The sequence below is a fragment of the Pseudomonas sp. D3 genome, from assembly GCF_029320995.1.
Lineage (GTDB): Bacteria > Pseudomonadota > Gammaproteobacteria > Pseudomonadales > Pseudomonadaceae > Aquipseudomonas > Aquipseudomonas paraveronii.
Genome location: NZ_CP119772.1, coordinates 4,242,789 through 4,297,277, shown reverse-complemented (window position 1 = coordinate 4,297,277; position 54,489 = coordinate 4,242,789). Strand labels below are relative to the sequence as shown.

Below are 54,489 nucleotides of genomic sequence, written 5' to 3'. Positions count from 1 at the left end.
TCCATTGGTAGTCGCGGTAGATGAACATGGTCACGAAGAACGCCCACAGCACCGCGATCGCGGCGGACTCGGTGGCGGTGAAGATGCCGGAGAGAATGCCGCCGAGGATGATCACCATGGCCATCAGGCCCCACAGCGCGTCGGCGCAGATTTTCAGCGCTTGCTTGAGCGGGATGACTTCGCCCTTGGGGTAGTCGCGCTTCTTCGCGAAGATCAGGCACAGCACCATCAGGCACGCGCTCATCAGCAGGCCCGGGACCACGCCGGCCATGAACAGCGAGGCGATCGACACCGTGCCGCCCGCCGCCAGGGAGTAGAGCACCGAGTTGTGGCTGGGCGGGGTCAACAGCGCCTGCACCGAACCGCTGATGGTCACCGCCGTGGCGAACTCGCGGGGGTAGCCACGGCGTTCCATTTCCGGGATCAGCACCGAACCGACCGAGGCGGTGTCGGCCACCGACGAGCCGGAGATCGCGCCAAAAAATGTCGAGGCCATGATGTTCACCAGCGACAAGCCGCCGCGCACAAAACCCACCAACACCCCGGCAAATGCCACCAGCCGCCGCGACATGCCGCCCTCGGCCATGATCGCGCCGGCCAGCACGAAGAACGGAATCGCCATCAGCGAAAACTTGTTCACCCCGCCGGCGATTTGAATCATCAGGGCCTGGTACGGAATGTCGATCCACCACGCGCCGATCAACGCCGACAGGCCCAGGGCATAGGCCACCGGCATGCCGATCAGGATCAAGGCGATAAAGCTGCCCAACAGAATCAATGCGTCCATATCAGGCAGCCCCTTCGCTTTCTTCAACCAGGTCGAAGCGCACAACCCGTCGGTTGCTCTGGTCACCGAGCAGGAGTTTTTCCACCACGAAGATCAGGGTCAGCAACCCGCCGATCGGGATCGGCATGTAGGTGATGCCCACGCGCAGGGTGGGGATGGCGCTCATGAACTGGTTCCAGGTGGACAGGCACAGCTTGCTGCCCCAAATGGTCATGAACAGGCAGATGGTGCCCATGAGCAATTGCGAGAGGATGCCGACGATCTGGCGTTGGCGCGCAGGCAGGCGGTCGGTGACCATCGCCACCGACATATGCGCCCCGGCGCGGTAGCTGGCGGCGGCGCCGATAAAGGTGAAGACCAGCATCAGCAGGATGGCGGTGGGTTCCGGCCAACTGGAGCCGGTGCCGAGGATGTAGCGGGCGAAGATGCCCCAGGGGATGATCAGCGCGACCCCAAGGACCGAGAGGCCGGCGACCCAGATGCAGGTCATGTAGATACGGTCGTTGATGCGCAGCAGTCGATTCTTCATGGCGTTCACCGTGACCGGGCGCGTCAATGCCGACCGCGCCGGGCCTTATGCGAGAGGCAGGGCAGGTTATTGAACGGCGTCGATGCGCGCGATGATGTCGGCGAAAGGCGCGCCGTACTTGGCGCGAACCGCTGCGGTGGCGTCGTAGAAGGGTTTTTTGTCGACTTGGATGAACTCCACGCCGGCCGCCTTGAGTTTTTCCTCGCTGCTGGCGGATTTTTTATCCCACAGCACGCGCTCATCGGCCTGGGCGGCCTTGGCGGCGTTTTTCACCATGACCTGTTGCGCAGGGGTGAGCTTGTTCCAGGTGATTTTCGACATCACGATCGGTTCGGGCAGGATCAGGTGCTCGGTGAGGGTGTAGTACTTGGCGTTTTGATAGTGGTTGTGTTCTAGCAGGGTCGGTGGGTTGTTTTCGGCGCCATCGATCACGCCTGTCTGCAAGGCACTGAAAATTTCGCCGGTGTCCATGGCGATACCGTTGGCGCCCATCGCATTAAATGCGTCGATGAACAGGGGATTACCTTGCACGCGAATTTTCATACCCTTGAGGTCTTCGATTTTGCGTACCGGCTTTTTGCTGTAGAGGTTGCGCGTGCCGCCGTCCATCCAGGCCAGGGCGACCAGGCCGAATTCGGAGTCGGTGATCTTGGCGAGGATTTCATCGCCGATCTCGCCGTCGATGACTTTGCGCATATGCGCCTGGTCGCGGAATACGAACGGCAGGTTGAACACGTTCACGTCCGGCACCACCGGGCCGACGATACCGAGGCTGACCCGGGTCATCTGGACCGCGCCGACCTGGGCCTGTTCGACGACTTCTTTTTCCGAACCCAGGACTCCGCCGGGGAAGTACTTGAAGGTCAGTTCGCCGTTGCTTGCTTGGGTGAGGGCCTTGCCCATGTTCTCTTCGGCCACGACGGTGGGGTAGCCGGCGGGGTGGACGTCGGCGAATTTGATTTCCAGCGCGTGGGCGGCGCTGCTGAGGGTGAAGACTGCGGCGGCGAGCAAGGTGCGTTTGAAGTCCATGGGCGGTCACTCCTGTCTTGTTATTGTTGTATTCAAGGCACAGCGATGCAGCTAGAGGGTGAAGTGCGGTTCGGGCAGTCCTTGGACGCCAGGGTCGAGGGCGAACACGCCGCCGGATAGCGACTGCTCACTCTGGTCGTCACGGATCGAGGTGACGAATAAAGTGTCCAGGCGACTGCCGCCGAAGGCGCACATGCTGGGTTTTTTCACCGGCACGCTCAGGGAGCGGTCCAGGCGGCCGTCGGGGGTGAAGCGGTGGATCAGGCCGGCGTCGTTGGCGCAGATCCAGTAGCAACCGTCGACATCCACGGCGGCGCCGTCAGGGCGGCCTGGGTGTTGCTGCATGTCGACAAACACGCGGCGGTTGCTCGGCGTACCGGTTTCGGTGTCGTAGTCGAAGGCCCAGATCTGTTGCACCAGCGGGTGCGAGTCCGAGACGTACAGCGTGCGGCCATCAGGGCTGAAGGCCAGGCCGTTGAGGGTGATAAAACCCTCTAACTGCGCATGGGGCGCGGCGCCCGAAGCGTAACGGTAGAGGATGCCTGCGGCGGCATTCGCGCCCATATCCATGACCATGCTGCCGGCCCAGAAACGGCCCTGGCGATCACAGCGCCCATCGTTCAGGCGCATGCCCGCGCGCGGGTGCGCGACCTCGGCCAGCGGCGTGGTGTCGAGGCTGCCGTCGTTGTGCGCGGTGAGTTGGAAAAAGCCGCTTTGCATCCCGGCGACCCAGTTGCCTGCACCGGTGCGAGCAATGCAGGCGAGCATCTGCGGGGCTTTCCACGCGTCGATATGACCGGTGGCGGCGCTCCAGCGTTGTAGCCCTCCGTTGGGAATGTCCACCCAGTACAGGGCGTTTTCTTCGGGCACCCACACCGGGCATTCGCCCACGGCATTGCGGGCGTCGACAATCAACTCAGCAGTCATGGCAACTCATTCCCTTGGGTGAGTGTTGCGTCAGTCACCGAACGGCCCAGCGGCGCAGAAAGCACCGCCCTGGTAGACCTTGGCCGGGTCATCGGCGGCGAGCGGCGGCTGGGCCTCGACCTGGGCGCGGAACCCTTCGGAGCTGTCTTTTGGGGTAAAGCCCAGGTGCGCGGCGTAGCGGTTGTCCCACCAGGTATCGAGGTTGGCCGACATGCCGTAGACCACGGTGTGGCCGACGTTCGGCGTGTACAGCGCGCGTTCGAGCAGTTGGGTCAGGTCGTCGAAGCTCAGCCAGGTGTGCATCATCCGACGGTTCTGCGGTTCGGCAAACGACGAGCCGATGCGGATGCTCACGGTCTCGATGCCGTAGCGGTCGAAGTAGAAACTGGCCATGTCTTCGCCGTAGGACTTGGACAGCCCGTAATAGCTGTCCGGGCGACGCGGCGAGTGGGCATCGAGTTGTTCGCCCTGTGGGTAGAAACCGATGACATGGTTGGAGCTGGCGAAGATCACGCGTTTGACGCCATGGCGGCGCGCGGCTTCGTAAATATGGAATATCCCGCAGATATTGGCACCGAGGACTTCTTCGAACGAGCGCTCTACCGAAACACCGCCGAAATGCAGGATGGCGTCGACGCCTTCGACCAAGTGGTGGACCGCTTGTTTGTCGGACAGGTCGCAGGGTTGCACTTCTTCATCGGCGCCGGCGGCGGCCATGTCGGCGATATCCGACAGGCGCAGCACCTGGGCATACGGTCGCAGGCGTTCGCGCAGGACTTTGCCGAGGCCGCCGGCGGCACCGGTGAGGAGGAGGCGGTTGAAGGGCGCTGGGGTCGTGGTGGTCATCTGGATTCCAGTTTTGTTGTAGGTTGTCGTATGACTATGCCGAAGTATTGTTAGAGAGTCCCCGCTTGTCAATGTGGGAGGGGGCTTGCTCCCGATGACGGTGTATCAGGCAATGTCTCTGTGACTGACCCACAGCCTTCGGGAGCAAGCCCCCTCCCGCAATGGATGTGCACGGGTTTTAGATCTTTAAAGCAACGAAATCGGATAGCTGACGAAGATCCGGTTCTCATCAAATTCGTTATTGCTAAAGTCCCGTCGCATGGTCGAGTTGCGCCAGCGCACGTTGAGGTTCTTCAGTACACCGCTTTGCACCGTGTAGGCCAGCTCCGATTCACGTCCCCATTCCTTGCCGTCGGTGATCGCGCCGGTGTGGACGTTACTGCCGCTGATGTAGCGGTTCATCAGGGTCAGCCCCGGAACGCCGAGCACCACGAAGTTGAAGTCATGGCGCAGTTGCCAGGATTTTTCCTTGGCGTTGTCGTAGCTGGCGTTGTAGCTGTCGTTGGCCAGGGTGCCGCCGCTGGTGCCGTTGACTCGCATCCATGCGCTGTCACCGCTGAGTTTTTGCAGGCCGACGTAGAAGGTGTTGCCGCCGTACTTGGCCGAGAGCAGGGCGAAGGCGGTTTTGTTGTCCAGGTCGCCGGCCAGGGCACTGCCGTCTTCCTTGCCGTTGAAGAAACCGAGGTTGGCGCCCAGGGTCCAGTCGCCCAGCGGCTGGCTGTGGGTCAGGTTGAGGTACTGCTGCTGGTAGATATCGCTCAGTTCGGCGTACCACAGGCCGACCTGGGTGCGCTTGTCGTTGAAGGTGTATTCGCCGCCGCCGAAGTTGAAGCGGTCTGAGGTGAAGGCGGCTTTGCCGTTCATGAACATGTCTTCCATGCTCGCGTCGTTGCGCGGGCTGTTACCGCGAAACTGGCCGCCGTAGAGGGTCAGGCCGGCGATTTCATTGGAGGTGACTTGGCCGCCCTGGAAGGTCTGCGGCAGGGAGCGGCCATCGTCGGAGCGCAGGATCGGCAGCACGGGCATCCATTCGCCGACTTTCAATTCGGTGTTCGACAGCTTGGTTTTCAGCGCCACGCCCAGGCGCCCGAAGTTATCGGCGGGGCGCCCGTCGTTGTGAACCGGCAGCAACTGGGTGCCGGCGGTACCTTTGCCGCCGTCGAGCTTTTGCGAATACAGGCCCAGCACGTCAATCCCGAACCCCACGGTGCCCCGGGTGTAGCCGGATTTGGCGTCAAGGATGAAACTCTGCGTCCACTCTTCGGCCTTGGCCTGGGGGTTGGACGGGTTGGTGAAATTGCGGTTGAAGTAGGCGTTGCGCAAATTGAGCGTGGCCTTGGCGTCGTCGACAAACCCTTCGGCCTGGGCGGTGAGAGGCAGGGTGAAAGCCAGGCTGCTGAGACCGATAAGGCCGAGACGCGAGGAGGAATTGCGGGCGAATTGACGCACAGTGACGCTCCATTTTGTTTGTTGTTTTTATTATTTGTCATACGTCGTCGTACAACATTGGGGCGATACTTGCGGGGTTTTTGTGGCTTGTCAATCAGAAGTTATACGATAACCAGGCTTGACTGATCAAAAGTGGCCGCAGTCCAGGGAGGGCGCTGGATCGTGCCGACGATGGATTCAGCCAGCCACGACCATCGGCGGCAGGGTGCCGAGGAGGGAGACGGCGGCTACCGCTGAAACACCTAGTAACCATTCAGCCATCACACTGGCCTTCAAGGTCTCCAGTCGCTGTTCGCAGCGATCGATACGCAAGCGGTTCAGCAGCGCCAGGGCCAACATGCCCAGCACCAGCATTGCCTTGATCAGCAGAATCAGGGCGAAACCGTTGAACAGCGGGGTGGGCCACAGTTGTCCGGTCAGTACGCGAACATTGATCAACCCGGTGACCAGCAAGCCGGCGACCAGGCCATAACCCACGCCGCTGAAGCGCCGCAAAATCGGCTCCAGCCCCTGGCGTTGCGGTTGGCGCAGGATCAACACCAGCAACAGCAAACCGCCAAGCCAGGCGCCCACGCACGCCAGGTGTACGACCTGGTTGAGGATCAGCAACTGCCCGCTGAGCCCGTTGAGCATGGCGCCGTGACCGACCGGTGCGAGGGTCGCCAGCAGCAGGCTGAGCAAGGGCAGGCGCAACGCCGGCCAGGGTTTGATCAAGGCGATCAGCAGCAACAGGTTGAGCAGCAGATGCCAGAGCCACACTTGGCCAAAAAAGGTTTTGCCCAGCACCAATTGCACCGTGGCCGGTTGCAGTGCGGCGTCCCAGCTGCCGGCCATGCTGGCGGTAATCAGCAGCAACCAGGCCACGCCGGAGCCGAGCCCCAGCCAGGCCAGGCCACGGCTGATACGCAGCAATTGCCGGTCCAGCGCCGGCTGCGGTTCATTGGCCATCAGCCAGGGCCTGAACACACAGGCCCCGAACATCAACAAGACGACGATGAAATGCAGGAAGCGGCACAGCACCAGCAGCGTCGCCATAGGTTATTGGCCGACCTTGAAGCTGTATTCACCGTTGCTCTTGTGGGTGTCGACCGAGACGGCGTTCCACACCACTTTGTAGGTGCCAGCCGCGAGTGGAGCGGCGGGCGTCACCACCAGGGTTTTCTTGTCGGCATCCGGGGTTGTCAGGCCCTTGATCGCGATTTCGGTGCCGTCCTTGCTCAGGGATACCTTGGAAAAAGTCGCCTCCACGCCTTCGCTGAAGCTCAGGCGCACCTCTTTCGGTGCGGTGACGCTGCTGTCTGCCGCAGGCGTCGCGCTCTTGAGGTGCGCATGGGCAAACGCGGCCGAGGCGCCCAGCAGGGAGGCCAGCAGGGCGACGGTGGTCAGGGTTTTCTTGATCAACATTAGGCAACACCAATCAATGGGTAGGGGCGCCAGTGTACGAAGTTTCGGCTCCGCCTGTCGCCCCGATCTAGAGCGGGTGGTAGTCTTTCCGTTATGTCTTTGTCAGGGAGCCCTTATGGGCAATCACAAGATCGGAATCCGTCGAGTCAACGTCGAAAAAATCCTGCTGGCCGCGGAGAAGATCTTCGCCGAGAAGGGGTATGGCAGCACCGCCATGGCCGATATTGCCGCAGAAGTGCAACTGCCGCGCTCCAACCTGCATTACTACTTCACCACCAAGAGCGAGCTGTACAGCGCGGTGCTGTTTGACCTGTTGGAAGTGTGGAAGCAGGACGCCTTGAGCTTCGAAACCTTCGATGACCCGCGGGTGGTGCTCAGCAGCTACATCCGCGCCAAGATGCAACGCTCACGCACGCGGCCGTATGGGTCGAAGGTCTGGGCCAACGAAATCATGCACGGCGCGCCGACGCTCGGTGAGGCGTTGGATGAAAGCCTGTACGACTGGGCCAAGATGAAGGAAGCGAAGATTCGCCAATGGGTGGAAGACAAACGCATCCTGCCGGTGGAGCCGGCGAGCCTGCTGTATATGATCTGGGCCTCGACCCAGCACTACGCCGACTTTGATCATCAGGTGAAGATTCTGAACGATCACCAGCCGTTGTCGGATATGCAGTTCGAGAGGGCGATTCAGACGGTGACCAGTGTGATTTTGCGCGGGATTGGGTTGGAGCCTTGAGGCTTGAGTTTTGTGGTGAGGTTGGGGGCCTCATCGGGGGCAAGCCCCCTCCCACATTGACTGCATTTTGTCTGAACGAATGCGGTCAACTGTTTGAGGCTTGAGTTTTGTGGTGAGGCTGGGGGCCTCATCGGGGGCACGCCCCCTCCCACATTGACTGCATTTTGTCTGAAGGAATGCGGTCAACTGTTTGAGGCTTGAGTTTTGTGGTGAGGCTGGGGGCCTCATCGGGGGCAAGCCCCCTCCCACATTGACTGCATTTTGTCTGAAGGAATGCGGTCAACTGTTTGAGGCTTTAGTTTTTTGGTGAGGTTGGGGGCCTCATCGGGGGCAAGCCCCCTCCCACAGTGGATCGCATTCTTTCAGACATAATGCGCTCAATGTGGGAGGGGGCTTGCCCCCGATAGCGGTCTACAGGACTACACCGCTTCCCGGTACGGATTACGCGGGTCCTGGGTCCAGTTCAAGAACGGCTTGCCGGTGTCCACCGTCACCATCTCGATGCAATCGGCCACCGGGCAGGTGATTTGGCACAGGTTGCAGCCCACGCACTCATCATCGATCACCTCGTACTTATGCGTGCCGTCCGCCTGTTTCAAGCTGGCGATGGCCTGGTGCGACGTATCCTCACAGGCAATATGGCAACGCCCGCAGCCGATGCAGGCGGCCTGATCGATCTTGGCGATCACCTGGTAGTTGATATCCAGGTACTTCCAGTCCGTGGTATTGCCCACTGCGCGCCCGGAGAAATCCTGCAGGCTGGTGTAACCCTGACTGTCCATCCAGCGCGACAGGCCGTCCTTCATTTCTTCGACGATGCGAAAGCCATGCAGCATCGCCGCCGTACACACCTGCACGGCGCCGCAGCCGAGGGCGACGAATTCCGCCGCATCGCGCCAGTTGCCGATGCCGCCGATCCCGCAGATCGGCAGGCCGTGGGTCTGCGGGTCGCGGGCGATTTCGGCGACCATGTTCAGTGCGATCGGCTTCACCGCTGAACCGCAGTAACCGCCGTGGGTGCTCTGGGTGCCGACCGTCGGCAGGGCGACCATGCGCTCCAGATCCACACGGGTGATGGAGTTGATGGTGTTGATCAGCGACACCGCATCCGCCCCACCGCGATACGCCGCACGCGCCGCCACGCGAATGTCGGTGATGTTCGGCGTGAGCTTGACGATCACCGGCAGCGAGCAGTACGTCTTGCACCAGCGCGTCACCTGTTCCACATACTCTGGCACCTGGCCCACCGCCGCGCCCATGCCGCGTTCCGGCATGCCATGGGGGCAGCCGAAGTTCAGCTCGATGCCGTCGCACCCGGTGGCTTCCACCAGGGGCAGGATGTTTTTCCAGGACTCTTCGACGCACGGCACCATCAGCGACACGATCAACGCGCGGTCCGGCCAGTCCTTTTTGACCTGGGTGATTTCGCGCAGGTTGATCTCCAGGGAGCGGTCGGTGATCAGTTCGATATTGTTGATGCCCAGCACTTCGCGGTTAGCGCCATAGTGCGCCGAGTAACGCGACGACACGTTGACCGCCGCCGGGTCTTCCCCGAGGGTTTTCCAGACCACGCCACCCCAGCCCGCTTCAAACGCGCGGACCACGTTGTAGGCCTTGTCGGTGGGCGGCGCGGAGGCCAGCCAGAACGGGTTGGGGGCTTTGATACCAGCGAAGACAATCGAGAGATCGGCCATTACGCAGCCTCCACGTTGAGCATGAGTTGGGCGTGCATGGCTTCTGCCGCCAGCTTGCCGTGTTGCACCGCCTGGACGGTGAGGTCCTGGCCGAGGCTGACGCAATCGCCGCCGGCATACACGCCGGGGATGCTGGTGCGCAGGTGCTCGTCGACGAAGATGCGCGCGCCGACCCGCTGCAGTTGCTGCGCCAGCGGGTCGTGCAGCGCGGCGTTGTCGAAGCCTTGGCCGATGGCCTTGAAGATCGCGTCGGCGGCCAGTTCGAAGGTCTCACCGGTGGACTGCAGGCGCCCGTTGTCCATGTGTGTGCGGGCGAAACGCATGCCGCGCACGTGGCCTTGCTCGTCCAGCAGCACTTCTGCGGGCTGGGCCCAGGTCAGCAGGCGTACCTGATTGGCCTTGGCGATGTCCTGCTCATGGCCCGTGGCGCCCATGTCTGCCAGGCCCCGGCGGTACACCAGGTTCACGTCGCGGGCGCCGAGGCGGGCCATTTGCACGGCCATGTCGATGGCGGTATTGCCGGCGCCGAGCACGATGCAGCGGTCGGCCAGCGGCAGTTGGCTCAGGTCGTCGGCCTGGCGCAGTTCGCGGATGTAATCGGTGGCGGCGAGCAGGCCGGGGGCGTCCTCATGGGGCAGGCCGAGTTGCTTGCTGGCGGCCAGGCCGAGGCCGAGGAATACCGCATCGAAGTGCTGGTGCAGTTCGCTCAAGGTCAGGTTGTCGCCCAGGCGCTGGCCGTGGCGGATTTCGATACCGCCGATCTGCAGGAGGAAATCCAGCTCCTGCTGTGCGAAATCATCTACCAGCTTGTACTTGGCGATCCCGTATTCATTCAGGCCACCGGCTTTTTCCCGGGCTTCGAAGATCACCACATCGTGGCCGTGCAAGGCGGCGCGATGGGCGCAGGCCAGGCCGGCCGGCCCGGCGCCTACCACCGCGATGCGCTTGCCGGTGGTGGCGGCGCGCTGGAACGGGTGTTCGCTGAAGTGCGCGTTGTCGATGGCGTAGCGTTGCAACAGGCCGATCAGCACCGGGGCGCATTCTTCGGCGTTGTTACGCACGCAGGCTTGCTGGCACAGGATCTCGGTGGGGCAGACCCGGGCGCAGCTGCCGCCGAGGATGTTGGCCGAGAGAATCTTCTGCGCGGCGCCTTGCACGTTATCGGTGTGGAGGTTGCGGATGAACGACGGGATGTCGATCTCGCTGGGGCACGCGTTCACGCACGGCGCGTCGTAGCAATACAGGCAGCGCGAGGCTTCCAATTGCGCCTGGCGGGCGTTGAGAGGCGGCGCCAGGTCGGTGAAATGGCTGGCGAGGGTGGCGCCGTCTTCATGGGGATGGGGGAGGTGGGTCAGGGTCTGGATCACGGTGTGGGCCTCACGGTTTTTTTGGATTGCCTCTGGCGGGCATTTTTGTTGCCTGGGCTGGCCTCATCGGGGGCAAGCCCCCTCCCACAGTGATCGCATTGTGTCTGAAAGCATGCGGTCAATTGTGGGAGGGGGCTTGCCCCCGATAGCGCTCTCAGCGGTTCACAGCAACCGGCTTGGAGCGCTCAGCCCGCTTGCTCAACTGCTCGAACACCGCCGGGTACGCCGGCCGTTCCACATACCGCCCGGCACCGCGTTCGGCGCGCAGGTCGCCATCGGCCCAGACCAGCTTGCCCTGGCTGATGGTATGGCTCGGCACGCCGCGCACGGTCTTGCCTTCGAAGATGTTGAAGTCGACGTTCTGGTGGTGGGTCTTGGCGGAAATCGTGCGCGTGCCCTCGGGGTCCCACAGCACCAGGTCGGCGTCGGCACCGACGCGGACCGCGCCTTTGCGTGGGTAGAGGTTGAAGATTTTCGCGGTGTTGGTGGAGGTCAGCGCGACGAATTGCTGCATCGACAGGCGCCCGGTGTTGACCCCTTCGTCCCACAACAACGCCATGCGGTCTTCGATACCGGCGGTGCCGTTGGGGATCTTGCTGAAGTCGTCACGGCCGGCGGCTTTTTGCTCAGCGCAGAAGCAGCAGTGGTCGGTGGCGGTGGTGTGCAGGTTGCCCGATTGCAGGCCGCGCCACAGCGCTTCCTGATGCCCGCGCGGGCGGAACGGCGGGCTCATCACGTAGCCGGCGGCGGTCTGCCAGTCGGGGTGACGGTAGACGCTGTCGTCCAGCAGCAGGTGGCCGGCGAGTACTTCGCCGTACACCGCCTGGCCTTTGCCGCGGGCGTAGGTGATTTCATCCAGCGCTTCCTGGGTGGACACATGCACCAGGTACAACGGCGTGCCGATGGTTTCGGCGATACGAATCGCGCGGCTCGCCGCTTCACCCTCGACCTGGGACGGACGCGACAGCGGGTGCGCTTCCGGCCCGGTGATGCCCTGGGCCATCAGCTTGCGTTGCAGGTGATACACCAGCTCGCCGTTTTCTGCGTGCACGGTGGGCACCGCGCCCAGCTCCAGGCAGCGCTCGAAGCTGGCCACCAAGGTATCGTCGGCCGCCATGATCGCGTTCTTGTAGGCCATGAAATGCTTGAAGCTGTTGATGCCGTGGTGGCTGACCAGCTCGGCCATCTCCTCGCGCACCTGCTCGCTCCACCAGGTGATCGCCACGTGAAAGCCATAGTCGGCCGCCGACTTTTCCGCCCAGCCGCGCCATTGGTGAAAGGCTTCGAGCAAGGATTGCTGCGGGTTGGGAATCACAAAGTCGATGATCGAGGTGGTGCCGCCCGCCAGACCCGCTGCTGTGCCGCTGAAAAAATCCTCACTGGCCACGGTGCCCATGAAGGGCAGTTGCATATGGGTGTGCGGGTCGATGCCGCCGGGCATCAAGTATTGGCCGCTGCCATCGAGGACTTCGGTGCCAGCGGGAATGTCCAGGTCCGTGCCAATCGCGCGAATTAGACCGTCTGCGCATAAAACATCGGCGCGGTAACTTTCATCGTGGGTAATGATGGTGGCGCCACGGATCAACAGCGACATGTCGAGTTCCTCACAAGGCTTGACCGGCTTGTGCCAGTTCTAAGTGTTGTAGTTCTTTCCAGCGCAGGTTTGTAAAACCTGTCATGGGTGACAGGAATAGAAACTAGCCGGTGTTTTTAGAATGAGCAAGAAGATTTTTCCTACGTCTATTTGTTTTTTAACTAGTTGAATTTAAACAATAAAAAATAAAAATCACCAAAATGTAGCGAGCGCTCACCATTTTGACGCACTTGACAGGTTTACAGTATGAGTAACATTTCTTATTGCAAATCAGGCGCTTGAGACTTGCCACTTGACGGCGGCGGCAAATAAAAATAATTGTGTTGCACCAGATTGAGTCCTGAATGTTCGGCCAACTTTCGCGTTATCCAGCCTGTGTCACGCGGCAAGTACCGCAGGATTAATCGGTGTTTGAAATAAAGCTGATAAACATCAGCGAGTTATATACGCGGTGCGGGGTCGGGTTGGGTTGTCGGCACGGTTATTGAGTGCAGTGGCGGCTGGCCGGACCCGTGATGTCATGTTGTTTACGAGGTACTCCGGCCACCTGCACCGACCTTGCAGGTGAGCAACAATAATTCGAAAAAAACCGTGGAGCGGCCATGCAACAGAACAGATCGCAAGTCATTGAACGCAACGGCCTGTACGAACTCGACGCCGGCCCCGACGTCCTCGACAGCCCTCGCTACAACCACGACATGGCACCGACCAAGGTGCATGAACGCACCTGGAACAAGTGGCACATCACCGCGCTGTGGGTCGGCATGTCGATCTGCGTGCCCACCTACACGTTGGGCGGGGTGCTCACCGCGTACTTTGGTTTGTCGGTGGGCGAGGCGCTGATGGCGATCCTCCTGGCCAATATCGTGGTGTTGATCCCGCTGACCCTCAACGCCTTCCCCGGCACCAAATACGGCATCCCGTTCCCGGTGTTGCTGCGTTCTTCATTCGGCATTCTCGGCTCCAACGTGCCGTGTCTGATCCGGGCGCTGGTGGCGTGTGGCTGGTTTGGTATCCAGACGATGTTCGGCGGGTTGGCGATTCACCTGTTTTTGGGCTCGATTTTCGAGGGTTGGAAGGCCTTGGGCGGCACCGGTGAAGTGATCGGCTTCATGATCTTCTGGACCCTGAACCTCTGGGTGGTGCTGCGGGGCGCCGAGTCGATCAAGCGCCTGGAAACCTTGTCGGCACCGCTGCTGGTGGCGGTGGGCATTGGCCTGCTGGTGTGGGCGATGCCGAACGTGTCCCTCAGCGAGTTGATGGCGATCCCGCCCAAACGCCCCGAAGGTGCGAGCCTGACCGGTTACTTCATGGCCGGCCTGACCGCGATGGTGGGCTTCTGGGCTACCTTGTCGCTGAACATTCCCGACTTCAGCCGCTACGCCAAGAGCCAGAAGGACCAGATCCTCGGGCAGATTTTCGGCCTGCCGTTGACCATGTTCCTGTTCGCCGCCCTCGGCGTGATCATGACTGCGGCGTCGGTGAAACTGGTGGGCGTCAGCGTGTCCGACCCGGTCACGCTGATCGGGCATATCCAAAGCCCGGTGTGGGTCGCCGTGGCCATGGCGTTGATCATCGTCGCCACCTTGTCGACCAATACTGCGGCGAACATCGTGTCGCCCACCAACGACTTCCAGAACATCGCGCCCAAGCTGATCAACCGCACCACGGCGGTGATTCTCACCGGGTTGGTGGGGTTGGTGTTGATGGGGCACGAGTTGCTGAAAAAACTCGGGCTGATCGTTTCCGACGTGAGCCTGGAAACCGTGTATTCCAACTGGTTGCTCGGCTATTCAAGCCTGCTGGGACCGATCGCCGGGATCATGGTGGTGGACTATTTCATCACGCGCAAACAGCAATTGGACCTGGCCGGTTTGTACCGTGACGACGTGTACCCGGCGTGGAACTGGAAAGGCTTTCTTGCGTTTGGCGTGCCGGTGGTGCTGACGCTGTTGTCGTTGGGCAGCGATGCGTTCAGCTGGTTCTACAGCTATGGCTGGTTTACCGGTTCGGCGTTGGGCGGCGTGTTGTATTACGGCCTGAATGCCGGGCGCGGGGTCAGCCCGGTCGCCGTTAAATCTTCGTTGTAAACCCGCTCAAGGTGGGAGCTGGCTCCCACCATTGACCGAGTCAATCCATAAGAAATGTAGCCTGAGGAGATCCCCATGAACGCTGCCCTGGACGTTCTGCAATCGACCCATCAGCACATCAACCGCGACCGTTTGTGGCAGTCGCTGATGGACCTGGCCAAACTCGGCGCCACCCCCAAGGGCGGCGTGTGCCGCCTGGCCCTCACCGACCTCGACCGCCAGGCCCGCGACCTGTTCGTGCAATGGTGCGAAGAGGCCGGGTGCAGCGTGACCGTCGACGGTATTGGCAACATCTTCGCCCGCCGGCCGGGGCGCAATCCCGACCTGCCACCGGTGATGACCGGCAGCCATATCGACACCCAGCCCACCGGTGGCAAGTTCGATGGGTGCTTCGGCGTGCTGGCCGGTGTGGAAGTGCTGCGCACCCTCAACGACCTCAAGCTGCAAACCGAGGCGCCGCTGGAAGTGGTGGTGTGGACCAACGAAGAGGGCTCGCGCTTCCCGCCGTGCATGATGGGCTCGGGGGTGTTTGCCGAGAAATTCAGCCTGGCCGATACCCTCGCCAAGGTCGATGCGGCTGGCGTCAGCGTAGGCGATGCGCTGAATGCGATTGGCTACGCGGGGACGCGGGGGGAGAGTGGGCATAAAGTCGGCGCTTACTTCGAAGCGCATATCGAGCAGGGGCCGATTCTGGAGGACCAGAAAAAAACCATCGGCGTGGTGCTCGGTGCCCTCGGGCAAAAGTGGTTCGACCTGACACTGCGCGGCGTGGAAGCCCACGCGGGGCCGACGCCGATGCACCTGCGCAAGGACGCCCTGGTCGGCGCGGCGGTGGTGGTCGCGGCGGTGAATGCGGCGGCGTTGGGGCATCAGCCGCATGCGTGTGGCACTGTCGGTTGCTTGCAGGCTTATCCGGGCTCACGCAATGTCATCCCGGGTGAAGTGCGCATGACCCTGGACTTCCGTCACCTGGAACCGGCGCGATTGGATTCGATGATTGCCCAGGTGCGCCAGGTGATCGACGAGACCTGCGCCAAGCATGGGTTGAGTTTTGAAATGGAACCCACCGCCGACTTCCCGCCGCTGTATTTCGACAAGGGCTGTGTGGACGCCGTGCGCGATGCCGCGAATGGGTTGGGGTTGTCGAACATGGACATCGTCAGCGGGGCAGGGCACGACGCGATTTTCGTCGCCGAACTCGGCCCGGCGGGGATGATCTTCGTGCCATGCGAAGGTGGCATCAGCCACAACGAAATCGAAAACGCCGCACCGGATGACCTGGCGGCGGGGTGTGCGGTGTTGTTGCGGGCGATGGTGGCCGCCTCGGCAGCCATCGCCAGCGGTAAGTTGGCTGCCTGAAATGCGAAAAAAACTGTGGGAGGGGGCTTGCTCCCGATGGCGGTGGGTCAGTTACAGATAAGCTGGCTGAACCACTGCTATCGGGGGCAAGCCCCCTCCCACATGGGTTTTGCGGTGTTCATACATTGTGTGTCTGGCGCAGGATCAGTGTGGGAGCAAGCCCCTCCCACAGTTGAACTGTGTCTATACCCAAATGGCATCCCACAACGGGTAGTCGCCAATCCGGCTAACCAATCCCGCTCGCAATGGATTGGCCACCACATACCGGGCCATTTTCACCAGGTCGTCTTCCTGGCGCAGCGCCCGGTCATGGAAACTTTCCTGCCAAAGCCGCCCCTTGCGTCCGCTTGCGCCATTAACGGTCCTGGTGCTTTTGGACTTCACCTGGCACATCAAGTCCGCCAGCGAGCCTTTTTTCAGTTCGAGCAGCCAATGGAAATGGTCCGGCATGATCACCCATGCCAGGGAGTTAGCCAGCCCTTGGTACTGAGCTAATCGAAACTGCCAGACCACCAAGCGACCGAGATGGAAATTCTTGAATATCGGGATGCGTTCGTGGGTGTTGGTGGTGATGAGGTAGATACGGTTCGGTTCGCTGAATCGACCGATGCGCAGGCGGTGTGAAGCGGGTAAGTCAGGCATTCCTTGGCCTCTTTCTGGGTGTGTTTTGAGAGGCTAGATAGAGGGGCTTGGGATTGATGGACATGCTTTTGGCAGGATGTGTCTGAAAGGGCGCAATCGGGAGCAAGCCCCCTCCCACATGGGTTCTGCGGTGTTCATACATGGTGTGTCTGGTGCAGGGTCAGTGTGGGGGTGGGCTTGAACCCTCCCACATGGGTTCTGCGGTGTTCATACATGGTGTGTCTGGTGCAGGGTCAGTGTGGGGGTGGGCTTGAACCCTCCCACATGGGTTCTGCGGTGTTCATACATGGTGTGTCTGGCGCAGGATCAGTGTGGGGGTGGGCTTGAACCCTCCCACATGGGTTCTGCGGTGTTCATACATGGTGTGTCTGGCGCAGGATCAGTGTGTGGGTGGGCTTGAACCCTCCCACATGGGTTCTGCGGTGTTCATACATGGTGTGTCTGGCGCAGGATCAGTGTGTGGGTGGGCTTGAACCCTCCCACATGGGTTCTGCGGTGTTCATACATGGTGTGTCTGGTGCAGGGTCAGTGTGGGGGTGGGCTTGAACCCTCCCACATGGGTTCTGCGGTGTTCATACATGGTGTGTCTGGCGCAGGATCAGTGTGTGGGTGGGCTTGAACCCTCCCACATGGGTTCTGCGGTGTTCATACATGGTGTGTCTGGTGCAGGGTCAGTGTGGGAGGGGGCTTGCTCCCGATGAGGCCGGAACTGACGCCACCGCTATTGCGGCCGAACCTGCGCGCCTTCCCGCATCCGGCAAATTCCCAGCGCCATACCGCGCTGCGGCCCATCGACATTCGAAGGCTAGATGTGCGGCGATGGAGTTGATCGATTCCAGATCCTGGGTGGCATTGACCAGCAGCGTTTCGGTGTCAAGGTCGGGCCGGAGGCCTGAATATGCGATGGATCAGTCGGTGATGTTTGGCTGATCTACCGCCATCACAGGCAAACCAGCCCCCACCTTCGAGCCGGTTTGCACAAACAAGTCTCAGGCGCCAGGTTGCCAGCCGCCGCCAAGCGCGGTGACCAGCCCTACACTCGCCTGCAACTGCCGCGTCTGCACCGTCTGCAAGGTCATTTGCGCCTGCAACGTCGCGGTCTGCGCGGTCACCACATCCAGATAACTCACCGCGCCGGCCTGGTAGCTGTTCATCGCCAACGCTTGCGTATGCAGCGCCGCATCCGCCGCCGCTTGTTCATCCTGCGCCTCCTGCTGCAAATCCCTTAACTGCGCCAGGTTGTCTTCCACCTCGCGCACGGCCTTCAATACCTGGCTGCGGTACTGCGCCGAGGCTTGTTCAAACTCGGCTTTGGCCTGGCGTTCGTTGGCGCTCAAGCGACCCCCATCGAAGATCGGCAAATCCATCAGCGGCCCCAGCGCCCAATACCGATTGCCTGCCGAGAGTAAATTCCCCACGCCTTGGGTCTGCCCGCCAATCAATCCGGTCAGGCTGAAATCCGGGTACCACGCGGCCTTGGCCACGCCGATATTCGCGTTGGCCGCAAACACCCGGCGCTCCGCCGCCGCAATATCCGGACGACGTTGCAGCAGGTGGCTCGGCAGTTGCGACGGAATCCCCGGCAGGGCGATCAGTTGTTGGCTCGCCGGCAGCGTGAAGTCGCTGGCCGCCACGCCGACCAGTTCACCGATGGCATGTTCGGTGAGGTTGCGTTGCCCGCGCACTTCATCCAGTTGCGCCTTGGCTTGGGCGAGTTGGTTTTGCGCGCGGGTCAGGTCCAGTTCCGACGCTATCTGGCCCTCGTATCGACTGCGGGTCAGTTGCAGGGCCTGGCTGAAATCCTCCAGCGAGTTATTGAGAATCCGACTTTGCGCATCCAGCCCATTGAGCTGCACATACAAGGTCGCCAACTGATGCTGCAAGCTCAAACGCGCCACCGCCAAATCGTCGCCCGACGCCTGCGCCTGCGCATCACCCGCCGCCACTTGGTTGCGGATTTTGCCCCACAGGTCCAAGTCGTAGCTCAACGAAAACCCCGCAGTGTTGCTGTTGTACACCGACGGCTGCGTGGTGCCGCGCAGCGGTCGCGAGTCCGATTGGCGCTGACGCAGCGGTTGTGCGCTGGCAGTGATTTGCGGGAACAGCCCGGCATGCAGTTGGCTGGCATACGCCTGGGACGCATCGAAGTGCGCCAGCGCTGCCGCCAGGTCCGGGTTGGCCTTGAGCAGTTGCTGTTGCAACTGATCCAGGCGCGGCTCGTGGTAGAGCGCCCACCACTGCGGTGCCAGTTGGTCGGACGGCTGCGCGCTGTGCCAAGGGCCGTCGCTGGTCTGTTCGCGGTAGTTGGCCGGCAGTTTGATCGCCGGCACGTTGTAGGTCGGCGTCAGCGAGCAACCTTGTAAAGCCAGCAGCATCACGGCAACGAGCGGTTTAAGCCTTGGGCGCATGGGCACCTCCGGCGGCGTCGGCCAGTTGCACGGGGTCGCCTTCGCGCAGGGCGTCGGGCGGGTTGTCGACCACGCGGTCGGCGGGTTTCAGGCCCTGGTCGATCACCAGGCGTTCGCCCAGATCCAGGCCGATATGGATGGCCTGCAGGTGCACGTGGTTTTGCGCATCCAGCACCGCGACCTGGGTGCCTTGGGCGCGGAAGATCAACGCGCTGGCCGGGATGCTCACGCCATGGGTGTCCGCCGGGATCGGCAGGGTGGCTTCGGCGTAATCGCCGGGCAGCAATTGGCCGTTGGGGTTGTCGGCGACAAACTGCGCGAGCAGGGTGCCGGAGCGGCGGTCGATGGCGGTGGAGTCGCCGATCAGGTGCGCCTTGAAGTGCTCGCCGGGGTGCTCGGGAACGGTCAGCTCGGCTTCAAGCCCTTTGTGGATGACGGCCGCATAGTTCTGCGGCACCGGCACGTAGAGGCGCAGTTGGTGGGTGTCGGCGATGCTGAACAGCTCCGGGTCGCTGTCGGTGTCGGCCTTGATCAACTGGCCGATGTCGGTGTTGCGCGCGGTGATGGTGCCGGCGAACGGTGCGCGCAGGGTCTTATAGCTTTCCAGCGCGGATAACCGTGCATAGTCAGCGGCGGCCGCTTCGGCGTTGGCTTTGGCCGCTGCGGCGTTGGAGGTTTTTTCATCGGCCTCCTGGCGCGACACCGAATGGCTGGCCAGCAGGTTTTGCCAACGCGTCGCGGTGGTGGCGGCCAGCCGCGCATTGGCCTGTTGCTGCAACAGCCGCGCATGGGTTTGCGCCAGTTGTTGATCGAGATCGGGGCTGTCGATTTCGGCGAGGATTTGCCCCGCTTTGACCTGGCTGCCGATGTCGACTTTCCAGTCCTTCAAGTAGCCGCTGACCCGCGCATGGATCGGCGCCTTGCTCCAGGCTTCAAGGTGGGCGGGCAGGCGCAGGGTGTCGCCGGCCACGTTCTGTTGCGGCTCAAACACCATCACCTGCGGTACGGCGGCGGTTTCGGTCCAGGCCGTGACGGATCGTTCGTGCATTGTGCGGGCGTACAGGCCGTTGGCGACCAGCAGGGCGGCCAGGGTCAGGCCGCCGACACCCATGAGCATCAGACGCTTGCGCGAGGGTTTGTGATCAGACGACATGGGGCGTTTCTCCAACAGTTGCGCGAGTAGGCTGACGACCGTGGACCAGACTGAAGACCACGGGAACAAATAACAGGGTGGCGACGGTGGCGAGGATCAGACCACCGATTACGGCGCGGCCCAGCGGCGCGTTCTGCTCCTCGGACAAGGCCAGCGGCAGCATGCCGATGATCATCGCCAGGGCGGTCATGCACACCGGACGGAAGCGCGTGTAACCGGCTTCCAGCGCGGCCTTGAGCGCATCGCCATGTTCGGCCAGGCGTTCGCGGCAGAAGCTCACCACCAGGATCGAGTTGGCTGTGGCCACGCCCATGCACAGGATGGCGCCGGTCAACGCGGGCACCGACAATGACGTGCCGCTGAGGAACAGCATCCACACGATCCCCGCCAGCGCCGCCGGCAATGCGGTGATGATCACGAACGGGTCGACCCACGACTGGAAGTTGACCACGATCAGCAGGTAGATCAGCACGACCGCACCGAGCAGGCCGACGCTCAAACCGCTGAAGGCTTCATGCAGCGCATCGATCTGCCCGTGCAGGCTGATCGTCGCGCCTTTGGGGCGCAGGGAGGCGGTGTCGTCGAGTACCTTTTGCACGTCGCGCGCCACGCCGCCGAGGTCGCGGCCTTGCACGTTGGCGTAGAGGTCCAGGGTCGGTTCGATGTTGTAGTGGGTCACCACCGCCGGGCTTTGCACGCGGGAGATGCTGGCCACGCCGCCGAGAATTTGCGACTGGCCATCGGCACCGGTCACGGGCAGCGCTTCCAGTGCCGGTAGGCTGTCGAGGCGGTATTGCGGGGTGGCGGCGACGATGGAATAGGACACGCCGTTGGCCGGGTTGAGCCAGAAGGTCGGCGCCGTTTGCGAGCTGCCCGCGAGGGACGCGACCATGCTGTTGGTCACATCGCGCTCGGTGATGCCCAGGCCGTTGGCGCGCAGGCGGTCGACATTCACTTGCAGCGACGGGTAGCCGGTGGACTGCTGGATGCGCAGGTCGGCGATGCCCGGTACGTGTTGCAGGCGGCGTTCGAGTTCCACGGCGTAAGCACGGTTTTCTGCATCGCTGCGCCCGGAGATTTTCACGTCCAGTGGCGCCGGTGTGCCGAAGTTGAGGATTTGGCTGCTGATGTCCGCCGGCAGGAACGCGAAGTGGCTGCCGGGGAAACTTTGCGGCAGTGCTTCACGCAGTTTTTTCACGTAATCGGCAGTCGGCGCGTGGTGCTGTTTCAGGCTGACCTGGATATCGCCGTCCTGCGGGCCGATGGTGCCACTGCTGCTGTAGGCCATGTCGATGCCGCTCAGCGGAATGCCGATGTTGTCGACGATGGTGTCGAGTTCTGCGGCCGGGATCACTTCGCGTATCCGCGCCTCGATCCGGTCGAACGCGGCCGCGCTTTCTTCGATCCGCGTACCCAGCGGCAAACGCACATGCAGCGCCAGCGCACCGGCGTCGGTGGCCGGGAAGAAGTCCTGGCCCAGGCTCGGCAGCAGCAGAAACGAGGCGAGCACGCAGGCCAAAAAGCCGACGATGAAGCGCTTGCGATTGCCCAGGGCCAACGTCAGCAGGCCATGGTAGGTGTCGCGGATATTCGAGAAGTGCCGCTCGAAACCCTGCTGGAAATTCAGCACCGACTGCAGCACGGCGTTGCGTGGCTTGGTGTGCTGCTCGCCTTCGTGATGGTTGATGAATGCATCTTCCGGGTGATGGCCGGTGCCGGGTTCCGGCGTGTGCGGTTTGAGCAGGTACATCGCCAATGTCGGCACCAGGGTGCGCGAGAGGATGAACGAGCTGGCCATGGCAAAGATCACCGCCAGGGCCATCGGTCGGAACAGGTACCCGGCGATGCCTTGCAGCAAAAACATCGGCACGAACACGATGCAGATGCACAGCAGCGAGACGAACGCCGGGCCGACGATCTGCGCGGCGCCGTCGAGGATCGCGGTCTTCACCGCCTTGCCCTGTTCCAGGTGCCAGTTGATGTTTTCGATGGTCACCGTGGCGTCGTCCACCAGAATCCCCACCGCCAACGCCAGCCCGCCGAGGGTCATCACGTTGAGTGTCTGCCCGCTGACCGCCAGCAGCGCGATAGCCGCGAGCACCGCCAGGGGAATCGAGACGGCGATGATCAGCGTCGAGCGCCAACTGCCGAGGAACAGCAGGATCATCGCGCTGGTCAGCAGCGCGGCGATGATGCCTTCCTGGGCCACGCTGCCCACCGATTGTTTGACGAACACCGACGCGTCGCCCAGCAGTGAGGTCTTCAGCGACGGTGGCAGGGTTTCGTTGATGCGCGGCAGCATCTGGCGGATGCCGTCGATGATCGACAGGGTGGAGATACTGCCGTTTTTCAGCGCCGGCATCAGCACAGCGCGATGGCCGTCGACGCGCACGATGTTGGTCTGCGGCGGCGAACCGTCACGCACGTGGGCCACCTGGCCGATGGTGATCAAGGCGCCGTCGACGGTCTTGATCGGCAGGTCGTTGAGTTCATCGATGGCCTTGGGGCTGTTGTTGAGCAGGATCGTGTATTCGTTGGGGCCGAGCTTGGCGGTGCCGACCGGGATGATCTGGTTCTGCAACGCCAGCGCATTGCCCACGTCCTGGGCCGACAAGCCTTTGGCGGCCAGCGCCTGCGGGTCGAGGTCGAGGGTGATCTGGCGCTGCTTGCCGCCCATAGGCGTGGGCATGGCCAGGCCGGGCAGGGCGCTGAGGGGCAGGCGGATATTGTTTTGCACCAGATCGCGGATCTTGGCTTCCGACAGTGTCGGGCTGGAGAACGCCATTTGCAGGATCGGCACCGTCGAGGCGCTGTAGTTGAGGATCAGCGGCGGGGTGATGCCGGGGGGCATTTGCTTGAGTACGGTTTGTGACACCGCCGTCACTTGCGCGTTGGCCGTGCGGATGTCGACGCCGGGCTGGAAGAAAATCTTGACGATGCCCATGCCCGGCAGGGATTGCGATTCGATGTGTTCGATGTCGTTGACGGTGGTGCTCAGGGAGCGTTCATAGGTGTAGATCACCCGCCCGGCCATGGCGTCCGGCGACAGGCCGTTGTACTGCCAGACCACTGCAACGACGGGGATGCCGATATCGGGGAACACATCGGTGGGGGTGCGCAGGGCCGCCATCGGCCCGATGATGCAGATGAATATGGCCAACACGATAAACGTGTACGGCTTGTGCAGTGCGGTCTTTACCAGCCCGAGCATGCGTGAACCTCCGAGGGAGCAGGATTGCAAACCCCGGCAGTCTTGCCCGACCCACCTAACACGCACCTTTCAGCCAGGTGAAGGAAGATTTAGGTATGGGCTGAAGATCGTTTCATGTGTATTCATTTGTTCTACAAGGGGCGCCTCTCCAAGCTTGTGACCCATCGGATGCGATGCGTCTTTTAACTGAAATCCTTTGGAGCCCTGCCATGTCACTGAAACCTTTATTGCTGATCCCCGCCTTGAGCGCTGTGTTGTTACTGTCGGCCTGCGCCGGCCCGATGCCCAAAGCCGACCCCAGCGAAGCCTGGATCGGATTGAAAGAAGAAGCGCCGAATGACCTGATGGCCGAGCGCGTCGATGGCAAGCGCGTGGACGACGGGCGCTTTTTTGAAGTGCCGCCGGGCGACCATCGTTTGGATGTGACGTTATTCGAAGAGGAGCCAGGCGACGACAACCAGCAGGACTGCCAGGGCCGCGTGGAGTACAAGGACTTCAAGGCGGGTGAGCACTACACCCTGGTGGAATCCAGCCTGGGCAGCACCGTGCGCGCATCGCTCATGGATGGTCACGGCAAGGAAGTCGCGGCAACGCAGGACTTCAATTGCATGCCTGGCTAGGCGTGATGAACCGCCGCATTGTGCAGCTTGGCGGATGCAGCCGGTTTGACGTGGGGGTGATGGTGCCGACGGGTAATGCGCAACACCCCCCACAACATGGCGCCGGCGACCGCCAGCCAACCGCAGAACAACAGGAAAATCGTCGTTGCAAGGCTCATTCTGGCCTCCTTTCGCCCAGTAGGGGGCACACACAGTCTTCTCAATGGACAGTCTAGTCAGTCGACGGTTGCCTGCTATTGACCAATGGTCGTGTCGATCCAACTTCTTTGCTCTATCCCGGGCGTTTTACTGCGGCTCAAGGCTATACCCGGGCTGAAGAGCGTCCTATGATCAGGGCCCTTACCGGCAGTTGATCAAGAGAGTAAAAAATTGCGGTTACGGTCGAACGTTACAACCTCCTTGCTACTGGCCTGCGCCCTCGGGCTCGCGGGCTGTTCCGGGCACCCGTCGAAGCTGCCGGGCTTGCCGGAGCGCGTCGAACTCAATGGTGTGCCGACGTTTCGCAGCGACGCCTATCAAAGCGGCCCTACGGCGTTAGCCAGCATGCTGTCGCAACAAGGCATTGTCATGACACCGGGTTTACTGGATAAGCCGCTGCACTTGCCGGGCGGCGAGGCGAACCTTGAGCGCAACATGCAGGTGCTGGTGCGTGAATACGGGCTGATGGTGTATCCGCTCGACGCCAAGCTCACGTCGGTGTTGGCGCAGGTGTCCGCGGGGTACCCGGTGATGGCGCGGATCAGCGGGCGGTTTTGGTCTGAGCCGCGCTACGTGGTGGTGGTAGGGTTTAACCAGCGCAAAAGCACGGTGTTGTTGAGTTCGGGCATGGACCGGCGACTGTTGATGGGCTTCAGTGATTTCGAGTCCGCCTGGAAAGGCGCCGGTCACTGGGCCATCGTCACCCAGCGCCCGAGCCAGTTGCCGGCCAATGTGGATGCACAGCGCTGGCGCGACGCGGCCAATGCCACCGCGCAGGCCGGGCAAGAGCAGGCCGCGGCGCAGGCGCTCAAGGTGTTGGCCGAAAGAAAGTAAAACACACCGCGCCCGCCACGCTGGGGCGCGGTGTGGTTTTGCACTACACCACGGCGCCGAACATCGCCCCCACGGCGGCCGTAATGCCCATGGCCAGCACGCCCCACAGGGTCACGCGCCAAGCGCCGACGATGACTTTCGCCCCGCCGGCCCTGGCCGCCACGGCGCCAAGACTGGCAAGAAACAGCAGGGACGTGCCGGATATCCACGGCACAACGCTGTGCGCCGGTGCGATGACCGTCACCGCCAGCGGCAACGCGGCACCGACCACGAAACTCGCCGCCGAGGCCAGCGCCGCTTGCAGCGGTTTGGCGGTGAGGGCTTCGCTGATGCCCAACTCGTCCCGTGCGTGTGCGCCCAAGGCGTCGTGTGCCATCAATTGATCGGCGACCTGATGGGCCAATTCGGGTGATACGCCACGGTGCATGTAGATGTGCGCAAGTTCGCTGTGTTCGGCTTTGGGGTTGCTGGCCAGTTCTGCCCGTTCCCGTGCCAGGTCGGCCTGTTCGGTATCGGCCTGGGAATGCACGGAAACGTATTCACCGGCCGCCATGGACATCGCACCCGCCACCAGGCCGGCCATACCGGTGACGATCAGCGAGGCGTGGCTGGCGTTGGCGGCGGCTACGCCGATCAACAGGCTGGCGGTGGAGACGATGCCGTCATTGGCCCCCAGGACTGCGGCGCGCAGCCAGCCGATACGGTCACTGCGGTGGGATTCGGTGTGCCGGTGCATGAATTTCATGGGGGTGCGGGACTCACGTGTGTGGGCTGGTTAGGGGCGGACGGCTTTCAATCTGCGCTTGCAGAATGCCGCCGACAATCGATATTTCTTTGAGTTGTTCACCCTCGCGCAGCACGAACAGCGCGTCCATCCCGCGTGCCTGCGCCAGGCGTGGGCCTTCGATTTCGCCCAGCACTATCAACGCCGTGGCCCAGGCGTCGGCGAGCATGCATGAGGCCGCCACCACGGTGACGGACGCGATCGTATTGCACAACGGAGCGCCGGTGGCCGGGTTCATGGTGTGGGCATAGTGGCGGCCCTTTACGTCAATCCAGTGTCGATAGTCGCCGGAGGTGGCGATGGCCGCGTCGCTGAGCTCCATGACCCCCATCACTTCACGCTGGCCACGGCTCGGTTTTTCAATGGCCACGACCCACGGTTGAGCATCCGGCTTGGCGCCTCGGGCACGCATTTCGCCATCGATGCCGACCAGGTAGCGCGTGAGCCCGAAGCTGTCCAGACAGCGCGCCAGTTCGTCGACGCCAAAGCCTTTGGCGATACCGTTGAGGTTGAGGTGCAGCGGCGCGCGTTTGCGCACTTGGTGGCGCTGGGCGTCCACCGTCAACGCTGCATTGGCCGAGAGACCGCCGCGTGGCGGCAGGGTGTCGATGGTCTGTTCGGTGACTGATTGTGCGCCCGGACCGAAACCCCAGGCGTCCACCAGATCACCCACGCCGATGTCAAAAGCCCCGCCGGATTGCTGGCTGACCCGCAGCGCGGCGGCCAACACAGTGGCCAGTTCTTTGGGCACCGCCAGCCATGTCTGCTCGGGGCCCGCGTTGAGGCGATTGAGGTCGGAATCGGCTTTCCAGGTGGACATTTGCTGGTCCACCCGACCCACGGCCTGAGCCAGGCTGCGGTTGATCGCTGCGGTGTCGATGGCAGCTTGGGCATAGAACACGGCGCTGTAGCGCGTGCCCATGGTCTCGCCGTTCAGGCTGTAGCGTTGCATCTCAGTAGACGTCTTCACGGTAGCGTCCTTGTGCTTTCAGGGCCAGCACGCTCAGGTGGAGCGGGGCTAACACGTTATCCAGCGCTTGCATCACGCCTTTGGCCATCTCGCGGCTGCCGCACACCAGCACTTGGGCGCCGTTTTCGATCAGGGCGCGCAACGCCAGGGCGTCGCTGATCAGGCGGTCTTGCACGTAGCTGCGGTCCTGAACCTGGGAAAACGCCGCGCGCAATGCGGTCAGGCGGTGGTCGGCGAGGTAACGGTTGAGCTCCGGCTCATAGAGAAAGTCCGAGGCCGGGTTGCGTCCGCCCCAATACAGGTGCATTGGGTGTTTGGCGGTGTTGTGGCGAATAAAACCGGCCAAGGGCCCGATACCGGTGCCGGCACCAATCAGAATCACCGGGTGCGTGCCTGAAGCCGGGCGAAATTGTGGATTGGGCTGGATGAACGCTTCGACAGACGCGCCGATCTCCAGGTCATGCAGGAACCCCGAGCATAGGCCACCTTCGTGTTTGCGCACGCAGATTTCCAGCACACCGTCTTCAGAACGGCTGGCCAGCGAGTAAAAGCGCGGCACCGGATTGTCCGGCGGGTAGATGCCGACCAGGTCACCGGCCTGGAAGCTCGGTAGCTCGCCCGCAGCCTTGAAGCGCAGGACGTGGGTCGGCGCGTTCACCGCTTCGCCATAGGCGATGCGCTCGGTCAACGCCAGTTGACGGGTGGGCGGGCGCTGGGCCGTATGGTTCAGCGGCAGGGCGTGGCCCAGTGGCGCCGCCAACGCGTTGCCCCAGCGCGCAAATTCCTGGGAGGACTGCCGGTTCACGGTTTCCAGCCCGAGCAATGGCGAGCCGCCGGCTTGCACCATCGCGTCCTGCACCTGATGGGCGTACTGACAGAATCGGGGAAACTGCCGGTCGCCAAATCCGAGTACCGCAAAGGACAGGCCGGGTTTGAGGCCCACTTGCTTGAGGCGCTCCAGGAACTGTGTGGCTGACGCGGGTGCATCGCCGTCGCCGTGGGTGGCGGTGAGGATGAACAGTCGCTGAGCGTCACGGTACGTGCCTTTCCATTCATTCATCGCGGCACTGTGAACCCGGTGCCCGGCCTGGTGCAGCGCCGCGTGCAAGGTATTGGCAAAGCCCCAGGTGCTGTTGTTTTCACTGCCCACCAGAATCACGCTGTCGGCTGAGTGGGCGGGGCTGTTATGGCGAATCTTCGGCGCGGCTTTGCGTCGCCGCCACCACAGCACAATACCGGTCACGCTCATCAACGGCACGCTGAGGGCGCAAAGCCCGAGGGGCAAGCCCAGCCACCAGAGGCCCTCACCGGTGTGCAGTTGATAGATCAATTGATAAAGGTTGTGCATTGAGTCGTGGGCCTGATACGACAACAGCGCGCCGCTGACCGGGTCCACGTAACCGTCGCCCTGGGCTGTGCGCAGGGAAAACACGTCCTCGGGGTTGCCGGGGCTTGGGTAAACCAATTCGCGCAGGTCATTCAAATCGGTGGCCTGCAAGGCTTGCAGGTTGGCCACCGGCTGCGCCGCCCCGACGCTGATATGCGCGGGGAAGGCCGGTTCAGCCTGACTGCCGTCGGCGATCAGGCCAAACGTCGTGGCGCACATGTACAGCCCAGTCAAGGCCGACAGCAGCAGCCCGAGCACGGCCAGGCGCCCGACTTCGGCGTGCCAGCGCTGGCTGAACGAGCCGCGCAGCGGCCGCAACAGGTTGCGCAGGCCGCCCAGGCGGCGCGCCAGCAATAGCGCGCCGGACACGGAAAGCAGCAACATGACGAATGCGCCGACGCCCGCGATCCCATGCCCCGTTGTGCCCATGAACAGCGAGCGGTGCAGGTCTTTTACCCAGCGCGACACGGCAGACGGCTCATAGGGGCCGAGGCCCTGGCCGGTGAGTGGGTCGATGGTTTGCGCACCGGCCTGGCCGTCCTGGTTGTAGTAGATGATCACGGTTCCGGAGGCGCTGCGCTGGATCTGCTCCACCCCCGGGAAGTGGTTGGCGATGTTCCCCGCCAACTGGCCGACAGTGAGCTGCCCGGCTGCGGTTGACGTGTTGTGCAGGCGTTCCAAAGCCGGATTGACGGACAGTACTGCGCCGCTGATGGCCAATATCATGACCAGCAGGGCGGCGATCAGACCGGGCAGTGAGTGGAACTGGCGAAGCATGTTTAGCCTCCAGAAGTCGCAGGTGCTACAGGTCGTAGGTAAAGGACTCGACATAGCCGTTGCCGCTGACCGGCTTGCCCGCCCCGCCCGATGTCAGCGGGACACTGACGTCGGCGCGGCTGTCGCGCTTGTCTTCCACGGCGCTGTCGATACGGATCTGATACCCGGCATCGATCAAGGTGTCGGCCAGTTCCACGCTGACGGTGAGGCTGCGGCCGCTGCCGACACTGGCGCCGCTGAGGCCGTCAAACTCGCTCGGGTTCATGGCGCTGCCACGTGCCCAGTCGCTCAGGTGCCGGTAGTACTTGGCCTTCTTGCCGGCGACCCAAAGGGTTTTCTGGTACTGGCCGTTGGCGTCGGTGACGTAAATCGCCAGGTACGCGCCGTTGCCGCTGTAGTCCTTGAGCTGGGTGGTCAGGGTCACTTCGCGGGCCTGGGCCAGCCCCGGCAGGGCAATGGCGCCGGCGAGGCAAGTTGCAGCAATGATTTTTTTCATGAGGATGTCCTGGTTGAACGTGGTGGCGAGAGCCTGGACCTGCTGGCTGACAGCAACCTGAAAGCCTTGCAAAGACGCGATGATCATTCAGATCCAGGACGGTTGAGGTAATCCCGGGCGTCGCCGTTGGCGCCGAAATGGATTTCCAGTTTGCGCAGGCGAAGCGAGGCTGGTGCGTAGCTGGCTTCGATTGCATTGCCCTTGCGGTCGGCGCCCTTGAGCTCGTAGCAGCCGTCGTCGACCTTGATGCGCTGCACGCTCCAGCCGTATTGCTGCTCCACTTGCTGGCGCAGGGTTTCGCGTGGTTGCCAGTCGCTGACCGGCTCGCTGCAGTCTTCATCGGCCAAGGCGTACCCGCTGAGCAGGACGCTGAGCAATGTGGTGCTGACAATAAAAGCTGATTTCATGATCTGTCTCCGGCCGGATTGGCATTTGCGGCTTACCCTAAAGGTCATTCCTGACAACTGGCTGAATCTTCAGATTCGCGTCAGGAAAGGTGGGTAAGGTGCTCCACGACAACCATCACAGGAGGTGCCAGATGCGGGTTTTATTGGTCGAGGATGCACTCGGGCTGGGCGAGGCGGTGCGCGAACAGATTGCCGATGACGGCCACGCGGTCGATTGGGTGCAGCGACTGGACCATGCGAACAACAGCGTGCGCACCACGCCGTATGACCTGATCCTGCTCGACCTGATGCTGCCCGACGGTCGCGGGCTGGACTTTTTGCGCCAGCAGCGCTCGGCCGGCAACGTGACCCCGGTGATCATCCTCACCGCCCAGGACCAGATATCCGATCGCATCGCCGGCCTCAACGCCGGGGCCGACGACTACCTGGTCAAACCGTTCGACCTGTTCGAACTCTCGGCCCGGGTGGCCGCCGTGGCCCGGCGTTACAGCGGCAACCCCAACCCGCTGATCAAACTCGGCGACTTACAGATCGATATGAACGCGCGCACCGTGCAGCGCGCCGGTATCACCGTCGACCTGACGGCGCGTGAATGGGCATTGTTTGAGGCGTTTGTGCAGCGCCCCACGGCGTTGCTGTCGAAGTCGCAGCTTGAAGAGCGCTTGTACGCCTTTGGCGCGGAAATCGAGAGCAACACCATCGAGGTCTACATCAGCCGCCTGCGCAAAAAACTCGGCCGCGACCTGGTGGAAACCGTGCGTGGCATGGGGTATCGGTTGATGGCCGTATGAAGTCGTCGATCAGCCTGCAAAAACGCCTCGGCCTGGGGTTGACCCTGGGCATGACCTTGCTCTGGCTGGGGGCGACTGTCGGGGCCTGGCTGGTGGTGCAACACGAATTGAACGAGGCGTTCGACAGCGCTCTGGAAGAGACGGCCCAACGCATCCTGCCCTTGGCCGTGCTGGAAATCAGCAACCGCGAGGAGCCGCGCGCGGCCCAGCACGTCGCCACCTTGAAGGTGCATAAGGAATACCTGACGTACCTGGTGCGCGACGCCCAGGGCCAGATTCTGATGCAGTCCCATGACGCCGATCCGAAGATCTTCAACGAACGGCCGAGTGAAGGGTTTTCCACCACGCAAAAGTACCGGCTGTATGGCGCGAGTGCGCTGCGCGACACCGTGTTCATTGAGATCGCCGAGCCGCTGGCGCATCGCCGTGAAGCAGCGCGGGAAGCCTTGCTGGCCTTGTTGGTGCCGTTATTGGCACTGATCCCCATCAGCCTGCTGGGCACTTGGCTGTTTGTGCGCCTCAGCCTGCGTAGCGTGTTGGCTTATCGCCGTGCCGTGGAAGCCCGTGGCGTGGGGGATTTGTCGCCGATCAGCGTGGCGCGGCTGCCGGCTGAAATCGACCCGTTGGCCGATGCGGTCAACCACCTGCTGGAGCGCTTGCGCAAGGCCTTGGAGGCCGAGCGCAGCTTCACCGCCAACAGTGCCCACGAATTGCGCACGCCGTTGGCGGCGACGTTGGCGCAGATCCAGCGCTTGCGCCAGGAAGCACCGGAAGGCCCGTTGCGCGTGCGTGCGGCGAAGATCGAAGACTCCCTGCGCGAACTGGCGCGGCTCTCGGAAAAACTCATGCAGTTGGCCAAAGCCGAGGGCGGCGGGCTGTTGTCCGAGGCACCACAGGACCTGATTCCATTACTGGCCCATGGGGTCGATGAGTGGAATCGCAGCAGCGGGCAGCGCATTCGGTTGCAGTTGCCAACTGAGGGCAGCGTTTATTGCGCGATTGACCCGGACGCGTTCGGCATCTTGCTGCGTAACTTGATCGAGAATGCGTTGAAGTACGGCGCGGCGGATCAACCGGTCGACGTCAGCCTCACGGACCAGGCACTGCTGCGGGTGGTCAACGGTGGACCGGCTGTGCCAGCGTCGGTGTTGCAGCGCCTGACCGAGCGTTTCGTGCGCGGCAGCAGCGAGGCCAGCGGTACAGGGCTGGGGCTGGCGATTGCCAAGACCATCGCCCACGGGGTCAAGGCGCGTATGACCCTGGCGTCGCCAGCGCCAGGCAGGGAAGACGGGTTTGAAGTGAACGTTCAGTTTTTACGCTTGCCGACATGAACGTTCATCGAGCCCCGGCGGCTGTGCCACTCAGAAGTCCACGGTGACGCCGGTGTACAGCGCCCGCCCGTCGCCGGGTGAGTGCAGCGAGGCCTGGGCGCCGTCCGGGTCATACCAGACGTATTCGTAGTAGCGGTTGGTGAGGTTTTTCAACTGCAGGTCGACACTGACCGATTCAGTCACCTGGTACGTGGCGCCGAGGTTCATCAAGACGTAGCCGCCGTAAGTGCCCTTGGTGTTCTCGCGTTCCAGGTAGTAGTTGGTCTGGCCGTTCATCCACGCCGTCAACTGCAGCGCACGCGTGGCCTTGTAGCTGACGCCGGCGTTGTACAGGTGATGAGGGATGTGGTCGATTTCCTGGCCTTTGCTGTTGGGCAAGCTCGAGCTCGGCTGGAGGATTTTCGAATACTGCCAGGAGTAGGCCATCCAGATGTCGGTGCGCTCGTTCGGGTGCAGGTTGAGCTGCGCGTCATATCCCCAGCGCCGGGTTTCGCCGACGTTATCCGACTCGCCGCTCGGGTCGTTGAGCCGGCGACTGACTTCACCACTGGCCTCTTGCTGCCAATAGGCGACGCGGCCATCGATCCAATCGGCCGGGGTGAACTTGATCCCGGTTTCCCAGCCTTCGTTGATCGACGGCGCCAGGTTGGTATCCCGCGGTGGAATCTTATAGGCCGCCGCGCCGGTGCCGACCTGGAAGGTACGCCCCCAGTTGGCGTAGACGCTGGCCACGTCCCACGGTGAATACACCACGCTGAGCTTGGGTTGTTTGATCAGCCCATAGTCGTTGATGTCGTAGTCCATGCCGGTCATTTCGTTGGTGAAGTTGCCCTGGATTTTATCGACGCGATACGCCGGGACGATTTTCAGCGACTCGAACGGCTTGATCTCGGCCTGGACGTAGGCGCCATAGGTGTCAAAGTCGAATTGCTGGTCGCGGGTTTGGGCCAGACGCACGCGGTCTTTGGTGCGGTAGCGCTCGCTCTTGTTCTGTTGCTGCTGCATGTCCGCGCCGCCTTCCAGGGCGAAGTCGTACAGCCAGCTGACTTCCGGGCGCCAGGTCAGGGACGTGAGGGCGCCGTACTGGGTTTCGTAGGCGTCGCGCTCCTGCTGGGCGCTGGTGCGCCAGTATTGCGTCCAGCGCCGGTCGTCGAAGGTGTTGACGTAGGTTTTTGCCGACCAGGCCAGCGTCTCGGCCAGGTCGGTGTCGAAGTGCACGCTGACCTGGTTCATCCGCCGCGTGCCTTTGTCGGTGGCGTTGTAGCTGTTGGTCATGCTCGGGTGCTGGTGGGCATCCTCTTCACTCAAGTAGCCCGGTTCCTGCGCCTCGGTTTCGTAGTGACGGGCGATCAGGCCGATGCGGTAGCTGTCGTCGTCCGGGGTGTAGAACCATTTGCCGGACATGGAAAACTTGTCCGCCTCGGCGTGATCGCGGTAACCGTCGGACTTCTGATAGGCGAAGAAGTAGTTCTGCGTCCAGTTGCTGCCTTCGATGCCCTTGGCCAGTTGCGTTTCCTGGGTGTTGTAACTGCCGTAGCGCACCCGCGCCTTGGTGTAGTCGCCGCCGGTGCGGGTCAGCATATTGACGTTGCCGGCGATGTTGTTCAGGCCATAGCGCGCATCGCTGGTGCCGCGCACCACTTCGATGCTGTCCAGTTCCATCGGGAAAATCATGTCCATGAACGGCATGTTGCCGTCGTTGCTATTGCTTGGAATGCCGTCGATCAACAGCTTCACTGCGTTGACTTCGCCTTCGCCGTTAAAGCCGCGAAAGGAAATCTTGCCGGAGGTGGTGCCTTGGTTGAACTCGGTGAGTATCACCCCTGGCGCACGGCTGAACAGCTCCCAGCTGTAGTTGACCGGCATTTTTTCGAGGATGTCGGCGCCGAGCACATCCACCGAACTGAGCACGCTGCTGGTGCTTAGCGGGCCCCTGCTGGCGCTGGCGCCCTGGACCGTGACGGTGCCGAGGGTGAGGGTTGAGTCTTCGGTTTTGCCGGTTTCGGCCAGCGCCGAGGACAACGGGTTGAGGGCGAACAGGCCGATGGACAGCAAGGGCCATAGCGGGCGGGACACAGAGACACGCTTTGCGCGAGGCAAAGTCATTCGAGCAGGCATAACGCACCTTTCCTGATGATCAAGACACTTCGAGGACGCCCGGTCGGGCGGCTGATAAGCAGATCGGGCCGCCTGTGGGGCGGCTCCGGTGTCGATCAAGCGGCAGGGGAGGCGCGCGGGCTCAGGCTCGGCCAGCGGATTCTGGGGTGCAGCGTCGGCAACTCGGGGTTGTCGAGGGCGGTGTTGGGCGCGTAGCGCGGTAGGAAATGTCTGTAGTAGTCGGATGGCAGCGCCGCCAGCCCCGCGTGGCCACAGCAGCAATCGCTGTGTTTCATGGCAGTGTTTGACGGAGCCGTCTGGAGCGGGTCGATCAGCTTGCTCAAGTTGGGCGGCAGCGCTTGCGAGGCGCCCCCCGAGCAGAATCCGCCCCACAGCAACAGTCCCATGTCCGGCGTCTGCATGGCGCGGCTGAGCGGCATGGCCAGCATGTTCAGCACGACGGCCAGACAGGCTATCCAGGGACTGATGCGTTTGAGACGAGCCATGAACGAAGTCGATTAAAAGGGGTGAACATTTAGCGGCAGTTCAGGCACAAAGTAAAAGCCCGTTCGTGCGCTATTTTGCCGCAGACCAACCGTCTGTTTTTGCGTGGTGCATGCAGAAAAAACAATGCCCCGAACAGGTCGGGGCATTGGTCAGACGGGTGTGTTTTGGTTCAGCGGCGAACTTCTGCCGTGTTCGGGCGGTTTTTCAGGTTCTTGTCGGCCTTGTAGCGCAACGCAACGTCCGGCACCGAACCGCCCTTGCCGGTCTCGACCCAGTTGCGAATACGGCTGGCGTCGGCGAAGTGGGTGAACTTGCCGAAGGCATCGAGGATCACCAGCGACACCGGGCGGTTACCCATGCTGGTCACCAGCACCAGGCAGTGGCCGGCCTGGTTGGTAAAGCCGGTCTTGGTCAGCTTGATATCCCAGTTGGCGCGATTGATCAGGTGGTCGGTGTTGGAGAAACCCAAGGTGTAGTTGGGCTTGCGGAACGCGACGGTCTTTTCCTTGGTGGTGCTCAATTGGCTCAGCATCGGGAATTTACGCGCGTAGGCCAGCAGCTTGCTCAAGTCCCTGGCGGTCGACACGTTATGGATGGACAGGCCGGTAGGCTCGACGTAATGGGTGCTGGTCATGCCCAGCGCCTTGGCCTTGGCGTTCATCGCCGCAATGAAGGCTGGGTAGCCGCCCGGATAGTGGTGGGCCAGGCTGGCGGCGGCGCGGTTTTCCGAGGACATCAGGGCGATCAGCAACATCTCTTTGCGCGGCATTTGGCTGCCGATCTTCACTCGGGAGAACACGCCTTTCATTTCCGGCGTGTCGGTGATGTTGATGTCGATGTACTCGTCCATGTTTTGCTTGGCTTCCAGCACGATCAAGCCGGTCATGAGCTTGCTCACGGAAGCGATGGGCACCACCACGTCCGGGTTGCTGGAATAGATAACTTTGTTGGTCTGCAGGTCAACCAGCATGGCGCTGCCGGAAGCGATTTGCAGTTTCGAGGTGTCACGCGGGGCCAGGGTGGTTTCGGCGGCGTGCGCACAGGTGCCGGTGAAAGCAAATAAAAGGCTGACGAGAGAGAGACGAATTTTCACGCGGATGAACTCGCTAAAAAAAGTAAGAAATACCGTTCTGCAACGGGCTATATGAAAAATGACGTTACATTTTAGGAGTATGGATCAGAAAACGATAGAGAGCCTTTAAATAAAGGCTGTAAGACGATGATTGGTTAGGCTTGTACCAATTCTGTACCAATCAAGGATTGTTCTAGCTTCCCAACTTCCGACCAGTCACTTGTTGATGACAGCCATTTTGCGTAAGTCGTCAGCAGAACCTGGATGCTGTGCCCGAGCTGGCCCGCGATGAATGCGGTGTTCATCCCAGCCATCAGGCACATAGTGGCATAGGTGTGACGGCAGTTGTACTGCGGGCGCGGGCGCAACTTCAATGCGGTCAGCGCCTTTGCAAACTGATGGCTCGTTTGCGACGGCCGGCAGATAAACTCGTTTCCGCCAGATGGCGGGAACACATATTGAGATTCGTTCTTAATCCTCCTTCGCTGCACGCTGCGTTCCTTAGCGATTACCTTCGCCCGCTCCAGGGCATTGATCGCTCGGCTATTCAGCATCACAGTTCTTGCGTACTTGGTCTTGGTGCGCTCTTCCACAACCCCGTCCACGACGATGCGGCAGACGTGCGCCACGCGCTTCTCCATGTCGATCTCATCCCAGCGCAATGCCGCTATCTCGCCTGTCCTCATCCCACTGTAAAAAGCGAATTCAAAGTAGGCGGCAAATATTTGCACACCCGGCTTTTTGAAGTTCGCATACATCCACGCGATGATCGATGCTGCCTCGCTCGCAGAAAACGGGTCTACTTGTTTTTTCGCTCTCTTCGGGAGTTTGATCGGTGCCGCAGGGTTACGGTCAATGAGCTCATCCTGCACCGCCGCCTTGAGAAGAGAGCTCACTCGGGCAATCGACTCGCGCTTTATCGACTGGGTCTCCCAGACGGTTTCGCTGATGATTCTGCGCAGAACCATGGTGGTGATTGCCGTGATCGGGAGCTGGCCAAGCCATGGCATCCAGTAGGTGTTGATCGTTGCGCGATAGTTTCTGCGCGTGCCGGGCACGATCTCCAGGCTATTGATCCAGGCCTGGGCGTACTCGCCGAACGTCATTACCAGTGAAATGGGCATATAGCTGGAGTTCGGGAATAGTTCAGCGTATCGCTGATCATCCAGAACTCCATGCTTTGCCAGGCTTATTACTTGATCGCGTAGATCGGCTGCCGCTTTAACCCCTTTTGGTGTTTGTGGGTGTGCGAGAGTCTCGCAGCGTCGCTCGCCTCGCCAGGTGAACCGAATGCGAACGGACTGGCCAACGAATTCAACTCCTGTGGGCAGGCCCATTGGCTTTCTAGCCATGCTTCATATCTCCTGATGCTATAAAAAATCCGGTTATCTATCTTGTTCCACACACCTTCGGGGATGACCCCGCGGTCTCGCTTGCCTTCCAGCGCCCGCTTGGTGGTCCCGATGATCTCGGCCATGCGGACCTCCGGAACCTTGTCGAGCTGGAATGCTTCGGGTCTTTCTTTGGCGTCTGCCATAACTACCTCCCGCCGCCCGCTGTGGGCCGCGCTGTCTTGATGATGTGTATGACCAGGCCGAAGGTGATCAGCATCCAGGCACAGGTGCCGGCGAATGCGCCGAGCAATGCCTCGGTAGTGCCGGTGCTGAGCAGTTCGGGTGCGAGCCAGGCGAACCAGTAGCAGGTGCCTGCCAGGTACAGCAAAGCGCCCAGCAGGATCAGGGTGAGTTTCGTTGCGAACATGGGGTGTCCTTGCCGCGCTGGGCGGCAGAAGGTGGGTTAGGGCTTGGCGATCTTGTTCCAGCCGCCCTGGCGATGAGTTTCGTGGTAGGTGTCGACGCCACGGTGTTGCCCGTGGCTGATGCGGCAGATCTTGCAGATCCGGGAGTCACCAAAATCGCCGTACTTCACCGCCTCGAACCTGGTCCAGCGATGGCCGAACGGCTTACAGATCAGCGTTCGGGCCGACATCACGATGGCGTTCCAGAGTTTCGGGTGCTTGGAGTGCAGGTCGTTGTGGATGTGGTTCAGTCGCATCCCCATACGCCAGCGCAGTGGCCGACTCTTGTCGCCCTTGCGCAGCGGTTCAGTGATGAATTTTCCAATTTGTTTAAGCACAGGAATACCTCGCCCGCTGCTCACCGGCAGGCATGTAGGGGGATTGGGGTTAGGGGTAGTTCTTGCTGATGCGTGTTGCGATGGCGTCGAGCCTTTCGGCCATGCTCCACATGTAGTTGTTGTCGCCGCGTGACACGACAAGGGAGCGCTGAACATTCCGGCCCATGAGAATTGCGATAGCCAGTCGGATCATGGCCGCCTCGAACTTACGCCGGACGAAACCGTCACGCGGGATCATGACGTCACCCGCTTGAACTCGACCACCCAGACCCACGGGTTGGCGTCCCAGTTTCCTCCGACGGATTGCCACAAGTCGCGGAATGCTGGAACCGGGTATTTGTGGCAGTTACCACCTTCGTCGCTCGCGCACCACTCACGTAGAGGGCCTCGGTGAACCCCTTCGGCTGCGGCCTGCTCGTAGGTGATGTCCTGCAACCGCTCGACGCGCACGTCGGTGATCTCCAGCAGGATGCGGCAGGCCCAGCGCGGCATGTGGATTGATGGTTTCCAGATTGGCTGATCCGCTTCGTATGGGGTCAGTCCGTCGGCAGCGTAGACCAGCGCCCCATCGTCGAGTGCTTCACTGGCGTTCAGGTCATCCGGCTTGAGGTAGGGCCCGCGCATCACTTCGAAGTGGTCGCAGTACCAAGTCTCGCGCACCCACAGCCTCTGCCCTGGCACGCCATATGGGCAGTTGTTGCGTATTTCCTCCGGCCCGATTTCATTGCCGGAGAGCTCGCAACCGACCGCGCGGTCGATGAATGGAAACTTCACCGCCCGGCGCGTGACCGTCTTCCGGCCTTCCAGGATGGCGCGCACCATCGGCGCCGAGAACAGGATGGGGCGTTCTTTGATCTGGCTCACGGCGCCACCTCCCGGCGCGCCCACTGAACATAGGGGCCGTCATCCGTATCGAAGATTCCGAGCAGGAACCAACCCTCGACTGGCGGCGTCGCAGGCTCCCACCCGAGGCAATGAGCCTCTCCGTCTTCCCAGTAGGGGTGGGTATCCAGGTCGGAATCCATGTGCCAGCCGATCACCTTCAGACCTTGGGCGCCGAGCCACGCTTTCCACGCTTCGGCGTCCTCATCGAACTCCGGGACATCTGGGTGATACCAATACCCGTCAGCGCAGCGCACGACTTCGACGGGGCCAATCAACTTTTCTTCGGGCATGACTTCGTCCTTGCCGCTATAGCGGCTGACTTTGATGGGGAGATGGGAAGAGTAGGGAGCTGCTTAAAACGCGTGTTCAAAGAAGGCCGAAAAGAAACTCAGTTCCTCGATGAACCTTCGCCTTTTGGGGCTTGTCATTAGGGAGATGGGCACAATCCGGTATCTCCGGCTAGACCTGTCGCAAGGTGATTTTATGGCCGACTTAGATGATTTCAGATTTAGATCCCACGAGTTACTGGTTGAGCTTGATGCTGCAACTACCAAAATGATGATGATGGTGGTTTCGAAGCAGGTTTCTGGACCAGATTGGGAGGAGGCAACCAAAAAGCATCACACTGCTTTTGAAGCGTGGAACTCTTTCCTTAACTCCTCCAATACACCCCCAAGCGATCAACGCTGACTTCAGTCCATGAGGATCTATAGCGGCTGACTTTGAAGGGGGAGGGGTTACAGGTTTTGCGGGTGGAGTACGGATGTACTCCTGTCGGGGTTTGGCGTTCAGGCGGGTTACTTCGTCGAGGCAGGCGTTCCAGCCGACAGGGATGTAATAAGTGTGTCCGCCTTCGCCAGCCACTTCGCGCCGCTCAGGCAGTACCACCGCTACCGGCGCTGGCTGCTCTATGCCGGCCGACATTTCACCGATAGCCAGGGTCGCGATCTCAAAAGGCTTTTCACCCATCCGAGAAACCCTGGTAATTTCGTTCAGCACTATGACTGCCTGATCTACACGCTCATCCGCTGCGGTCAGGCGCTGTTGCAATTCCTTCACCCGGCGCTCCGAGGCAACACAGCGCTCGGCCGCATCCAGAAACATACGGGTAGCTTCATCAAAGGTGGAGGCCATCACAACGTCAGGTCCATGCGGGTCGTAGCCAATCGTAGCGCCGGCCGCTGAAAGCATCGTCACGACCTTGTATCGGTGAACTTCGTTCATGGGGGAGTCCTTGCCGGGGCATGCCCGGGGTGTGGTGCTACGATGGCCCCTTCCTTTAAATGGGCTGGACCATGACCAAGCACGATATTTACGATGAGATCGAAGGCTTTCAGGTTTGGAACTACATGGAGTGCGACAAGGACGAGGAAGGCCGGGAGACCTGGCGTATCAACGTCGAGATAAAGCGTGGTGGTGAAGTGGTAGTGCCGGTTGTTGCGGGTGAACGAACCTATGTTGACCGTGGCCTGGCGCAGGTGGCTGGGCGTGAGGTGGGGACCAGGCTGATTTCTGGAGCAGACCTATAGGCTTTCTGTGGGTATGGGGAGTTCAGACGAGTACGGAAAGCGCGAGGGTGTCCTCGCCACCGCGCGCAATGCCTGCGTGCAGGTCGACCTTTCGACCCGCGAGCATCCCCGCGATCTGGGCGTTCATATCGATGTCGATATCGCGCGCTTTCCGGGCTTTTCCGACGCCGTTGTTGGCCAGGTACTCGTCGATCAGCGCCTTGTCTTGCGCTTCGACGGCAACGATGTCGCGGCCATCGCTTGATGCCTGGCTGTCCTCTTCGCCTTTCGGAACCAGTGCGCTGAGCTTCCCGTAGACCTCGTTGACCCATGCCAAAGCAAAGTGGTCGCCTGCTGTTTCGGCGGAGTACGAACTTCGATATACGCCCGCGCGGACTGCCGCAGCATATTCCTTGCGCGCGAATTTCAACTTCGTCAGAAGAGCTTCAAAGGCGTACAGCGCGATGTGTTGCGCGGGGGTTACGCCGACGAAGGAGGCGCGCGCTACTATCCGGTTTTTTGCCGCATCCCACTGACGCTTGCGCAGCGAAGTGCAGCCGAACACATGGGCTACAGCAGCGCTCAGGTTCCGCTCCCACGCGGGTAACCGCTCGGCCCGCGAGAACCTCGATTCGACTTCGCCAACGTCACTCAGCTTTACGTCCATCTCCGTCAGCCGATACTCACGCATCAGCGCTTGTGCCTGCCGAAGTGCCGTTGCAGCTTCGTTCTCGTTGGCGCTCTGCGCCAGTGCCAGGCAGTGCTTGATCTTGCGGATCGCACGTTCGAGCTTCTTTTCGTCAATCTGTTGTGCGGACATAGGGGGTCCTCGTCGGTATAGTTCCGGGATCTACAGGGGAGTGGGTTATGGATTTTCTTGCGATTTGGGAAGGCTTTTTGTGTTGGGTAGAGCTTCACCCAGGGTTGGCGTCTTGGGTGCAGGCATTTGGGGCTATTGCAGCGATTCTCGTGGCGATGTTGATTGCCAGCAGCCAAGCCAGAAACCAAATTAAAAGGGAGAAGGAGGACGCTTCCCAGAGGTCGTTGGCACAAGCAGGAAGGTTGTATCTGATCGCAAAGGAATATTGCGACACGCTTTTAAATGTCGTTGAACCTGCACAAGAAGATAATTCAGGATTGGCCGACCAAATAGTGTCTGTTGCATTCAGCCGAATTATCAATCGGTTAAATGCTAATTTTGATGACGACCTAAATCCGGCGCGCAATGTCCAAATTCACATATTGAGAGCGTCCCTAACATCAATAATATTTATTCTAGAAAATGGGCGTCATATAGATCCCTACGAGCGTATTTCCGAAATTGTTAAATTGCGTGAGCTTGCGCCAGACCTAGTAGAGTCCTGTAAGGCTCTCCTTGAATCGAAGCATTAGTATCGGTAGTGGTTGGCACGATCCTGCTTCCGAGCAGCTGAGGTGGCAGATTTCGTTGATATGGGGTATTACGGGTGACCGGCATGGCGCCGGATCAAGGAGAGAGCATTGGAAACGTTGGCAAAAATCGAAGAGAGCAACCGCCTGCTCGTCCCTGTGACCGATGCAATCAAAAAACTAAAAGAGTTTGTGTCCTCTAGCGAAGTCTCGGATGAGGGCTATCTGCTCAAGATTCGAGAGCTGGAACGGGCAGTCGCCGTTGCGCACTCGAAATGGAGCAAGTTTGCAGAGCAAAACTTTTGGGCTGATTGACCACGACGCTTAACAGTCAGGCGTTGCCCTTCGTTACTGGATGCGGCAGGTAGGAAGGCCGGTCGCCCGGCCTTGGTTTTACTTCGGATCGAACGCGCCGAGAGACAATGTCGCTGCCTCACCGATCTTGGCTTGAAGAACCGATTTGAACTCCTGAGCGATGTCTTCGCGCTGTACCTCTTCGCCAACCCACCGCAATTTCAGCACCGGCTGCGAGCCGCTGGTGATGACCGACAGGCGAAGGGTGATCTGTTGTTCGGTCAGGCCTTCGAACGGGACCGTCCGAAATTGCAGGGAAACCGGTAGGGTCTCCTTGCTGCGCGCTTCGATCTGATCCATTGCGCTGCGGCTGGCGCTGGTCTCGCCCACCGTAGTTTCCGATTCGCTGGACGCCTTGATGGTGATCGTGCGGACGGCAGCAATGGCTTTGGCCACAGGGATGGGGTTACCGGCTTCGTCGACCGGGGTGAGGTACTGGTGCCAGTCTTCGATCCAATCGCTCAAATCCTTCTGACTGATACCGCGCCCACCGATTGCCTGGGCGGCGGTGTAGCCGGCTGTTGCCTTTAGGCGAAGGATGGCGCGGTCGTCGGCGTGGCCAGGTGCTGCGGCAGTGCCGAGGTTGAACAGCAGGCCGCAGCTCATTTCGTCCTGATTGATGAAGCCGCGGGCTCCAGGCGCTGCGCGTTCAACGACGTAAGCGCCGAAATCAGCCAGTGAGTGGGTGCTGTATGTGCCACGGAAGCGGCTGCGGCCAGCCTGGAAGCGCTCAAGATCGATGACCTTTGCGCTTTCAGGCAACACCACGGTAGGGACCAGCGTTTCCAGCTTTTTGCCGGTGGCTTCCAGCGCGGTATCGGTGATGAGCTGAATTGCATCTTTGGTAAGTGACATCGGTTATTTCCTTGGGTTGCGGAAGGGAAGGCGGAACGGGGTTGATCAGGTGCGGGGCTTGATGGGCGCTTCTTCTCGAGTGAAAAGCTGGTCGTGCTTCTCCGCGAAAAGGGTCACGCGGCCGCCGGTGCCCACGTGCATTGGCGTGTCCAGGCTGGTGTTCTCGCTGCGGGTGCCGCGCTTGGTCGGCACCTTGTAGTCGAGCTTGTGCTTGATCTTCACCTGGTGCGATTCGCCGATCTGGCTGAAATCCAGGGTGATCACCAGCTTGCCGGCCTTGCCGTAGTCAACTACTCCGGCGGCTACTTCGGAGATGGCGTGGCCGATTTGGCTGGCAAAAGCGCTGCCGTTGAGTTCTTCAAGAAACTCGGCTGTATCGGTTGCGGTAGACATGGGTTTTTCTCCGGGATGGCCGCAAGGCCGCTGGGTGGAAGATTGAATTGCGATTGACGAAGGCGCTGGCGTGCCTGGTTACTGATGCGCCTCATGGGGTGTCGGCGAACTTGAAGCCGTTCTCCTGGGCTATCAGCAGGACGCGCTTGATGTGCATGCCCAGGTTCTTTGCTGCCTCGCTGGCCACGACACCCTTGGCCGCTTCGGCGCGCACCGACGGTGCCAGCTTGTCGCGCTGGGTACGCAGGCGTTCGTGGTGGGCGGTGGTGCCCTTGAAAGGACCGTCAGCGCTGACGCCACGCGGGATGATCTGGGCCGTGTTGCCCGCGCCGAAGTAGGCTTCCATCTGGCGGTTTAGGTCAGCGATCACCGCGTCTTTCGGGTTGACCATCGGTACGCCGATCATTACTGCGCACCGTAGTAGGCGAACACCACCAGCAGTGCCGCGAAGCCAGCCGTCCAGCGCGCCATGCGCCACCCGAAACGCTTCGACGTGGCCTTCGCAGCATCGAAGAAGTCGGCGTTGCGCTCGAGCTGATCAGCGTACTGGCACGCGCCGTCGTGTCCGGCGCGTTCGCCGCGGGATACGCCGCTGGAGCGCTCGACCACATCGAACAGGTTCTTACCGAGCGGCACCACGTTGAAACGGGGCGTCTTCACTGGTTCTTCGCGACCGATCATCACGTACATCTCCGAGGTGGACAGTGCAAACCGATCCCGCAACGCCTGCAGGACCGCTTGTTTTTGGCGAATGGTTTGGTTCATCACGATTCCTTATGGTGGGTTGCGTTTATTCGTCAGCAACCTGACCGCCTGGTCTGTGCCGGTGGGCCCAGGGGAGGGTGCTGACGGATAAAGGCGAGGCGTAAAAAAGCCCGATCGGGACCGGGCTTTCGTTGCGGTACATAGACCTCCCTATGTCACGCAGGGGGTGGCGGTCGAGCGCCTGGGTTGGTTCAAATGCAGGTGGCCGGCGCACGCCGGGTGTTCGTCCGCATCCCGCTGCCCACTCAGTGAATGGACAGAAGTGATGCTTACAGGTGGTCTTTCAGATTCAGCCCCAGCAGCTTGGCGCTGCGCTCGAGGGCGGTCAGCTCGGCCGGTTCGATCTCGCCGTCGGCCTCGGCCACGGTGAGCATCACATTGAGTACGGTTAGCGCTTCGGCAGGGGAATGAGCCAGGTCGCCCAGCTCTTTCTCGGCGTTCTGCCGCAGGATGCGAGCCCCTGACTTGAAGTCGGTCTTGGCGCGGTCGATGGTGTTGGACAGCTCAGCGCCGAAGCCCTGGAGCGCCGGGTTGTTGCTCAGGATGGTTTCGATCTTCGACAGCTCGCTCTCTTCCAGCTCGCCGTCGGCGGCCGCAACGTAAATGCTGCCGTACACAACCGCTTCCATCAGGTCACGGTTTGCCAGCTTGGCTACCGCCGCGCGGGCCTGACCTGATTTTTTGCCGAACAATTTGCCTAACATGGTTATTCCTCTGGGTTGGGTGACATCCCGCTGCACCCTGTTACCAAGGTGCAGAAGTGATGCTTTCCCTCCTACTGCCGCCGGAAGGGGCGGGGCGCATTGCTTGCCGGGTCACTCACTCAGTTCTGGCGTTTCACCATCGAGCAGCCGTCCAGGTTGTTCCTGTCGTTGGCAGGCTTTCGGGCCTGTCTGCTCGCCGGTCGCCGGTAGAGGCAATGCGGTCTGTTGCTTGTTGCGCTGGCTGTTAAAGAGCGGGCTGGCTGTGAGGCCTATCGCAACGGCGTGTAGGTGCGATGGGTAAATATTAACCGGCGGTTATATTTCCAGTCAATACCGGCGGTTAATTTATTTTTTGAAAGGAAGGATGTATGCTGCGCTATGTACTGGATGTATATACAGTTTAAGGAGTAGGTATGGGACGATCGAGTAGAGCGAGTGAGGTCACTGCAACAGAGCAAATGAGCGGTATGGAGCGCTTAGCGCTGCGCGTCTCATCGATGATCAATCACCCAGTCGCGCAGGCGCAGCGTTGGGTGACGATTCATCGCCTGGACACGGACGGGGATCGGGAGTGGGAAGAGGTGCTGGGCGTGATCGCCGAGACGGCCGAGCTTGAACTGACACTCAATGACGACGGCAGCGTGACGGTCAGGTGGGAGCAGCAAGAGGTTGAGGCGGCAGGTAAGGGGGAGGTTGAGTTTGAGCCTGAAGAGGAACCGGCCCCGTTCTGACTGTCACAAAAAGCCCGCACAATGGCGGGCGCTTAGGTACGGCGTGGTGCCTCAGTCGCGGGCCTGGGCTTTCAGCCTGGCCAAGCCTTGCTTGATGTGCCCGGCGTTCTCGCCGATCGTCTCAAGGGCGCCGCGGATGTTCTCGTCGACGTGCGCGCCACCTTGCTGCACAACCCACAGCGAAAGCTCCATGATAGCGGCCTCCAGGGCGAGCTGGTTCTCGTAGATGCGTTCAAGCATTTCGGGGAGGGAGTAGGGCGAAGGCATTGAAAGACTCCAGAAGGGAAGCCTGAAAGTGTAGCAGTACGCATAACAAAGCCCGCTAATCGGCGGGCTGTCGTCCAAAGATTCAGGTGACTATGGTGCGGACTTGGATTGGCTGACTGTGATGTCGTCCACGGCGATCACATCAGTTCTCAGGATACGGTTCTTTTGTTCGGACGAGTAATGGAAGAGGCGAATAGGGCTAGAATCACGAAGAGAGTCAAAGAGTTGGTTGACCTTTCCTTGATCAAATTTAGACAAGTCAACTCGACCTGGGAAGGTGTAATCGGACCCTGGCAGCCTCAGGGTCAAAGACAGATAGTCGGGGTGACGCTTCACCATTTCGATATATACGTCTTCTCTGCGCTCCTGGCGACTCTTAGGCTGGGGCTCCTGGGTTCGTATCTTTTCAAGCTCATCGGCGTTGAAGTGCTCACCCTGAATATCCATTGAGGTGGCGTCCGGAGCTCCGGCTACGATAGCCCTGTATCCTTCGGCCGCTCTGTCTTTGATAGCGACAGCTTCAGGCGGCAGATTTTTAGAGGCAAGTGCATCAACCAGCTTACTCATAAGCATTGCCTGTGTTGCTGACTGTCGCTCCACGCTGGCAAGTTTAGCCTTCTCCAAGTCTGACTGGTTCCAGCCAGAAAATACCATGTAGCCCGCCAAGCACAACACCGCAATAATTAGCAGGGCCGTGACATTGCCTCCGCTCATCTTGTTCATGGGCAGCGCCGATATGATTTTGTTGAGGACTTCGTCAAGCGGACCCTGGCCATTCGTGCTTCCCTTCGTGATCGCTAAGACTATCTCAAGATCTGCCTTATCAGCAGCGCTTAGCTTACCGATAGACGAAGAACCATAGCGGATCTCGGCGTACGTGCGCAGCAGTTGATCTTGAAATTCGATGAGCCCAGCCATTAGCTTGGGTGTCAGCGTACCCTTATAGCGGTCACCTTCGACCTTTACATCGAATTTAGGCCATCCACTGAAAACCGGAAATGATTCGCCGATAAGATCCATGCGGTCCAAGGCCGCTAAGAAGGATTCAGGTCCATCAACGACGACAACATCACTCATTGAATGCATTCCGTGCTTGGTTTTTAAATGCGGAGACCAGTTTTTAGGTCGCGGCGCAGCTGCTGGCTCGTTTTAGTTAAGGCCCTGGCGTTAGACCGGCTGCCCATTCCATACGTAGAGCACCCGAGCCAGGATGTGGGTGTCATCCACTCGTATGTCTTCTGGGTCGTGGTGCTTGTTGTCCGAGATCATCTTGAATCGGTCCTTGCCTTTCTTCTGCAAGCGCTTCACGTAGAGCATGTCGTCGTGGGAGAAGAGGTAGATACCGTCGCCAGTAAACTCCCGGATCGTGATATCCACGAGCAGCGGGTCACGATCCTTGATCGTCGGGGCCATTGACTGACCCCACCCGGTGATCATCTTTAGGTGGAAGTGTTCTTTGAAGGTGAGGCCGAGGTCCCGTAGATGCTTCGGGCTGACCCTAATGTCCTGGAGCATTTCCGGATATTCGTGGGGGATCTGTCCGCCACCCATCGCTGCGCGAACGTCGTAGTGCGCGATCCACACCTCATCACCAACCTGGCCAGGGCGAGAGAAGTCAACTGTGATGACATTCCCTGAGTCGCTCTGTTGGGCAGCAGCCAGCAGCCTGGCGCGAGCATCATCTGAAAGGCCTTTGCCTTTTGTCGCCAGCATCTGCCGGACCATGTCTGCTGCGGATGAATTGTGCGCTGCGCCTTGATCGGTGGTACCGGTCAGGCCTCCAATTTCATCAGCAAGCCTCTGGCTAAACTTTTCGACAGGCACGCCAAGCAATCGAGAAAGCACCGCCGCAAATTTTACATTCAGGGGGTTGGTGCCATTTAGATACATGGCCACAGCAGCCGCGGAGATATCTGCCTCTTCAGCCAGGCGCGCCTGGGTAAGTCCCAGCGCATTTTTCTTCGATACGAAAAGCGCCTTAGCGGCGTCGCACTCAGCCTTTAACTCTCGGGAAAGCTCTTTCTTTTTGCTCATCAGTGAAATTTAACCGTTGGTTAACTTTAATGCGGCAACCGGCGGTATTGCTAGAATGCTAACCGGCGGTTAATATTTAGCTGACAAAGATTGCTGAGGCAACGAAATGAAGAAGACGCCACTGCCAGAACTGGTTGAGCGAATTGGTCAGTCCGCTGTCGCCAAGGGCCTTGGCGTAAGCGCACCAGCCATTTCTAAAGCCTTGAAGGCTGCCAGGGAGATCTTGGTTATCGAACACGAAGATGGGAAGTTTACGGCCGAAGAGATACGTCCGTTTCCGTGCCAGATGCCGGCTCAGAAAACCGCCGCATGGCATCTGTGTTCGTAGCTCCATTGACCAAATGATCGCCTTTGCACTGCAAAGGCGCCACGGAAACAAATTTGAGGTTTTACGAATGGAAGATTTCTTGAGGGCTTGCCACACCACCATCAAGGAAAGCGGGGCAGAGGAGCTGGCAGGGAAAATGTGCATGGCTCATGTGAGCCTTCTGCAGCGTTCAAACCCGGACAACGCGGCGCACCACCTAACGATCGAGCATCTGTTTGGCGTGCTGCTCCACACACAAGATATGCGCCCGCTGATCGCGCTCGCTGACCAATTCGGTTTTGACCTAGTGGCTCGTGAAAAGCCGAAAGCAAAACCGCTGATGACCGCGCTGGGCCTCTTGTCCGCTGAATGCGGTGATGTTGGTCGATTGATTTTCGATGCTGCGGCGGACAACCACATCAGCCAGCACGAAAAAGCCCAGGGCGATAAAGCAATCCTTGAGGCGATAGACGCGCTGCGAGTTTTGCGCGAATCGCTGAAGGCCGCCTGAATCGCAGGCATAAAAAAACCGCCTGGCAGGGCGGTTCAGTACAACTTTTTAGCGAGGTCGATAATGATCAAAAACACCCCCGCAGTCAATAGTTCAGGCGATGTCGCGACACTTTCCAGCGAGTCCGAAAAGCTGTCTCGACGCGCAATCTCCAATCAATCCGCCGCTATGAGTGCCGCGCTCCTTATTGGCATCCAGTACTCGCCCGAATCCAAGTCTCAATTCCGCCGGGAATGCCTCGATCACTTAAAGGCCTCCCTGGCTCCTGCCCGGAACGTTTCCGCATGAGCACTATCATCATGAGCCTGTGCTGGCCACTGCAAGGCATGAGCGGCCCACAAAAAGCTGTCCTGATATCTCTCGCTGACAATGCGAACGACGAGGGTGTTTGCTGGCCTTCGGTCGCTCGTATCTCTGAGCGTACTTGCCTCGCTGAAAGGACTGTTCAGGCGGCCATAAAGTGGCTTGGACAAGTGGGCATCTTGTCTGTCCGGGAGCGGATGGGACGCTCGACGATCTACACCCTAACCCCCGCATCTTATGCACCCCCGCAAGAGGCGCACCCCGCAGCAGATGCACCACCACCCCCGCAGCTCACGACACAAACCCCCGCAGCAGCCGCACCCAGAACCGTAATAGAACCATCAAGTGAACCATCACCTCCTGTTGGCGCCGAGCAACCAACGAAAATTTCGAAGCCGAAATGCCCAGCTCAGGCAATCGTCGATTTGTTCAACACAACGATCCCGGAGTTTCCTCGAGTCATGTTGTTGACCAAGGACCGGATCAGCAAGATCACAGCTCGTTGGAACGAGAGCGTTGTTCACCAAGACCTCAGTTTCTGGGCGGAGTACTTCGCACTGGTTCGCTCCAGCAAATTCCTGATGGGGGAGGTGTCCACCTCCGGCGGGAGCTCTTTCCGCTGCAACTTCGACTGGCTGATTGCTCCGAGCAACTTCGTCAAGGTTGTGGAGGGTAATTACAATGCGTGATCCCTACAGCCTGGAAGCCGAACACGGCGTGCTGGGGGCTATGTTCCTGCGTCCTGAGTTGATCGACATACTCGCTGCCGACTTGGTGCCCGAGGACTTTTACTACGAGGACAATGCGGAGCTGTATCGCGGGATTTTGGCCTTGCATGGTGAGGGCCATCCCGTCGATATCGTGACCGTCGGGGTTTATGTTGGTGATCTACCTGGTGGGGCGAATTCGTTTGCCTACGCCGCAGAAATTGCCCGCAATACGCCGAGTGTTGCAAACGCCGCTTCCTACGCCGGAACGGTTCGTGAGCGCAGCCTGGATAGGTCGATCATCGAACTGAGCGTGCGGATCAACGACATTGCCTACGGTGATCAGCCGGCGGCTGACAAGGTTGCAGCGGTACAGGCTGAGTCCCACGCCATTGACAGCCAGTCGGCGACATCCGAGGTGGTTAAGGCTGAGGATTTTCTCAACGATTACATTGAGGTGTTGCAGGCTCGAGCGGATCGAGGGGGTGAAATTGACGGGCTGTCCACAGGCATTGCTGATTTGGACGAGAAGCTGCAAGGGCTCAAAGCTGGCCAACTGATCGTCATCGCTGGCCGCCCGGCCATGGGCAAAACCACGCTGGCCATGAACATTGCATCTCACGCGGCTATCCGTGAAGGCAAAAGCGTTATGGCGTTCAGCCTGGAGATGGATAACACGGGCCTGATGGATCGTTTCATGGCGTCCGAAGGGCGGGTGCCGTTACAGCTGATCAAGAATGGCAAGGCCCCTAGTACCCACGGCGCTGAGCTGATGAGTGCGGCTGGCAAGCTCAAGAAGTCGAACCTGTTTCTGTCGGATCGCGCGTCTATGTCGATGAATCGACTGCGCTCGGCGGCTCGCCGCCATAAGCGCCGGTATGGCTTGGACTTGGTCGTTATTGACTACCTGCAGTTGGTCGAATCCGACTCGCGCACGTCCAGTCGCGAGCAAGAAGTCAGCCATATGACGCGCACCGCGAAGCTCATGGCTCGCGAGTTAGGTGTCCCGGTGATCCTGCTCAGTCAGCTCTCCCGTAAATGCGAAGAGCGCCCGAACAAGCGCCCGCTGTGTTCTGACCTGCGCGAATCCGGCGCCATTGAGCAGGACGCGGACATCATCCTTTTCGTGTATCGCGACGAGGTTTATCACGAGCACTCGGAAGCGAAGGGCATTGCCGAAATCATCATTGGCAAGGGCCGAGACATTGCGGGCGGTACCGTTCGCGCTGCCTTCCTGGGGCAATACAGCCGTTTCGAACAACTAGCTGCCGGATGGGTTGAGCCGCCCAAACCTGAAAGGGTTACGAGTATGGCCGGCCGCTACAGAGCTAAGGAAAAAATCTGATGGTTTCAATTCGTCTTGCCGTCCCGGCCCCGGCCACCTATCGCTACGCCGTGCATTGCTGCGGCTACAAGGCGGATATGGATGTCCTCCCTGATCACGCTATGGCCTTGTTCGCCGATGAGGCCATGGCCAGGCGTTATGGAGATTGGATGTGGCCTTCCACTTTCGAGGTCGTTGATCTCCTGGCTCCCAAGGAGGGCGCCTCTTGAACACTCAAATCAAAACCCTGACGGTGAAGCTGTCGGATGCCGAGATCGCCCGCAATGCCAAACTTGAGCATGTGCGTGATCTGCGCGATGCCAGTCACCCGGCGCTGCACTTTCGTTTCGCGAAGAACCGTGCGCGCGGTTCCTGGTACTTGCTCAGCAAGCGCCAGTGGCACCGTATTGGCGCCTTTCCTGACCTGAACACCAAGCAGGTGATCGCGGCGTTGCCGGCGGTGCGCCTGCGCGTGGCTGCCGATGGCGCGGCCAGCGTCTCGGGCTGGCTGACCGTAGGCGAGCTGCTCGACTGGTTCGGCGACCGCATGGCCAGGTCGCGGGCACTGTCCGACAAGCGCCGCTCAGCCATCAAGTCCGCCGTCGGCTGCCAACTCAAACCGCGCCTGGACGATCTGCTGCTTCGGGATGTGAGTGCGCAGACCCTGGACAAGCTGCTGATGTGGCCGGCCCAGGCTGAGCTGTCGCTGTCGTATGTTCAGCAGCTGTTCCGTCTGCTTGCGATGGCCTTTCGTCAGGCGCGCAAGCTGGACCTGATCCCCGTCAACCCTATGGTCGAGCTCAAGTTCAGCAACTTCACGGCTGCGCGTATCCAGCCCAAGCCCGCCCGACTGCGCGATGTGCAGGTGCCCGAGTTGGTGATGCTGTTGGCTGAGCGCTTCGACAGCGCGCCAGGTGACGCGATGTTGGCCCTGATGATGCTCTGCCACGGAACCCGCATTGGCGAGACCCGTCAGTCGCGCTGGGCCGATATTGCGCTGCCAGAGCGCGAGTGGTTTCTGCCGGCCGAACACACCAAATCCAAGACTGAGCTGCGGGTGCCGCTGACCGACCAAGTCGTCGCGCTGCTGTGCCGCTACCGTGACCGCCAGACCGCCCAAGGATATGCAGGGGCGTTCCTGTTCCCGTCACGTCGTGGCAAGCCGCTGAGTGACAACCAAGCGAGCGCCGTATTCACCCGGTTGGGGCAGGGCGCCTGGACCAGTCACGACCTACGCAAGGTCGCCCGTACCGCCTGGACTGACCTCGGCGTCGACGGCCACATCGGCGAGATGTTGCTGAATCACTCCCTGGGCAAGATCGCTTCCACCTACATCAATACGCAGGCCAAAGAGCAGCGCCGCCTGGCCTTGGTGAAGTGGCATAACTGGTTAGATGCGCGCGGCTTCAAGGCGATTCACGCGCAGACAGGCGTTAGATATGAAGATTCGCAAAACCTCGTAGACGCCTTGAACGGCGGGGTCTGTGAGCCAGAACCACAATTTGTTAAGGGCGAGGTATTAAAACGTGCAGAAACGACAGGTGCCTGGCTTTAAGCGGGAGCGGATCGAGCTTGAGCCCTGCTCGATCTGCAAGGGTAGGGCGGTAGTAGCTGGGGTGTTTTATGAGCTGGTTTGCACGGATTGCAACGGCTCAGGTTGGGTTGTTCAGGGGACCAAGTTGGTGCTTTCTGCCGACGAGCTAGTCACTCAGTTGAGTTTCAAATTGCAGCACGCGCAGCGTGAAATTTTAGCGCTGAAAGGTCCGCCACCAATGAGCGGACCCCAGAGCCAATACGTGCAACCGAACCGCCTGGGAGCAGGCGGAACAAATTACACAGGGGATTGAATCATGGCCTTCACACCGAGCTTTAAAGAGCGTACCGCCGAGGATCTGCTGGAGCATTGGGGCCGCTGGGTTGTCCTCGGCTCTGGTGTGTCCTGCTGCGCCTCTCGCGAGAACACTATCCTTTCGCCGATGATCACCGATGACGACGCGCTGCTGATCGATGGACTGATGGGTCGCCTGCTTAAGCGCTACCCCGAATGCGGCCAGGTGTTGATGAAGTACTACACCAGTCGCGATGCTTCGCTGATGGAGGTCGGCAAGAAGATAGGTTTCGGTGAGGAAAAGACACGGCAGCTTTGGAAGGCAGGTGTTGCGTGGATCGACGGAGCGTTAGAATCTCGGAGAGAGGCGGCATGAAGCGACCCTTTCATGCTCTGGAGGGTGGGGTTCTGATTGAAGGAACGAGTATCAGTGGAAAATGTATACAAGTTTTTAGGTGCTGAACGTAGTTCGTTTCTAAAGGATGGCTTTTTGCGATTCACGCAGGCGGCCGCTTTAAATGACCCGTATGAGTGTTTGGCGGCTTTTCCGCAAGTATCTTCTGACGAGCTTATAGGCGATCTGTTTACGAGTGCATTATCGACGATAGGCCTAAGTGAGAGTGACAGTCCTGAGGAAAAATCAAGGAAGCATGGGCTGATTAATCTGGCTTTCAGCAGGCTGAAGCATATGGCTGAACATGATCCATGGCTTTACAAGAGGAAAGCCATTGAGCTGAATCAGCAGAGAATAAACAGCCAGCTCGGAATTTTGTCACTTTCTCGTCGCTGGAATAGCGCACTGATGTGGTCGCACTACACTCAAACCTATTCGGGGTTTTGTGTAGGGTTCAGAAGGGAACACGAATTTTTTAAAGAAATTACCGATGAAGGGCAGCCTCGTAGAACCGCTTTGCTGCCTGTTAAATATAAAACTGAAAGAACTATTATTCCCAAGCGACAGGTGGATGCGCCTGGGTTGGATATTTTTCTCACCAAATCGGAAGATTGGGCTTATGAACAGGAGGATCGATTGCTTGCTCTGCTAAAAGACGCCGACGATATACAAGAGCGAAAACCGTATCCCGTTCATCTTTTTAAAGTTCCTCTTGATGCTATTTCGGAAATCATACTTGGGCACAGAGCACCTGAAGGTTTGAGAATTGATGTTTTAGAAGCGGGTAAAAAGCTTGGGATTGCTGTTTATAAGACGCAGCTTTCCGAAACTACATTCGACGTGGATCGGAGCGAGCTCGAAGATGGTATTCATCTCTGAACATGGCGCTTGACTCGCCCGGGGATGTTCTATAGATTTTAGTTACTTTGCGGTTTTTCCGCGAGCAAAGCCCGACCCTAGAGTTGGGCTTTTTGCTTTCTACAGTTCATCGAGCCTCGGCATTTGCCGGGGCTTTTTCGTTTTCGGCTCCACCACACCCATCGCTCCGAGCTGGGAGTGCTGCTGGAGCTGAATCTATTCACTCCCCTAAAGGGAGGAACCTGAGATGCCGAACATGCCAGACAAACCAGACACATGGGCGATAGCGCTTGCGTGGTTTAGCCAGCATTCGCCAATCCTCTATGCGGCTGCGCTGTCCTGCGCCATGGCCGTCCTGCGTATCACATACGGCGGCGGTACGCGGCGCCAGATGCTGGTGGAGGGCGCGATCTGTGGCGGCCTTACCTTGACGATCATCAGCGGTCTGGACTTCTTCGGTCTGCCCCAGAGCATGGCCACCTTCGCAGGTGGTTGGGTTGGCTTCCTGGGCGTAGAGAAGATCCGGTCGATTGCTGACAGGGTGACTGACTTCAAGTTGCCCAGTCGCAAGGTCGATTAATCCGCGCCACGTTTTCGAGCGCGCCAAGTCGTGGCGCGAACACGTAGCCGGCTCAATCATTCGAAGGTGTCCGCATGTTCAAGATCGATTTAGGGTTGGATTCTGCCCCGGTCACTGCGGGCATGTTGGAACTTGAAAAAAAGCACCTTCCTTTCGTGGT

The 54,489-nt window shown here is 60.4% G+C and carries 63 protein-coding genes and 1 pseudogene (2 of these 64 running past the window's edge); 22 read left to right on the top strand and 42 right to left on the bottom strand.

The window, feature by feature from the left end:
- The 8 genes from P3S72_RS19595 to copC form a co-directional block, all read right to left on the bottom strand.
- Window positions 1-787, bottom strand: partial view of a TRAP transporter large permease gene (locus tag P3S72_RS19595; RefSeq protein WP_247403646.1) — the 5' portion only. It extends 494 nt beyond the left edge of the window; only the first 787 of its 1,281 coding nucleotides appear in the window; the start codon lies at window positions 785-787; the stop codon falls past the left edge of the window.
- A 1-nt stretch (window position 788) separates the two neighbouring features.
- Window positions 789-1,316, bottom strand: a complete 528-nt coding sequence (locus P3S72_RS19590; RefSeq protein WP_253396959.1) for a TRAP transporter small permease — start codon at window positions 1,314-1,316, stop codon at window positions 789-791.
- A gap of 66 nt (window positions 1,317-1,382) precedes the next feature.
- A complete protein-coding gene (locus tag P3S72_RS19585; RefSeq protein WP_247403650.1) occupies window positions 1,383-2,345 on the bottom strand; it encodes a TRAP transporter substrate-binding protein in 963 nt (320 codons plus the stop codon).
- A 51-nt stretch (window positions 2,346-2,396) separates the two neighbouring features.
- Entirely contained in the window at window positions 2,397-3,272 is an 876-nt protein-coding gene (locus P3S72_RS19580) for an SMP-30/gluconolactonase/LRE family protein (RefSeq protein WP_276193688.1), read from the bottom strand.
- 30 nt (window positions 3,273-3,302) lie between these two features.
- Window positions 3,303-4,118 carry an NAD(P)-dependent oxidoreductase gene (locus P3S72_RS19575; protein WP_276193687.1) on the bottom strand — a complete coding sequence of 272 codons (816 nt, stop codon included), beginning with the start codon at window positions 4,116-4,118 and terminating at the stop codon, window positions 3,303-3,305.
- Between the two features lie 186 nt (window positions 4,119-4,304).
- Entirely contained in the window at window positions 4,305-5,567 is a 1,263-nt protein-coding gene (locus P3S72_RS19570) for an OprD family porin (protein WP_247403656.1), read from the bottom strand.
- 177 nt (window positions 5,568-5,744) lie between these two features.
- Window positions 5,745-6,602 carry a copper homeostasis membrane protein CopD gene (copD, locus tag P3S72_RS19565; protein WP_276193686.1) on the bottom strand — a complete coding sequence of 286 codons (858 nt, stop codon included), beginning with the start codon at window positions 6,600-6,602 and terminating at the stop codon, window positions 5,745-5,747.
- Window positions 6,603-6,605: 3 nt separating this feature from the next.
- On the bottom strand, window positions 6,606-6,971 hold the full coding sequence (gene copC, locus P3S72_RS19560; protein ID WP_276193685.1) for a copper homeostasis periplasmic binding protein CopC: 366 nt from the start codon (window positions 6,969-6,971) through the stop codon (window positions 6,606-6,608).
- A 115-nt stretch (window positions 6,972-7,086) separates the two neighbouring features.
- Between copC and P3S72_RS19555 the strand changes: the two genes are divergently transcribed.
- The gene (locus P3S72_RS19555; RefSeq protein WP_247403662.1) at window positions 7,087-7,707 is read left to right on the top strand and encodes a TetR/AcrR family transcriptional regulator; all 621 of its coding nucleotides are present in this window, start codon (window positions 7,087-7,089) and stop codon (window positions 7,705-7,707) included.
- 419 nt (window positions 7,708-8,126) lie between these two features.
- On the opposite strand, the gene preA is transcribed toward P3S72_RS19555, so the two are convergent.
- The 3 genes from preA to hydA all read right to left on the bottom strand — a co-directional run bounded on the left by preA (window position 8,127) and on the right by hydA (window position 12,362).
- Complete coding sequence (gene preA, locus P3S72_RS19550; RefSeq protein ID WP_276193684.1) at window positions 8,127-9,401, bottom strand: NAD-dependent dihydropyrimidine dehydrogenase subunit PreA; 1,275 nt, start codon at window positions 9,399-9,401, stop codon at window positions 8,127-8,129.
- A complete protein-coding gene (locus P3S72_RS19545) occupies window positions 9,401-10,768 on the bottom strand; it encodes an NAD(P)-dependent oxidoreductase (protein WP_276193683.1) in 1,368 nt (455 codons plus the stop codon). The genes preA and P3S72_RS19545 overlap by 1 nt, the downstream gene beginning before the upstream one ends.
- Before the next feature lie 154 nt (window positions 10,769-10,922).
- Window positions 10,923-12,362 (bottom strand): dihydropyrimidinase, encoded by a 1,440-nt coding sequence (gene hydA, locus P3S72_RS19540; protein WP_276193682.1) that lies wholly within the window; start codon window positions 12,360-12,362, stop codon window positions 10,923-10,925.
- A 602-nt stretch (window positions 12,363-12,964) separates the two neighbouring features.
- Here hydA and P3S72_RS19535 point away from each other — a divergent pair.
- Complete coding sequence (locus P3S72_RS19535) at window positions 12,965-14,452, top strand: NCS1 family nucleobase:cation symporter-1 (RefSeq protein WP_276193681.1); 1,488 nt, start codon at window positions 12,965-12,967, stop codon at window positions 14,450-14,452.
- Window positions 14,453-14,527: 75 nt separating this feature from the next.
- Window positions 14,528-15,811 carry a Zn-dependent hydrolase gene (locus tag P3S72_RS19530; protein ID WP_276193680.1) on the top strand — a complete coding sequence of 428 codons (1,284 nt, stop codon included), beginning with the start codon at window positions 14,528-14,530 and terminating at the stop codon, window positions 15,809-15,811.
- Window positions 15,812-15,994: 183 nt separating this feature from the next.
- Here the strand turns inward: P3S72_RS19530 and P3S72_RS19525 are convergent, their stop codons facing one another.
- The 5 genes and pseudogenes from P3S72_RS19525 to P3S72_RS19505 all read right to left on the bottom strand — a co-directional run bounded on the left by P3S72_RS19525 (window position 15,995) and on the right by P3S72_RS19505 (window position 23,225).
- Window positions 15,995-16,453 (bottom strand): transposase, encoded by a 459-nt coding sequence (locus P3S72_RS19525; protein WP_276193679.1) that lies wholly within the window; start codon window positions 16,451-16,453, stop codon window positions 15,995-15,997.
- 721 nt (window positions 16,454-17,174) lie between these two features.
- Window positions 17,175-17,358, bottom strand: a pseudogene (locus P3S72_RS19520) (hypothetical protein).
- An 84-nt stretch (window positions 17,359-17,442) separates the two neighbouring features.
- Window positions 17,443-18,861, bottom strand: coding sequence for an efflux transporter outer membrane subunit (locus tag P3S72_RS19515; RefSeq protein ID WP_276193678.1), 1,419 nt, complete (start codon window positions 18,859-18,861; stop codon window positions 17,443-17,445).
- Window positions 18,845-20,014: an efflux RND transporter periplasmic adaptor subunit gene (locus P3S72_RS19510; RefSeq protein ID WP_276193677.1), complete on the bottom strand. Its 1,170-nt coding sequence runs from the start codon at window positions 20,012-20,014 to the stop codon at window positions 18,845-18,847. Before P3S72_RS19510 ends, P3S72_RS19515 begins: the two co-directional genes overlap by 17 nt.
- Window positions 20,004-23,225, bottom strand: a complete 3,222-nt coding sequence (locus tag P3S72_RS19505) for an efflux RND transporter permease subunit (protein ID WP_276193676.1) — start codon at window positions 23,223-23,225, stop codon at window positions 20,004-20,006. The genes P3S72_RS19510 and P3S72_RS19505 overlap by 11 nt, the downstream gene beginning before the upstream one ends.
- A 209-nt stretch (window positions 23,226-23,434) precedes the next feature.
- On the opposite strand from P3S72_RS19505, the gene P3S72_RS19500 reads away from it, so the two are divergent.
- A complete protein-coding gene (locus tag P3S72_RS19500) occupies window positions 23,435-23,845 on the top strand; it encodes a hypothetical protein (protein ID WP_276193675.1) in 411 nt (136 codons plus the stop codon).
- Here P3S72_RS19500 and P3S72_RS19495 read toward each other — a convergent pair.
- The gene (locus tag P3S72_RS19495; protein ID WP_276193674.1) at window positions 23,842-24,003 is read right to left on the bottom strand and encodes a hypothetical protein; all 162 of its coding nucleotides are present in this window, start codon (window positions 24,001-24,003) and stop codon (window positions 23,842-23,844) included. The two genes, P3S72_RS19500 and P3S72_RS19495, sit on opposite strands and share 4 nt — an antisense overlap.
- Window positions 24,004-24,214: 211 nt before the next feature.
- On the opposite strand from P3S72_RS19495, the gene P3S72_RS19490 reads away from it, so the two are divergent.
- The gene (locus P3S72_RS19490; protein ID WP_276193673.1) at window positions 24,215-24,877 is read left to right on the top strand and encodes a peptidase C39 family protein; all 663 of its coding nucleotides are present in this window, start codon (window positions 24,215-24,217) and stop codon (window positions 24,875-24,877) included.
- Between the two features lie 43 nt (window positions 24,878-24,920).
- Here P3S72_RS19490 and P3S72_RS19485 read toward each other — a convergent pair whose 3' ends face one another.
- The 5 genes from P3S72_RS19485 to P3S72_RS19465 all read right to left on the bottom strand — a co-directional run bounded on the left by P3S72_RS19485 (window position 24,921) and on the right by P3S72_RS19465 (window position 29,698).
- Entirely contained in the window at window positions 24,921-25,622 is a 702-nt protein-coding gene (locus tag P3S72_RS19485; protein WP_276193672.1) for a VIT family protein, read from the bottom strand.
- Window positions 25,623-25,635: 13 nt separating this feature from the next.
- Window positions 25,636-26,631: an FAD:protein FMN transferase gene (locus tag P3S72_RS19480; protein ID WP_276193671.1), complete on the bottom strand. Its 996-nt coding sequence runs from the start codon at window positions 26,629-26,631 to the stop codon at window positions 25,636-25,638.
- A complete protein-coding gene (locus P3S72_RS19475; protein ID WP_276193670.1) occupies window positions 26,615-28,795 on the bottom strand; it encodes a PepSY domain-containing protein in 2,181 nt (726 codons plus the stop codon). The genes P3S72_RS19480 and P3S72_RS19475 overlap by 17 nt, the downstream gene beginning before the upstream one ends.
- Before the next feature lie 25 nt (window positions 28,796-28,820).
- The gene (locus P3S72_RS19470) at window positions 28,821-29,291 is read right to left on the bottom strand and encodes a DUF2271 domain-containing protein (protein WP_276197960.1); all 471 of its coding nucleotides are present in this window, start codon (window positions 29,289-29,291) and stop codon (window positions 28,821-28,823) included.
- Between the two features lie 83 nt (window positions 29,292-29,374).
- A complete protein-coding gene (locus tag P3S72_RS19465) occupies window positions 29,375-29,698 on the bottom strand; it encodes a PepSY domain-containing protein (protein ID WP_276193669.1) in 324 nt (107 codons plus the stop codon).
- Window positions 29,699-29,829: 131 nt separating this feature from the next.
- Between P3S72_RS19465 and P3S72_RS19460 the strand changes: the two genes are divergently transcribed.
- Both P3S72_RS19460 and P3S72_RS19455 read left to right on the top strand, forming a co-directional pair.
- Window positions 29,830-30,489 (top strand): response regulator transcription factor, encoded by a 660-nt coding sequence (locus tag P3S72_RS19460; protein ID WP_276193668.1) that lies wholly within the window; start codon window positions 29,830-29,832, stop codon window positions 30,487-30,489.
- Window positions 30,486-31,820: a HAMP domain-containing sensor histidine kinase gene (locus P3S72_RS19455; protein WP_276193667.1), complete on the top strand. Its 1,335-nt coding sequence runs from the start codon at window positions 30,486-30,488 to the stop codon at window positions 31,818-31,820. The genes P3S72_RS19460 and P3S72_RS19455 overlap by 4 nt, the downstream gene beginning before the upstream one ends.
- 30 nt (window positions 31,821-31,850) lie before the next feature.
- Here the strand turns inward: P3S72_RS19455 and P3S72_RS19450 are convergent, their stop codons facing one another.
- The 11 genes from P3S72_RS19450 to P3S72_RS29585 form a co-directional block, all read right to left on the bottom strand.
- On the bottom strand, window positions 31,851-33,938 hold the full coding sequence (locus P3S72_RS19450; RefSeq protein WP_276193666.1) for a TonB-dependent receptor: 2,088 nt from the start codon (window positions 33,936-33,938) through the stop codon (window positions 31,851-31,853).
- A gap of 95 nt (window positions 33,939-34,033) precedes the next feature.
- A complete protein-coding gene (locus tag P3S72_RS19445; RefSeq protein ID WP_276193665.1) occupies window positions 34,034-34,423 on the bottom strand; it encodes a DUF2946 domain-containing protein in 390 nt (129 codons plus the stop codon).
- 170 nt (window positions 34,424-34,593) lie between these two features.
- A complete protein-coding gene (gene pbpG, locus P3S72_RS19440) occupies window positions 34,594-35,517 on the bottom strand; it encodes a D-alanyl-D-alanine endopeptidase (RefSeq protein ID WP_247398718.1) in 924 nt (307 codons plus the stop codon).
- Window positions 35,518-35,651: 134 nt separating this feature from the next.
- On the bottom strand, window positions 35,652-36,788 hold the full coding sequence (locus P3S72_RS19435; RefSeq protein ID WP_276197959.1) for a tyrosine-type recombinase/integrase: 1,137 nt from the start codon (window positions 36,786-36,788) through the stop codon (window positions 35,652-35,654).
- Window positions 36,689-37,033, bottom strand: coding sequence for a hypothetical protein (locus P3S72_RS19430; RefSeq protein ID WP_276193664.1), 345 nt, complete (start codon window positions 37,031-37,033; stop codon window positions 36,689-36,691). The genes P3S72_RS19435 and P3S72_RS19430 overlap by 100 nt, the downstream gene beginning before the upstream one ends.
- Before the next feature lie 2 nt (window positions 37,034-37,035).
- Window positions 37,036-37,257 carry a hypothetical protein gene (locus P3S72_RS19425; RefSeq protein WP_276193663.1) on the bottom strand — a complete coding sequence of 74 codons (222 nt, stop codon included), beginning with the start codon at window positions 37,255-37,257 and terminating at the stop codon, window positions 37,036-37,038.
- 36 nt (window positions 37,258-37,293) lie between these two features.
- Window positions 37,294-37,632, bottom strand: a complete 339-nt coding sequence (locus P3S72_RS19420) for a hypothetical protein (protein ID WP_276193662.1) — start codon at window positions 37,630-37,632, stop codon at window positions 37,294-37,296.
- A 49-nt stretch (window positions 37,633-37,681) separates the two neighbouring features.
- A complete protein-coding gene (locus tag P3S72_RS19415) occupies window positions 37,682-37,870 on the bottom strand; it encodes a hypothetical protein (RefSeq protein WP_276193661.1) in 189 nt (62 codons plus the stop codon).
- A complete protein-coding gene (locus P3S72_RS19410; protein WP_276193660.1) occupies window positions 37,867-38,496 on the bottom strand; it encodes a hypothetical protein in 630 nt (209 codons plus the stop codon). The genes P3S72_RS19415 and P3S72_RS19410 overlap by 4 nt, the downstream gene beginning before the upstream one ends.
- Window positions 38,493-38,807, bottom strand: a complete 315-nt coding sequence (locus tag P3S72_RS19405; protein ID WP_276193659.1) for a hypothetical protein — start codon at window positions 38,805-38,807, stop codon at window positions 38,493-38,495. The genes P3S72_RS19410 and P3S72_RS19405 overlap by 4 nt, the downstream gene beginning before the upstream one ends.
- A 232-nt stretch (window positions 38,808-39,039) precedes the next feature.
- Window positions 39,040-39,741, bottom strand: a complete 702-nt coding sequence (locus P3S72_RS29585; protein WP_346429958.1) for a hypothetical protein — start codon at window positions 39,739-39,741, stop codon at window positions 39,040-39,042.
- 71 nt (window positions 39,742-39,812) lie between these two features.
- On the opposite strand from P3S72_RS29585, the gene P3S72_RS19390 reads away from it, so the two are divergent.
- Window positions 39,813-40,046, top strand: coding sequence for a hypothetical protein (locus tag P3S72_RS19390; protein ID WP_276193656.1), 234 nt, complete (start codon window positions 39,813-39,815; stop codon window positions 40,044-40,046).
- Window positions 40,047-40,068: 22 nt separating this feature from the next.
- Here the strand turns inward: P3S72_RS19390 and P3S72_RS19385 are convergent, their stop codons facing one another.
- A complete protein-coding gene (locus P3S72_RS19385; protein WP_276193655.1) occupies window positions 40,069-40,845 on the bottom strand; it encodes a DUF2786 domain-containing protein in 777 nt (258 codons plus the stop codon).
- A gap of 47 nt (window positions 40,846-40,892) precedes the next feature.
- Between P3S72_RS19385 and P3S72_RS19380 the strand changes: the two genes are divergently transcribed.
- Window positions 40,893-41,417 carry a hypothetical protein gene (locus tag P3S72_RS19380; RefSeq protein WP_276193654.1) on the top strand — a complete coding sequence of 175 codons (525 nt, stop codon included), beginning with the start codon at window positions 40,893-40,895 and terminating at the stop codon, window positions 41,415-41,417.
- A 108-nt stretch (window positions 41,418-41,525) separates the two neighbouring features.
- Complete coding sequence (locus P3S72_RS19375) at window positions 41,526-41,729, top strand: hypothetical protein (protein WP_276193653.1); 204 nt, start codon at window positions 41,526-41,528, stop codon at window positions 41,727-41,729.
- A gap of 78 nt (window positions 41,730-41,807) precedes the next feature.
- Here the strand turns inward: P3S72_RS19375 and P3S72_RS19370 are convergent, their stop codons facing one another.
- The 5 genes from P3S72_RS19370 to P3S72_RS19350 all read right to left on the bottom strand — a co-directional run bounded on the left by P3S72_RS19370 (window position 41,808) and on the right by P3S72_RS19350 (window position 44,485).
- Complete coding sequence (locus P3S72_RS19370; RefSeq protein ID WP_276193652.1) at window positions 41,808-42,623, bottom strand: DUF2303 family protein; 816 nt, start codon at window positions 42,621-42,623, stop codon at window positions 41,808-41,810.
- Window positions 42,624-42,668: 45 nt separating this feature from the next.
- On the bottom strand, window positions 42,669-43,016 hold the full coding sequence (locus P3S72_RS19365) for a hypothetical protein (protein WP_276193651.1): 348 nt from the start codon (window positions 43,014-43,016) through the stop codon (window positions 42,669-42,671).
- Between the two features lie 91 nt (window positions 43,017-43,107).
- Window positions 43,108-43,422, bottom strand: a complete 315-nt coding sequence (locus P3S72_RS19360) for a hypothetical protein (RefSeq protein ID WP_276193650.1) — start codon at window positions 43,420-43,422, stop codon at window positions 43,108-43,110.
- The gene (locus tag P3S72_RS19355) at window positions 43,422-43,781 is read right to left on the bottom strand and encodes a hypothetical protein (RefSeq protein WP_276193649.1); all 360 of its coding nucleotides are present in this window, start codon (window positions 43,779-43,781) and stop codon (window positions 43,422-43,424) included. Before P3S72_RS19355 ends, P3S72_RS19360 begins: the two co-directional genes overlap by 1 nt.
- A gap of 269 nt (window positions 43,782-44,050) precedes the next feature.
- The gene (locus P3S72_RS19350) at window positions 44,051-44,485 is read right to left on the bottom strand and encodes a TerB family tellurite resistance protein (protein ID WP_153871642.1); all 435 of its coding nucleotides are present in this window, start codon (window positions 44,483-44,485) and stop codon (window positions 44,051-44,053) included.
- A gap of 467 nt (window positions 44,486-44,952) precedes the next feature.
- Here P3S72_RS19350 and P3S72_RS19345 point away from each other — a divergent pair, with 467 nt between their 5' ends.
- Entirely contained in the window at window positions 44,953-45,216 is a 264-nt protein-coding gene (locus P3S72_RS19345; RefSeq protein WP_017848194.1) for a DUF1654 domain-containing protein, read from the top strand.
- A gap of 51 nt (window positions 45,217-45,267) precedes the next feature.
- Here the strand turns inward: P3S72_RS19345 and P3S72_RS19340 are convergent, their stop codons facing one another.
- The 3 genes from P3S72_RS19340 to P3S72_RS19330 form a co-directional block, all read right to left on the bottom strand.
- Window positions 45,268-45,483 carry a hypothetical protein gene (locus tag P3S72_RS19340; protein ID WP_276193648.1) on the bottom strand — a complete coding sequence of 72 codons (216 nt, stop codon included), beginning with the start codon at window positions 45,481-45,483 and terminating at the stop codon, window positions 45,268-45,270.
- A gap of 90 nt (window positions 45,484-45,573) precedes the next feature.
- A complete protein-coding gene (locus P3S72_RS19335) occupies window positions 45,574-46,560 on the bottom strand; it encodes a hypothetical protein (RefSeq protein WP_017848192.1) in 987 nt (328 codons plus the stop codon).
- A 90-nt stretch (window positions 46,561-46,650) separates the two neighbouring features.
- Entirely contained in the window at window positions 46,651-47,517 is an 867-nt protein-coding gene (locus P3S72_RS19330) for a LexA family transcriptional regulator (protein WP_017848191.1), read from the bottom strand.
- A 106-nt stretch (window positions 47,518-47,623) separates the two neighbouring features.
- Here P3S72_RS19330 and P3S72_RS19325 point away from each other — a divergent pair, with 106 nt between their 5' ends.
- The 11 genes from P3S72_RS19325 to P3S72_RS19275 form a co-directional block, all read left to right on the top strand.
- The gene (locus P3S72_RS19325; protein ID WP_017848190.1) at window positions 47,624-47,845 is read left to right on the top strand and encodes a Cro/CI family transcriptional regulator; all 222 of its coding nucleotides are present in this window, start codon (window positions 47,624-47,626) and stop codon (window positions 47,843-47,845) included.
- Window positions 47,846-47,912: 67 nt separating this feature from the next.
- Window positions 47,913-48,335: a phage regulatory CII family protein gene (locus P3S72_RS19320; RefSeq protein WP_276193647.1), complete on the top strand. Its 423-nt coding sequence runs from the start codon at window positions 47,913-47,915 to the stop codon at window positions 48,333-48,335.
- 284 nt (window positions 48,336-48,619) lie between these two features.
- The gene (locus tag P3S72_RS19315; RefSeq protein ID WP_276193646.1) at window positions 48,620-49,327 is read left to right on the top strand and encodes a helix-turn-helix domain-containing protein; all 708 of its coding nucleotides are present in this window, start codon (window positions 48,620-48,622) and stop codon (window positions 49,325-49,327) included.
- Window positions 49,320-50,690, top strand: a complete 1,371-nt coding sequence (dnaB, locus tag P3S72_RS19310; protein ID WP_276193645.1) for a replicative DNA helicase — start codon at window positions 49,320-49,322, stop codon at window positions 50,688-50,690. Before P3S72_RS19315 ends, dnaB begins: the two co-directional genes overlap by 8 nt.
- A complete protein-coding gene (locus P3S72_RS19305; protein ID WP_276193644.1) occupies window positions 50,690-50,899 on the top strand; it encodes a hypothetical protein in 210 nt (69 codons plus the stop codon). Before dnaB ends, P3S72_RS19305 begins: the two co-directional genes overlap by 1 nt.
- Window positions 50,896-52,224 carry a site-specific integrase gene (locus P3S72_RS19300; protein ID WP_276193643.1) on the top strand — a complete coding sequence of 443 codons (1,329 nt, stop codon included), beginning with the start codon at window positions 50,896-50,898 and terminating at the stop codon, window positions 52,222-52,224. Before P3S72_RS19305 ends, P3S72_RS19300 begins: the two co-directional genes overlap by 4 nt.
- Entirely contained in the window at window positions 52,196-52,516 is a 321-nt protein-coding gene (locus tag P3S72_RS19295) for a hypothetical protein (RefSeq protein ID WP_276193642.1), read from the top strand. Before P3S72_RS19300 ends, P3S72_RS19295 begins: the two co-directional genes overlap by 29 nt.
- Before the next feature lie 3 nt (window positions 52,517-52,519).
- On the top strand, window positions 52,520-52,873 hold the full coding sequence (locus P3S72_RS19290; protein WP_276193641.1) for an antiterminator Q family protein: 354 nt from the start codon (window positions 52,520-52,522) through the stop codon (window positions 52,871-52,873).
- A 54-nt stretch (window positions 52,874-52,927) separates the two neighbouring features.
- The gene (locus tag P3S72_RS19285; RefSeq protein ID WP_276193640.1) at window positions 52,928-53,770 is read left to right on the top strand and encodes a DUF2971 domain-containing protein; all 843 of its coding nucleotides are present in this window, start codon (window positions 52,928-52,930) and stop codon (window positions 53,768-53,770) included.
- Window positions 53,771-53,996: 226 nt separating this feature from the next.
- Window positions 53,997-54,329, top strand: a complete 333-nt coding sequence (locus P3S72_RS19280; RefSeq protein ID WP_017848180.1) for a phage holin, lambda family — start codon at window positions 53,997-53,999, stop codon at window positions 54,327-54,329.
- 74 nt (window positions 54,330-54,403) lie between these two features.
- Window positions 54,404-54,489: the start of a hypothetical protein gene (locus tag P3S72_RS19275; RefSeq protein WP_276193639.1), read on the top strand. It continues 652 nt past the right edge of the window; the window shows 86 of its 738 coding nt (coding positions 1-86); its start codon is at window positions 54,404-54,406; its stop codon lies off the right edge, out of view.

Bases quoted from the DNA above. Each gene is read 5' to 3' on its own strand.
- P3S72_RS19590 (WP_253396959.1), bottom strand. From the start codon at position 1,316: ATGAAGAATCGACTGCTGCGCATCAACGACCGTATCTACATGACCTGC.
- P3S72_RS19585 (WP_247403650.1), bottom strand. From the start codon at position 2,345: ATGGACTTCAAACGCACCTTGCTCGCCGCCGCAGTCTTCACCCTCAGC.
- P3S72_RS19580 (WP_276193688.1), bottom strand. From the start codon at position 3,272: ATGACTGCTGAGTTGATTGTCGACGCCCGCAATGCCGTGGGCGAATGC.
- P3S72_RS19575 (WP_276193687.1), bottom strand. From the start codon at position 4,118: ATGACCACCACGACCCCAGCGCCCTTCAACCGCCTCCTCCTCACCGGT.
- copD (WP_276193686.1), bottom strand. From the start codon at position 6,602: ATGGCGACGCTGCTGGTGCTGTGCCGCTTCCTGCATTTCATCGTCGTC.
- copC (WP_276193685.1), bottom strand. From the start codon at position 6,971: ATGTTGATCAAGAAAACCCTGACCACCGTCGCCCTGCTGGCCTCCCTG.
- P3S72_RS19555 (WP_247403662.1), top strand. From the start codon at position 7,087: ATGGGCAATCACAAGATCGGAATCCGTCGAGTCAACGTCGAAAAAATC.
- preA (WP_276193684.1), bottom strand. From the start codon at position 9,401: ATGGCCGATCTCTCGATTGTCTTCGCTGGTATCAAAGCCCCCAACCCG.
- hydA (WP_276193682.1), bottom strand. From the start codon at position 12,362: ATGTCGCTGTTGATCCGTGGCGCCACCATCATTACCCACGATGAAAGT.
- P3S72_RS19535 (WP_276193681.1), top strand. From the start codon at position 12,965: ATGCAACAGAACAGATCGCAAGTCATTGAACGCAACGGCCTGTACGAA.
- P3S72_RS19530 (WP_276193680.1), top strand. From the start codon at position 14,528: ATGAACGCTGCCCTGGACGTTCTGCAATCGACCCATCAGCACATCAAC.
- P3S72_RS19525 (WP_276193679.1), bottom strand. From the start codon at position 16,453: ATGCCTGACTTACCCGCTTCACACCGCCTGCGCATCGGTCGATTCAGC.
- P3S72_RS19515 (WP_276193678.1), bottom strand. From the start codon at position 18,861: ATGCGCCCAAGGCTTAAACCGCTCGTTGCCGTGATGCTGCTGGCTTTA.
- P3S72_RS19510 (WP_276193677.1), bottom strand. From the start codon at position 20,014: ATGTCGTCTGATCACAAACCCTCGCGCAAGCGTCTGATGCTCATGGGT.
- P3S72_RS19505 (WP_276193676.1), bottom strand. From the start codon at position 23,225: ATGCTCGGGCTGGTAAAGACCGCACTGCACAAGCCGTACACGTTTATC.
- P3S72_RS19500 (WP_276193675.1), top strand. From the start codon at position 23,435: ATGTCACTGAAACCTTTATTGCTGATCCCCGCCTTGAGCGCTGTGTTG.
- P3S72_RS19495 (WP_276193674.1), bottom strand. From the start codon at position 24,003: ATGAGCCTTGCAACGACGATTTTCCTGTTGTTCTGCGGTTGGCTGGCG.
- P3S72_RS19485 (WP_276193672.1), bottom strand. From the start codon at position 25,622: ATGAAATTCATGCACCGGCACACCGAATCCCACCGCAGTGACCGTATC.
- P3S72_RS19475 (WP_276193670.1), bottom strand. From the start codon at position 28,795: ATGCTTCGCCAGTTCCACTCACTGCCCGGTCTGATCGCCGCCCTGCTG.
- P3S72_RS19470 (WP_276197960.1), bottom strand. From the start codon at position 29,291: ATGAAAAAAATCATTGCTGCAACTTGCCTCGCCGGCGCCATTGCCCTG.
- P3S72_RS19465 (WP_276193669.1), bottom strand. From the start codon at position 29,698: ATGAAATCAGCTTTTATTGTCAGCACCACATTGCTCAGCGTCCTGCTC.
- P3S72_RS19460 (WP_276193668.1), top strand. From the start codon at position 29,830: ATGCGGGTTTTATTGGTCGAGGATGCACTCGGGCTGGGCGAGGCGGTG.
- P3S72_RS19455 (WP_276193667.1), top strand. From the start codon at position 30,486: ATGAAGTCGTCGATCAGCCTGCAAAAACGCCTCGGCCTGGGGTTGACC.
- P3S72_RS19450 (WP_276193666.1), bottom strand. From the start codon at position 33,938: ATGCCTGCTCGAATGACTTTGCCTCGCGCAAAGCGTGTCTCTGTGTCC.
- P3S72_RS19445 (WP_276193665.1), bottom strand. From the start codon at position 34,423: ATGGCTCGTCTCAAACGCATCAGTCCCTGGATAGCCTGTCTGGCCGTC.
- P3S72_RS19430 (WP_276193664.1), bottom strand. From the start codon at position 37,033: ATGGCAGACGCCAAAGAAAGACCCGAAGCATTCCAGCTCGACAAGGTT.
- P3S72_RS19425 (WP_276193663.1), bottom strand. From the start codon at position 37,257: ATGTTCGCAACGAAACTCACCCTGATCCTGCTGGGCGCTTTGCTGTAC.
- P3S72_RS19415 (WP_276193661.1), bottom strand. From the start codon at position 37,870: ATGATCCCGCGTGACGGTTTCGTCCGGCGTAAGTTCGAGGCGGCCATG.
- P3S72_RS19405 (WP_276193659.1), bottom strand. From the start codon at position 38,807: ATGCCCGAAGAAAAGTTGATTGGCCCCGTCGAAGTCGTGCGCTGCGCT.
- P3S72_RS29585 (WP_346429958.1), bottom strand. From the start codon at position 39,741: ATGAACGAAGTTCACCGATACAAGGTCGTGACGATGCTTTCAGCGGCC.
- P3S72_RS19390 (WP_276193656.1), top strand. From the start codon at position 39,813: ATGACCAAGCACGATATTTACGATGAGATCGAAGGCTTTCAGGTTTGG.
- P3S72_RS19385 (WP_276193655.1), bottom strand. From the start codon at position 40,845: ATGTCCGCACAACAGATTGACGAAAAGAAGCTCGAACGTGCGATCCGC.
- P3S72_RS19380 (WP_276193654.1), top strand. From the start codon at position 40,893: ATGGATTTTCTTGCGATTTGGGAAGGCTTTTTGTGTTGGGTAGAGCTT.
- P3S72_RS19370 (WP_276193652.1), bottom strand. From the start codon at position 42,623: ATGTCACTTACCAAAGATGCAATTCAGCTCATCACCGATACCGCGCTG.
- P3S72_RS19365 (WP_276193651.1), bottom strand. From the start codon at position 43,016: ATGTCTACCGCAACCGATACAGCCGAGTTTCTTGAAGAACTCAACGGC.
- P3S72_RS19360 (WP_276193650.1), bottom strand. From the start codon at position 43,422: ATGATCGGCGTACCGATGGTCAACCCGAAAGACGCGGTGATCGCTGAC.
- P3S72_RS19355 (WP_276193649.1), bottom strand. From the start codon at position 43,781: ATGAACCAAACCATTCGCCAAAAACAAGCGGTCCTGCAGGCGTTGCGG.
- P3S72_RS19350 (WP_153871642.1), bottom strand. From the start codon at position 44,485: ATGTTAGGCAAATTGTTCGGCAAAAAATCAGGTCAGGCCCGCGCGGCG.
- P3S72_RS19345 (WP_017848194.1), top strand. From the start codon at position 44,953: ATGGAGCGCTTAGCGCTGCGCGTCTCATCGATGATCAATCACCCAGTC.
- P3S72_RS19340 (WP_276193648.1), bottom strand. From the start codon at position 45,483: ATGCCTTCGCCCTACTCCCTCCCCGAAATGCTTGAACGCATCTACGAG.
- P3S72_RS19335 (WP_017848192.1), bottom strand. From the start codon at position 46,560: ATGAGTGATGTTGTCGTCGTTGATGGACCTGAATCCTTCTTAGCGGCC.
- P3S72_RS19330 (WP_017848191.1), bottom strand. From the start codon at position 47,517: ATGAGCAAAAAGAAAGAGCTTTCCCGAGAGTTAAAGGCTGAGTGCGAC.
- P3S72_RS19325 (WP_017848190.1), top strand. From the start codon at position 47,624: ATGAAGAAGACGCCACTGCCAGAACTGGTTGAGCGAATTGGTCAGTCC.
- P3S72_RS19320 (WP_276193647.1), top strand. From the start codon at position 47,913: ATGGAAGATTTCTTGAGGGCTTGCCACACCACCATCAAGGAAAGCGGG.
- P3S72_RS19315 (WP_276193646.1), top strand. From the start codon at position 48,620: ATGAGCACTATCATCATGAGCCTGTGCTGGCCACTGCAAGGCATGAGC.
- dnaB (WP_276193645.1), top strand. From the start codon at position 49,320: ATGCGTGATCCCTACAGCCTGGAAGCCGAACACGGCGTGCTGGGGGCT.
- P3S72_RS19305 (WP_276193644.1), top strand. From the start codon at position 50,690: ATGGTTTCAATTCGTCTTGCCGTCCCGGCCCCGGCCACCTATCGCTAC.
- P3S72_RS19290 (WP_276193641.1), top strand. From the start codon at position 52,520: ATGGCCTTCACACCGAGCTTTAAAGAGCGTACCGCCGAGGATCTGCTG.
- P3S72_RS19280 (WP_017848180.1), top strand. From the start codon at position 53,997: ATGCCGAACATGCCAGACAAACCAGACACATGGGCGATAGCGCTTGCG.